Source organism: Streptomyces iranensis (assembly GCF_017874715.1).
In the GTDB taxonomy this organism is placed as follows: domain Bacteria; phylum Actinomycetota; class Actinomycetes; order Streptomycetales; family Streptomycetaceae; genus Streptomyces; species Streptomyces iranensis.
On record NZ_JAGGLR010000019.1, the window covers coordinates 1 to 55,744 of the forward strand.

Below are 55,744 nucleotides of genomic sequence, written 5' to 3' on the forward strand. Positions count from 1 at the left end.
CCCAGGGTGCGTTTCTCTCCCAACGGCCACGCCCTGGCAACCCTCACCTCCAACGGCGCCCGCGTCTGGAGCACCGACGCCGACTACGTCGCCACACGCGTCTGCCGCCTCAGCACCGAGCACCACTGGGCACAACTCCTCCCCGACCAGCCGGTAAAGGACCTGTGCCCAGCATGATCAGCCACCCCAGTTCTTCACGGGACACGCCTCGGCTCGCCGCCACGGCAATGACGCCAGCCCCTGGGGTGAGAGCAACCTGATTGATCAGAGCAGCTCAGGCGGGCTGCCAAACAACTCCGCGACGGGTGAACTCGGTGATGTCCCGGCTGCGGTTGTGGCACCGCAGCCCGGGATGGCAGTCCCACTCGCCGTTCGAAGGAGTCGCAATGACCCGTTCCAAGCAAGTCCTTACCGCATGCGCGCTGGCTGTAGGCGTGCTGGGTGGTGTCATGAACCCCGCTCTGGCCAACAACCACGGCACCATGGCACCAGCCGACAACCACGCAACCGCCATGGCCAAGGAACGGAAGACCGGAGGCGTCCACATTCAGCGGACCATCGCCAAGAAGGCCAAGAACGTCCGTGGCAAGCCGCCCCGGAAGGCGGTCTGCATATCGGTCCACCGGCCCGGCGGCAGCCCGACCTACGGCAAGGCCTGCTTCCAGCCGCACGGCGACCGGTTCTGGATCAAGGACAAGCGGTCCGACGGCTTCCACATCAAGACGCTCGCCATGCCCCGCGGCAACACCCAGACCTGGTACGAGTGCAAAGACCTCAAGGGGAAGCGCGCGGGCTGGACGCGGTGCGGCTTCTCTAAGTCGATGAAGGAGAACACTGGGATCGTCTTCTGGGTCCTCGCCATGAAGGGCGACAAGACGATGGGCCAGAGCCGCCAGGCGCCTGCCAGGAGCTGAGCGACCGAACGGATAGGATCTCTTGGTGACGCCGAGGGCGGCAGAACGCCCCGAGCACGCCAAGGGGTCCACCCAGTTTCCCGTCCTGATATGCACTTGGGTGTGCGCAACCAAGAGCGGCCTCCCACATGGGGCTTGCTTTGGGACCCGCGGGGCCGGATCCCACGGTAAGCACCATCATCGACAGCCGTTTCAGCAGGTCAGCTGGGTCAGGCGGGTCACGTGCCGGGATTCGTCCACACAGCTGGTGGACGTGCCCACACGCAGAACACCCCCCTTCCCTGCGTTTCCGCAGGTCAGAGGGGTGATTCGAGCGGTAGCGGTGGGATTTGAACCCACGGAGGAGTTGCCCCCTCACGCGCTTTCGAGGCGCGCTCCTTCGGCCGCTCGGACACGCTACCGAGGGAGAGCCTAGCGGACGGGTGGCCGGGAACCGAAATCGGTTCCGGGTCCGGCCGTGCGGTGGGGCTCAGGGCTTGCGGAAGAAGGCGGTCAGGGGGGCCGCGCACGCCTCCGCCAGGACGCCCGCGATGACCTCGGGGCGGTGGTTGAGGCGGCGGTCGCGGACCACGTCCCAGAGGGAGCCGACCGCGCCGGCCTTCTCGTCCACGGCGCCGTAGACCAGCCGGTCGAGGCGGGACAGGACGATCGCGCCAGCGCACATCGTGCACGGCTCCAGCGTGACCACCAGGGTGCAGCCGGTCAGTCGCCAGCCGCCGAGGTGGTGGGCGGCGGCCCGGAGGGCGAGGACCTCGGCGTGGGCCGTGGGGTCGCCGTGGGCCTCGCGCTCGTTGCGGCCGCGGCCGAGTACCGAGCCGTCCGGGCCCAGCACGACGGCGCCGACCGGCACATCTCCCGTCTCGGGTGCCCGCACCGCCTCCTCCAGCGCCAGGCGCATCGGTTCGCGCCAGGGGTCGCGCAGGGGGTCGGGGTCGGCTCCGGACAGGAGGCCGGTCAGCGGATCGGTCATGACATCAGTGTGCGGCGGTCAGCGCACCGCCTCCAGCCCCTCCATGCTGCACCCGAGCATTTCGGCGATCGATTCGAGGGCGTCCCCGTCGAGGGACTTCAGCTCCTTCTCGTCCATGCCGAGGTCGGCCAGGATGTCGGCGTCGCCGAGCGGGCCGATCGGGACCGGGGCGTCGTCCGCGTCCTCGTCGTCCCGGTCCGGCTCGCCGTCCTCGGTGCCGTCCAGGTCGACCAGGCTGTCCAGATCGTCGTCGGGGTCCCGGCCGAGCAGCTCGTCGGTGAGCATCGAGCCGTACGAGGTGCGGGCGGCCGCTGCCGCGTCCGATACGTAGATGTGCGGGTCGTCCTCGCCGTCCACGCGGACGACGCCGAACCACGCGTCTTCGTGCTCGATGAAGGCCAATACCGTGTCGTCGTCCTTGGAGGCCAGACGGGCCAGCTCGATCAAGTCCGTCAGGATTTCCACGTCATCGAGCTCTGTGTCGCTCGCTTCCCACCCTTCTGCGGTGCGCGCGAGCAATGCGGCGAAGTACACCGTGACTCTCCCACTGGTCATAGGCGTGCCGGGGGCGGGCGGGACAGTGTCCCGCCCCAATCGGAATCGTGGCAGAAACCGTCGCTTCGCGAGAGGTCTTCCACGCTGCGTCGTGCACCAGTCCAAAGAGATGTGGCTCACGCGGACGGAATCGAAACGCGCGGAAACCGTCTCCGGCGGTTCGGCGGGAGCCCACCAGAGCTCACCAGGAGAACGTCCGCATGTGTATCGCCCGGCGCATCCGGGCCGCGCGGGCCTGCCGGGGACGCACCTGGTTCCGTACCGCTCGGGCCTCGTTCAGCGCGCGCAGGAAGCGGTCGCGACGGCGGCGGCGGTCCGCGGCGGTTTCCCTCGCGGTCGCGTCGGCCATGGTCACTCACTCCTCGGGGCCGAGGTATCGCCCGGTGGGAGCCCGAGCGCTGTTGCCCACTTTCCCCCGAATCTGAGGTTTGATGCCAGTACGGCGGCAGACGGTCGAGCGCGGGGAGGCGCACCGAGGGCGTCACCGGCGGGAGCCGGGCTCCGGGGGCTCGGTTAGTGTCGTTGCCATGCGGATCCACGTCGTCGACCACCCGCTGGTGGCGCACAAACTCACCACGCTGCGCGACAAGCGCACCGACTCCCCCACCTTCCGGCGGCTCGCCGACGAGCTGGTGACCCTGCTCGCGTACGAGGCCACGCGCGATGTGCGCACCGAGCAGGTCGACATCGAGACCCCGGTGACGGCCACGACCGGGGTACGGCTGTCACATCCGCGCCCCATGGTCGTGCCGATCCTGCGGGCCGGTCTCGGGATGCTCGACGGCATGGTGCGGCTGCTGCCCACCGCGGAGGTCGGCTTCCTGGGCATGATCCGCGACGAGGAGACGCTCCAGGCGTCCACCTACGCCACGCGGATGCCCGAGGACCTCTCCGGCCGTCAGGTCTACGTCCTGGATCCGATGCTCGCCACCGGCGGGACGCTCGTCGCGGCGATCAGGGAGCTGATATCGCGGGGCGCCGACGATGTGACCGCGCTGTGTCTGCTCGCGGCGCCCCAGGGCGTCGAGCTGATGGAGCGCGAGCTCGCCGGGGCGCCGGTGACGGTGGTCACCTCGTCCGTCGACGAGCGGCTCAACGAGCAGGGGTACATCGTGCCGGGGCTCGGCGACGCGGGTGACCGGATGTACGGGGCCGCGGGCTGAGCCCACGCCCTTACGGGGTGCCCGGCGGACCACGCGGCGGAGCCGCGTATCGACGCTGCCGGGAAGGGGCGGGGAGGGGAGCGGCTCGCGGCGGGCGTCACGATGCGTCGGGCGGCACTCCCTGGCGGCGGGTCGAGTCCACTCTCAGCGGCAGGGCGATCCGGAGGGCGCGGGCGAGGGCTTGGCCAGGGCGGCCAGCGCCTTGTCCGCGTCCTTCTGCTCGACCAGGTCCTTGAAACGGTTGCCGATGATCAGGTCGATGTCCTTGTCGTCGCGCGCGTCGTTCTTGGTCTGGGCGCCGGCGAGCTGCGTGCCGAGCACATTGAAGGCCCCGTCGCCGGCGCCGGGGGCGCCGAGCAGTATCCCGGTGGCCTTGACCTTCTTGTCGTACTGGGTCGGGGCGTTGCCCACCTTCCCGATCTTGAAGCCGCGCTTCTCCAGCTCCTTGGCGGTGTCCTTGGCGAGGCCGGAGCGTGTGGTCGCGTTGTAGACGTTGACGGTGATCTGGGAGGGCTTCGGCAGCTTCCCGCCCGTACGGCCGTGCCGACCGCCCTGGCCGCCCTGGCCGCTGTCGGACCGGCCGGACTTGGCGTTCTCGTCGGGGTGTTTGTCGCCGCGCTCGCAGTCCCCGGTGCCGTGTGCCGCGCGGACCTTCTGGCCGCCGCTGTCACCGGAGAAGACGTCGATGAGCTGAAGTGTTCCCCACCCGACCAGGCCGAGCGCCAGAACCGAGCCGAAGGCGGTGAACATCAGCCGCCGGCGGCTCCGGGGCCGGCTCATCCGCGGGTAGCGATCGCCCGTAATGCGGTACTTTCCGCCCATGCCGGGAGGGGTCAGCATGCTCATGTGCGCAGCGTAGTGCGGCCAGGTGGCGATGCCTACTAAATGATCAATGGTTGGTGCTCAGACCAACCCGAAAGGGTCAACGGAGATCGGAAGTCGATCAACGGCGATCGGTCACCGGGGGCGGGGGGCGGTCAGCCCTCGAGCTCCAGGACGCGCGCGTGCAGCACCTGGCGCTGCTGGAGCGCGGCGCGCACCGCCCGGTGCAGCCCGTCCTCCAGATAGAGGTCGCCCTGCCATTTCACGACATGGGCGAAGAGGTCCCCGTAGAACGTGGAGTCCTCGGCGAGCAGCGTCTCCAGGTCGAGCTGCTGCTTCGTCGTGACCAACTGGTCAAGACGTACCGGGCGTGGGGCGACATCCGCCCACTGGCGGGTGCTTTCCCGGCCGTGGTCGGGATAGGGCCGACCGTTTCCGATGCGCTTGAAGATCACACGGAAAGCCTACCGGGCAAGCCCCTCCCGGCGCAGCCAAGGCGCCCGAGTGCCGGGCCGGAGCCGGGCCCCGCCACACCCGGAAAACCGGAGAAAATACGCGAAAGGGGCTAGGCGCTCATGGGTGCTCGGAGTAACGTAAATAACAGCCTGCGGGGCGAGCGAGGGAGCTCGACCGGAGAGGCGCTCATGACAGAGGACGTCAGTCCCCCGAGAGAGCGTCTTCTAGATGGCCGGGCTGAGAGGCTCGAAGGTCGGGGAGACCTGAGAGCGACCTCCAACACCTGATACGGACAATGCCGCCGAAGGGAGCCCACCTCGCAGGTTTTGTCCTACCCGCGCACCATGGCCTCATGGCTTTTCCCCAGCGCCCGCCGGGCCCACACGGTGCGCCGGAGCCGCGGCGCTGTCTGGTCACCGGGGCCACCGGCTATATCGGCGGCAGGCTGGTGCCCGAGCTGCTGGCCGCGGGGCATCAGGTGCGGTGTGTGGCCCGCTCGCCCGAGAAGCTGCGCGACCAGCCCTGGGCGGGACGGGTGGAGACCGTACGCGGCGATGTGACCGACGAGGAGTCCGTGCGCGCCGCCATGGAGGGCGTGGACGTCGCGTACTACCTGGTCCACGCGCTGGGCACCGGATCCGGCTTCGAGGAGACCGACCGCCGCGCCGCCCGGATCTTCGGCGAGCGGGCGCGGGCCGCGGGGGTGCGCCGGATCGTCTACCTCGGCGGGCTGACCCCGGAGGGTGTTCCCGAGCGCGCGCTCTCGCCCCATCTGCGGTCCCGGGCCGAGGTGGGCCGGGTGCTGCTGGACTCCGGGGTGCCGACGGCCGTGCTGCGGGCCGGGGTGATCATCGGCTCGGGCTCGGCCTCGTTCGAGATGCTGCGCTATCTCACCGAGCGGCTGCCGGCGATGGTGACACCCCGCTGGGTGCGCACCCGCACCCAGCCCATCGCCGTCCGCGATGTGCTGCGGCTGCTGGTGGGCTGCGCCACGCTGCCGGACGAGGTGCACCGGGCCTTCGACATCGGCGGCCCCGACGTCCTCACCTACCGCGCCATGATGCGGCGGTACGCGCGGGTGACCGGGTTGCGGCGGCTGATCGTGCCGGTGCCGGTGCTCACCCCCGGGCTGTCCAGTCTGTGGGTCGGCCTGGTCACCCCCGTACCCGGCGCCATCGCCCGCCCGCTGGTGGAGTCGCTGCGCCATGAAGTGGTGTGCGCCGAACGGGACATCACCCGCTATGTGCCGGACCCGCCGGGCGGGCCGCTCGGCGTGGACCGGGCGCTGGAGCTGGCCCTGCGGCGGATCCGCGACGCGGAGGTGGCCACCCGCTGGTCCTCCGCCGCCACCCCCGGCGCCCCCAGCGATCCGCTGCCCACCGACCCCGACTGGTCGGGCGGCAGCCTCTACCAGGACCGCCGCGAGCGCGCGGTGGACGCCTCGCCGGGGGACGTCTGGCGGGTGGTGGAGGGGATCGGCGGGGAGAACGGGTGGTACTCGCTGCCGCCGGCCTGGGCGCTGCGCGGCTGGATCGACACCCTGGTGGGCGGCGTCGGGCTGCGCCGGGGCCGCCGGGACGCGGCGCGGCTCAGAGTGGGGGACAGCCTCGACTTCTGGCGGGTGGAGGAGGTCCTGCCGCCCCGGCTGCTGCGGCTGCGCGCCGAGATGCGACTGCCGGGCCTGGCCTGGCTGGAGATGGTGGTCGACCGGGACGCGCGGGGCGGGGCGGTGTACCGGCAGCGGGCGCTGTTCCATCCGCGCGGTCTCGCCGGGCATCTGTACTGGTGGTCGGTCGCGCCGTTCCACGCGCTCGTCTTCGGCGGTATGGCCCGGAACATCGCCGCGCGGGCCGAGAGGGGCGAGGCCGGGACGGGCAGGGGCGGGAAGGGCGCGGCCGGGACGAGAGCGTCCGCGTTCCGCGCCCGGTGAGCCCTTCTGCCGGCCCCGCCGGTCCGGGGCGCGTGGACCCCGCGGTCGGCCCCGCCGGTCCGGGGCCGCTGAACCCCGCCGTCACCGGGACCCGTTCGGGGAGCGGTTCCGGGATCCGTTCGGGGAGCGGTTCCGGGATCCGGGGCGGTTCCGGGATCCGTTCGGAGACCCGCTCGGCCGCAGCCCCTCGAAGGCGAGCGGCAGATGCCGCGGCCCGCGCAGCACCGCGTTGCGCCGGTAGGTCGGCGGGTCCTCCAGCAGCCGGGGCTCGTCCAGCCGGCGGGCCAGCTCGGTCAGCGCGATCTGCGCCTCCAGCCGGGCCAGCGGGGCGCCGAAGCAGCTGTGGATGCCGCTGCCGAAGCCGAGGTGCTGGTTGTCCCTGCGCTGCGGATCGAACCGGTCGGGGTCGGGGAAGCGCTGCGGATCGCGGTTGCCCGAAGCCAGCAGCAGCCAGACGGACGCCCCCCGGGGGATGGTCACCCCCGCGATGTCGATCTCCGAGAGCGGGGTGCGCCGGGGAAGCATCTGCACCGGCGGATCGAACCGCAGCAGCTCCTCCACGAGCGGGACGACCAGATGCGGATCCTTGCGCAGCCGCGCGAGCACATCGGGGTTGCGCAGCAGGGTCAGCATCCCGTTGGTGATCAGGTTGACGGTGGTCTGGTGCCCCGCCACCAGCAGCAGCGCGGCGGTACTCAGCAGCTCCACCCGGCTCATCCGGCCCTCCGGGCCCTCCCCGCCGACCAGGGCCGAGAGCATGTCGTCGCCGGGTGCGCGGCGGCGCTCCTCGATCAGCTCGGACAGATATGTCGCCAGTTCCGTACGGGCCTGCCGGGTGATCCGCCGCCGCTCGGCGGCGTCCGCCTCCGGATCGGGGTCCGGACCGACGGCGAGGGTTTCGGCCCAGGCGTGGAAGCGCGGCTCGTCCTCCCGTGGCACCCCGAGCAGCCGGCAGATCACGGTCACCGGGAAGGGGTAGGAGAAGTGGTCGACGAGATCGATCCGGTCCCGCCCCTCGAAGCCGTCGATCAGCTCGCCGACGATACGGGTGAGTTCACCGCGCATCTCGTGGAGCCTGCGCGGGGTGTGCGGCGGGCCGAAGGGCGCCGTCGCGAGCCGGCGCAGCCGGTCGTGTTCGGGCGGGTCCAGCCTCAGGAAGCTGGGCGGCAGCCCCGGGTCGTCCTCCTCGGGCAGCTCCGAGGCGGCCTTGGGGTCCAGGTTGCGCGCGTCGGAGCTGAGCCGGGGGTCGTGCAGCAGACCGTGGATCTCCCAGTAGGTGGAGACGATGTACGGTCCCTCCTCGTCGTGCACCACGGGCGTCTTGCGCAGCTCGGCGTAGATCGGGTACGGGTCGGCTCGATGGGCGTAGTCGGTGATCTGCCGTACGAGCGAGCCTTGCGTCTGCGTCATGGCTGAGTGCGTTCCTTCGTCGGGGTCGTCCCCCTGCTCAGCATCGGTGAGGCGGCCCGGACCCGCGCGTACAGCCAGGCCAAAGGGGCGAACGCACGACCGTGGCCCGCTCGCTACGATGGAGCGCCGCGCGCCGGGCGCGTGCGGTGGGGAAGGAGACGGTGTGACGGACCACGACCGGACCGGTGGGCCCGGCTGGCCCCGCCGCCCCCGTCGGCGTGGCCAGGGCGAGCTGGAAGCGCAGGTGCTCGCGGCGCTGAGCCGGGCGCCGGGGCCGGTGACCGCCGCATGGGTGCAGGAGCGGATCGAGGGCGAGCTCGCCTACACCACGGTCATGACCATCCTGTCCCGGCTGCACGCCAAACAGGCCGTGACCCGTGAGCGCGCGGGCCGCTCCTTCGTCTGGCGCGCGGCGTCGGACGAGGCGGGGCTCGCGGCGCTGCGGATGCGCCGGGTGCTGGACGGCCAGGATAACCGCGAGGCGGTCCTGGCCAGCTTTGTGACCGGGCTGACCCAGGACGACGAGCGACTGCTGCGCGACCTGCTGAGCGACGTGGCGGAGGAGCCGGAGGACTGACCGATGGGCGTCTTCGTCTTCCTCCCGCTGGTTCTGCCCCTGACGGCGCTGCCGATCGCGCGGCTCGCCGAGCAACATCTCCATCCGCGCACCGCCACCCGGCTGCTGACGCTCGTCGGCACCGTCCTCGCGGTGTGCTCCACGCTGTGCCTCGGGCTGCTGATGGTCGTCGGCACGGCGCAGCTGCCCGGCAACCCGCTGCCGGACAGCTGGTCGGACCCCGAGGTACGGGCGGCGGTGCCCTTTGACGTGGTGGCCGGGAAGGCGGCGATCGGCGCGCTGGGGGCGGTGGCCGTCTCCTGCACGGCCACCTGTCTGCGTCACGGCCGGGTGCGGCGGGACGCCCGGCTCGCGCTCGCCGGGCTGCCGGAGTCGCCGGTCGCGGTGCTGCCGGACGGCAGGGCGTACGCGTACGCCCTGCCCGGAACCTCGGGGCGAACCGGGAAGCCGGACCGGATCGTCGTCTCCACCGGGATGCTGGACAGCCTTGAGCCCCGCGAGCGGTGGGCGCTGATCGCGCATGAGCGCGCCCATCTGACCGCGCACCACCACCGCTATCTGCTGGCCGCGCAGCTCGCGGCGCGGGCCAACCCGCTGCTGCGGCCGCTGCGGGCCGCGGTGGACTACAGCGCCGAGCGCTGGGCGGACGAGGAGGCGGCCCAGGAGGTCGGCGACCGCCGGGTCACGGCGCGGGCGGTCGGCAAGGCCGCCCTGGTCTCCCGGGGTACGCCGGGGTCGGCGCTCGCCGGGTTCGCCGCGCCGGGGCCGGTGCCGCGCAGGGTCGCGGCGCTGCTGGAGCCGGTGCCGCCGTCCCGGCGCTGGCCGCCGACGTGGACGGCGGCGGGGCTGGCCCTGTGGATCGCGGCGGTGGGCACCGCCGCGTCCGCGCTGTCCTCGGCGAACGCGGCGGTCGCCCTGGTCCTCGTCCTGCACGCCGCGACCCCGCTGTAGCTCCAGGTCGCGCCCTTACGGCCGGCGGGGTGGCCGTAAGGCTGCGGCTTACGCCCTACGGCTTTCCGCTTCGCTTCGCCTTACAGGTCGAACTCGGCCGGCGGCAGCTCCAGCGTGAAGCACGCCTCGCGGACCATGGCCTGCTCGGTCTTGTCGAAGTCGCCGTCCGCGCCACCGATGACGATGCCGATCTGGATCACGGCGCGTGCCTCGGCGGGCTTCTTCTTGGCCTTGGCGACCTCCTGCATCACGCTCACCTTGCCGAACTCGAAGTCCGTGGTGAGCTTGTTGACGTAGTCGTTGAAGCGGCGCTGCAGATCGTCGGCCGGGAAGTTCTGCAGCACCTCGTTGGAGGCGATCAGCTGGGCGACGCGCTGCCGCTCGGACGGGTCGACCGAGCCGTCCGCCGCCGCCACCAGGGCACACATCGCCATGCTCGCGTCGCGGAAGGCGCCGCTCTTCAAGTCGTTCTTCTTCGAGTTGAGCTGAGTCTGCATCGTCTGGGCGGACTCCCTGATGCGGTCCCACAGGGCCATGGCCACTCACACTCCATAGGGTCGTTAGGATCTACAGTTGTGTAGAAGCTAGCAGGCGGGGTCGGTCAAGGCCGGGCGGATCGGCCCCTCTTCATCACTCTGTGAACTGATCGGAGAGGTAAAGAAGTTCCCAAGTTGAGGAGGTGGCGGATGCGCTGGGCTGGACGTAAACCCTTGTACGCGAGAGCTGAGCCTTTTGGGGCGCGAACTCGCGAGCGCCACTATGGTGCGTGGAATGTTCCACTCCACAACCCTCCGCCGAAACTTGAAAAGAGGCCGGATTTTCCCCGCAGGTTCCCCGGGAGGGCGTATGTGATGAACGTCTCGCACTTACTGCCGACACTGCCCGCGCGGCCCGCACCGGTATCCCCGCCGCCCAAGGCGGCACCGGCTCCGTCCTCCGCGCCGAAACAACGTGACGCGTTCTTCGACAACGCCAAATACCTGGCAATCGTGCTGGTCGCGATGGGCCATGCATGGGAGCCCCTGCGAGGCGGCAGCAGAGCGGCAGCCGCGCTCTATATGACCGTCTACACGTTCCATATGCCGGCGTTCATTCTCATCTCCGGGTACTTCTCGCGGAATTTCGATCTCCGGCCGGACCGGCTCAAGCGGCTGATCACGGGTGTCGCCGTTCCGTACGTCCTCTTCGAGGTCGCGTACACCTTCTTCAAACGGTGGGCGGACGACGATCCGTCCTATCCGGTCAGTCTGCTCGACCCCTGGTATCTGACCTGGTTTCTGATCGCGCTCTTCGTCTGGCGGCTGACCACGCCGCTGTGGCGGATCGCGCGGTGGCCGGTGGCGCTGGCCCTCACCGTCGCCGCGCTCGCCGTCTGCTCACCGAATATCGGTGACGACCTCGATCTGCAGCGGGTGCTGCAGTTCCTGCCCTTCTTCGTGCTGGGGCTGCACATGCGGCCGGAGCACTTCCGGATGATGCGGCGGCGCGAGGTCAGATGGCTGTCGGTGCCGGTGGTCGCGGCCGCCGTGGTTTTCGCCTACTGGGCCGTGCCGCGGATGAACCCGGCGTGGTTCTACCGCCGGGACAGCGCGCAGGAGCTCGGTGCGCCGTGGTGGGTCGGGACGGTCATGACGTTCGCCCTCTTCGGCTGCTCCATGGTGCTCACCGTGTGCTTCCTCGCCTGGGTGCCCCGGCGCCGGATGTGGTTCACGGTGCTCGGCGCCGGGACGCTGTACGGCTATCTGCTGCACGGCTTCCTCGCCAAGGGCTCCCGCTTCTGGGACTGGTACGACCACCCGTGGCTGCACCGGCCGCCGGGGGAGATCGCGGTGACGGCGGTGGCGGTGGCCGTGGTGACGGCCTTGTGCGCGCCGCCCGTGCAGCGGGCGTTCCGGTTCGCGATGGAGCCGCGGATGGAGTGGGCCTTCCGGAGACGCGACGGATGATCGGCGCCCCTTGCCGGCGGGCGGTACGCGGCAAGGGGTGCCGGTCACGGGAGCGCACTTGTGTGACTAATTGGGCTTTCGGATAGGCCGGTTGTGGCATGGGTAGCCCGTAGCCGACCCCGGTCCGTAGCCGGATGACGACTACGGGCCACCGTCGCACGGAGAGGTGTCGGCCCAGCAGTGACACAGCCCTTTCGACTCCCCGACTTCTACATGCCGTATCCGGCGCGGCTGAACCCCCATGTCCAGGCGGCACGGGAGCACTCCACCCGGTGGGCCCGCGAGATGGGCATGCTCGAGGGCTCGGGGATCTGGGAGCAGGAGGATCTCGACGCCCACGACTACGCCCTGCTGTGCGCGTACACCCACCCCGACTGCTCCGACGCGGAGCTCTCGCTGGTCACGGACTGGTATGTGTGGGTGTTCTTCTTCGACGACCACTTCCTGGAGACGTTCAAGCGCTCCCAGGACCGTGAGGCCGGTAAGGCGTATCTCGACCGGCTGCCCGCCTTCATGCCGATGGACCCGGCGGCCGGGACCCCCGAGCCCACCAACCCGGTCGAGGCGGGGCTCGCGGATCTGTGGGCGCGGACGGTGCCCTCGATGTCGGCGGACTGGCGGGCGCGGTTCCGGGAGAGCACCGAGAACCTGCTCAACGAATCGCTCTGGGAGCTCTCGAACATCAACATCCACCGGGTCCCCAACCCGGTCGAGTACATCGAGATGCGCCGTAAGGTCGGCGGCGCGCCCTGGTCGGCCGGGCTGGTGGAGCATGCCGTGGGGGCCGAGGTACCGGCGGTGATCGCCGGGTCGCGGCCGATGCGGGTGCTGCGGGACGCCTTCGCGGACGCGGTGCACCTGCGCAACGACCTGTTCTCGTACCAGCGGGAGATCGAGGACGAGGGCGAGCTCAGCAATGGCGTCCTGGTGCTGGAGACGTTCCTGTGCTGCGCCACCCAGGAGGCGGCCGACTCCGTCAATGAGCTGCTCACCTCACGGCTGCAGCAGTTCGAGGACACCGCCCTCACCGAGCTCGGGCCGCTCTTCGCCGAGCACGGCCTGGACCCGGCGGTCTGCGCCGGGGTCCTCGCCTACGTCAAGGGGCTCCAGGACTGGCAGTCCGGCGGCCATGAGTGGCATATGCGCTCCAGCCGGTACATGAACGGCGCGCACGGTGCGGGCGGCCCGGACGGTGCGGAGGGTGCGAACGGTGCGGACAAGGCCCCGGTGTGGTCGCCCTTCGCGCTCAGCGGCCTCGGCACCTCCGCGGCCAGCCTGCCGCTGACCACGGGCCGGGCGGAGGCGGCCCGGACCCGCAGATTCAGCCATGTCCCGTTCCAGAAGACCGGGCCCTCCCTGCTGCCGGACTTCTTCATGCCGTTCACCCTCCGGCTCAATCAGCATCTGCCCACCGCCCGCGACCACCTGGCCGACTGGGCACATCGGATGGGCATCCTCGGACCGCAGCCCGGCATCCCCGGTTCGCATGTCTGGGACGAGCGGCGGATGCTCGCCGCCGACCTGCCGCTGTGCGCGGCCGGTATCCACCCGGACGGCTCCCCGGACGAGCTCGATCTGGCGTCGGGCTGGCTGGCGTGGGGCACCTACGCGGACGACTACTACCCGGCGGTCTTCGGCCGCACCCACGACCTGGCCGGGGCCCGGGTCTGCAACGCCCGGCTCGGCGCGTTCATGCCGCTCGACGCGGGCCCCACCCCGGCCCCGGCGAACGCGCTGGAGCGGTCGCTGGCCGATCTGTGGAGCCGTACGGCGGGCCCGATGGAGGACTCGGCGCGCCGTGAACTCCGTAAGGCCATCGAGAACATGACCGCCAGCTGGCTGTGGGAGCTGGCCAACCACACGAAGAACCGGATCCCCGACCCGGTCGACTACATCGAGATGCGCAGGCACACCTTCGGCTCCGACCTCACCATGAGCCTGTGCCGACTGGCGCGCGGACGGCGGGTGCCGCCCGAGATCTACCGCGGCGGCCCGGTCCGGTCCCTGGAAAACGCCGCCATGGACTACGCGACGCTGCTGAACGACGTCTTCTCGTACCAGAAGGAGATCGAGTTCGAGGGCGAGGTCCACAACGGTGTCCTCGTCGTCCAGAACTTCTTCGACTGCGACTATCCGACCGGGGTCGCCGTCGTGAACGATCTGATGACGTCCCGGATGCGCCAGTTCCAGCATGTCGCGGAGCATGAGTTCCCGGTGCTGTACGACGACTTCGGCCTGGGGCCGGAGGCCCGGAAGGCGATGGACGGCTATGTGGAGGAGCTGCGCGACTGGATGTCCGGGATCCTGAACTGGCACCGGGAGGTGCCGCGCTACCGGGAAGAGGAGCTGATCCGCGCCCGCCGGCAGCCGGTGAGGGCAGGGGCCGGGACCGTGCCCGTGACGGGTGCCGGGACCGGAGCCGGGGCCCGGCCGGTGCCTCGGTGGTACGGGCCCACCGGGCTCGGGACCTCGGCCGCGCGGGTGCCGGTGCCCGCCGGAGCCGCCGGAGCACATCCGTAAGGGCCTCCGTAAGAACCTCCGTAAGGACCGTAAGGGCTGTAAGGGCCTCGGGAGCGAGACCTCGGGCCGGCCGGCCCGCCTGTCCACCGGGACAAGGCGGGGCGGCCGCTTGTCGGCCGTCGGGCACGATGCCCGGGGCACGGGGTGGCCTGTTGAATGCCGCGCAGTCCCCTCGCGCCCTGGAGGTACCGCGGCGGCGTCCGCGATGGTGCCGGCCGGGGCGATGTGCGTCGGCATCTCGACCCTGGTGGCGCGGAATCTGCTGCCCGCCCGCCGGGAGGCGGCCCGGATGGCGGTCAACCACAGCGTGGTCGTCCTGGCCATCGGGCTCGCGCTCACCCTCGGCATCCTGCGGCCGGGGCTGCTGGCCGACCTTCAGCTGCTCACGGTGAGCGGCTTCATCCAGATCGTGCCGGGGCTGCTGGCGGCGATCGGCCGTCGGCGGCTGCTGACCGCCCCGGGGGCGCTGGCGGGCCTGGTGACCGGTGAGGCGGTGGTGACCTGGCTGACCCTGGCCGAGGTGGAGACCCACCATGTGAAAGCGGGCCTGGTCGCGCTGGCGGTCAATGTGCTGGTGGCGGTCGCCGTGACGGCGCTCTTCCCCCGCTCGGCCGCTTCCCCAACCATGGATTCCGCCCTTGGAGCCCATGAAGACCATGGAGCCCATGAAGACCGTGGGGTCCGTAAGGGCCCTGGTCCGAAGACCCGGACCCGCGCAGCGATGACCACGAGGAAGGCGAGCGACCGTGACGACGACGGATGACGATCTCTGCTTCAGGACCGCACTGGACCTCAGCGCGCTGCTGCGCTCCCGCGAGCTGTCCGCGCGCGAACTGCTCGAGGCCCATCTGGCCCGTATCGAACGGGTCAACCCGGCCGTCAACGCGATCGTCACCCTCGTCGCGGACCGCGCCCGCGAGACCGCCCGACAGGCCGATGAGCGGATCGCGGCGGGGGAGGAGCTCGGGCCGCTGCACGGGCTGCCCATCGCCCACAAGGATCTCCACAACACCGCGGGCATCCGTACCAGCCATGGTTCGCCGCTCGCCGACGGCGTGCCCGACGAGGACGATCTGCTGATCGAACGGATACGGGCCGCCGGGGCGATCACACTCGGCAAGACCAACGTGCCCGAGTTCGGGGCCGGTTCGCACACCTTCAACCCCATATTCGGCGCCACCCACAACCCGCACGACCTGGGCCGCAGCGCGGGCGGCAGCAGCGGGGGCGCGGCGGCCGCGCTGGCCTCCGGCATGATCCCGATCGCGGACGGCAGCGACACCGGCGGCTCGCTGCGCAACCCGGCCTCGTTCTGCAATGTCGTCGGTCTGCGCCCATCGCCCGGTCGCGTCCCCAACTGGCCCTCCCTGACCGCCTGGGGCACCCTCGGCGTCAAGGGGCCGATGGCCCGTACCGTGGCCGACACCGCCCTGCTGCTGTCCGCCATCGCCGGGCCCGACGCGCGGTCGCCGATCGCCCTGGAGGAGCCCGGCGCCCGCTTCGCCCGCCCCCTGGACCGCGATCTCACGGGGCTGCGGGTGGCCTGGTCGCCGGATCTCGGGGGGCTGGTGCCGGTCGAGCCCGAGGTGGCCGCGGTGGTCGAGTCGGCGGCGGAGGTCTTCACCGGCCTCGGCTGCGTCGTGGAGCGGGCCTGCCCGGACCTGACCGAGGCCGAGGAGGTCTTCCGTACGCTGCGCGCCTCGGTCTTCGAGGTCGCCTTCGGCGCGCTCATGGACCGCCACCCCGACGGGCTGAAGCGGGCGATCCGGGAGAACGCCGAGGAGGGGCGCAAGCTCACCGGCCCGGACGTCGGCCGCGCGGAGGTGCTGCACACCCTGCTCTTCCACCGCGTCCGGGAGTTCTTCGGCCGCTATGACGTGCTGCTGCTGCCGGTGAGCCAGGTGGTGCCCTTCGACGTCGGCATCGAGTACCCGACCGAGATCGCCGGGGTGGCCATGGACGACTATCTGGACTGGATGCGCTCGGCGTATCTGATCAGCTCGACCGGCAGCCCCGCGCTGTCCGTACCGGCAGGGTTCACGCCCGGCGGGCTCCCCGTCGGGGTGCAGATCGTCGGACCGCACCGGGCGGACTTCGCGGTCCTCCAGGTCGGCCACGCCTTCGAGCGGGCCACCGGGCACTGGCGGCGGCGCCCGGCGGGGATCGAGTAGCGCACACCCCTGGATAATCCGTGCCTTCGAGCAGCAGAGTGAACGGCCACGATCCTCAGCCGCCGGGTGCCCGACCGGACGGAGGTGTCCGGTATCCGGGAGGTATCCGGGACCTCGGGAGAGCGGGCGTGGCCGTCACCAGCTCCGGTGGCCAACTCCGCGCGGACGTCGCCGTCGTGGCCACCGGGGCCTGGCTGGACCCGCTGGTCCGCCCGTTCGGGGTCCGGGTGCCGGTCCGGGCCGGACGCGGCTCCAGCTTCAGCGTCCCGGCCGAGGGCGCCCCCACCCGGCCCACCTGTCTGGCCGCCCAGAAGGTCGTCTGCACCCCGCTGGGCGAGGGCCGGGTGCGGGTCGCCGGAATGATGGAGCTGGCCCCCGCGGACCGGCCGGTGGACCCGCGCCGCATACCGGCGATCATCGCGGCGGCCCGTCCGCTGCTGCGGGGCATCGACTGGGAGGCCGGTACGGACACCTGGGTCGGCGCCCGCCCCTGCACCCCCGACGGGCTGCCGCTGATACCTCTCCCCGCCTGCTCATGTTTCGGCTCGGCGGTCCCGGAAACCCGCCGCGGTGCGCGACGCGACAACGTCGAAAGGAGTCACCGATGAGCACCGTGCGGGAGTCCGTCGAGGTTGGGGTTCCGCTCCACACCGCGTACAACCAGTGGACACAGTTCACCGAGTTCCCGAGGTTCATGGAAGGCGTGGACCAGGTCACCCAGGTGGACGATCGCCATAACCACTGGGCGACCTCCATTGCCGGTGTGCACCGGGAGTTCGACACCGAGATCGTGGATCAGCTTCCCGACGAGCGCATCGCCTGGCGCACCACCTCCGGTGATGTCCAGCAGCAGGGTCTGGTCACCTTCGAGCTCCTGGACGAGCGCCACACCCGGGTCAATCTGGCCCTGGTCTTCGAGCCGAGCGGGATGGCGGAGAAGGCCGCGGACATGACCGGGACGCTCGACCGGCGGGTGAAGGGGGATCTGCGGAGGTTCAAGGACTTCATCGAGCACCGCGGTGAGGCGGAAGGTGCCTGGCGCGGCCGGATCTCCCCCGGCTGACCGCGGCGCACCGAACTGAACCGAACCGATCCATAAGCCCGCGAAGGACACGTCCGCGAGGACACGTCCGCGAGGACACGTCCGCGAGGACGAGTCCGCAAGCCCGCGAGGGCGTCGACCGCACCGGTCGGCGCCCTCGCGGGCGTCTCCGTGGAGACCGGATCCAGCGAGATCAGATCTTGCTCATCCGGTCACATCAGGAGCAAGCTGGATATATGGGTGCTCAAACGGCGCCTACGCTGATCTCATCCGTTCAGCGGGCTTTCCGGCTGATGGAGGCGGTGGGCGCGCACGAGGGCGGTGCGCCGGCCAAGCGGCTCGCCCGGGAGACCGGGCTGCCGCTCGCGACCACGTACCACCTGCTGCGGACGATGGCCCACGAAGGCTATGTGTCCCGGCTGGACGACGGCGGCTTCGTGATCGGCGACAAGCTGCGCGCCCTCGAGTCCGGCAGCCGTGAGCAGGCGATGCTCGCCCGGGTCCGGCCCACCCTGGCCGCGCTGCGCGACGAGCTCTCCGCCGCCGCGTATCTCACCTTCTACGACGAGGGCGAGATCCGGGTCGCGGACATCGTCGATGGCCCGCAGGCGCCCCGGGTCGATCTGTGGGTGGGGTGCGAGGACGCCGGACACGCCACCGCGCTGGGAAAGTGCGTGCTGCGCGAGCTGGACGACGACGCCCGCCACGACTATCTCTCCCGCCATCCGCTCGTCGATCTCACCCCGCGCACCGTCACCCGCTCCGACGACCTGCTGCGCCGCCTCGACTCCCCGACCGGAAGTCCCCTGGTCGCGGACCTGGAGGAGTACGCCCTGGGGACGGTCTGCTTCGCGGTGCCGATCTACTACGGGGACCGGCTCGGCTCGCTCGGGATCTCGCTGCGGGCGGACCGGCTGGCCCGGCTGGCGGAGATGGATCCGCACCGTGAGCTGTTCCGGACCCGCCTGGTGCCGACGGCGAGCCGGGTGAGCAGGAACCTGTCGCTCACTATCTGAAAACGCGGGCCTTGCCGAATCTATCGAATCGCTGTTTCTCTGGATGAAGCGGACATCCCCGCCATCCCCCCCGTCATCACCCCCCGTCATCACCCGGTATCCCGCGTCATCACCCGGCATCCCCCGGTATCACTTGCCCCCGTGGAGAGAGAGCAGCGCAGCAGGTCATGTTCCCGGCCCGACTCCGCCCGTACGACCCGGACCAACCGGACAGCGATGGGCTCATAGCCCCCGCGGTCCCCGTCATCATCATCTGTGGTGTGGCCCTGCTCGCCCTCGTGACCTCGGAGGGGCTTGCCTGGCTGCCACTGCTCGCCGTGGGACCGGCGCTCGCCGCCGCCCACTACGGACCGCACGGAGTGATCCGGATCGGGGTGCTCGCCGTGGCGGTGGGCGCGCTGCTGGGCACCCAGGGCGACGAACCGGTGCGCACCCAGGCGATCATGCTGGCCACACCCGCCGCCGTGGCCCTGGCGAGCTGTGGGGCCAGCGCCCTGCGCAGACGCCGTGAGCAGGTTCTTGCCGCCGTCCGCTCGGTCGCCGAGGCCGCCCAGAACGCCCTGCTCACACCGGTGCCCGCCCGGGTCGGCCAATTCCAGGTGGCGGTCCGCTACAGCGCCGCCGCCGCGGAGGCACGGGTGGGGGGCGATCTCTATGCCCTGCTGCCGACCCCGCACGGGGTGCGGCTGATCGTCGGCGACGTACGAGGCAAGGGGCTGCCCGCGGTGAGCACCGCCGCCCTGGTACTCGGCGTCTTCCGCGAGGCCGCCTACGACGAGCCGAACCTGCTCGACGTCGTCGCCAGGATCGAGCGCAGCCTGTCCCGCAACCTGGCGCCCGACGACTTCGTCACCGCCGTGGTCGCCGGGTACCCCAGTGAGGGCCGTATGGAGCTCGTCAACTGCGGACACGCCCCGCCGCTGCTGGTCGGCGAGACCGGGATCATCGCCGTGGAGCCCACCCGCCCGGCCCCGCCGCTCGGCCTGGCCTCCCTGGGCGGCGAACTGCCGAGCCTCCAGGTGGTGCCGTTCGCCGAGGGCGACCAGCTGCTGCTCTACACCGACGGGGTCATCGAGGCGCGGGACCGCGGCCGGGAGTACTTCCCGCTGCTGGAACGGGTGCCGCGGCACATCTGCGACGAGCCGTCCCGCACCCTCGCCTCGCTCCACGACGAACTGCTGTCCCATGTGGGCGGCCGGCTCCACGACGACGCGGCGCTGCTGCTCCTCCGCAAGCCGGTGCTGGGCGCGCTGCGCAGGGCGGTGGATGTGTCGTCGGCGTGAGCGGATGTGCCGTCGGCATGAGCCGATGTGCCGTCGTGACCCGTGGTCCGTATGACCGGCTCCGCGCTTCCGGCGGATCGGCTCAGACGACGCCCTGGGCGGCCATCGCCTCCGCCACCCGTACGAATCCGGCGGCGTTCGCGCCCAGTGCGTAGTCGTCGGGGGAGCAGCCGTAGCGGTCGGCGGTGGTCCGGCACAGGGTGTGGACCTCGGTCATGACGGCGGCGAGGCGGGCCTCGGTCTGGGCGAAGGTCCAGCGCTCGCGGGAGGCGTTCTGCTGCATCTCCAGCGCGGAGGTGGCCACACCTCCCGCGTTGGCGGCCTTACCGGGGCCGAAGAGCACATCGGCCTCCCGGAAGATCTCGATCGCCGCCGGAGTGCAGGGCATGTTGGCGCCCTCGGCCACGGCCATCACACCGTTCTTGACCAGGGCGATCGCACTCTGCTCTGTCAACTCGTTCTGGGTCGCGCAGGGCAGGGCGACCTCGCAGGGCAGCTCGAAGACCGAGCCGCGGCCGGAGAAGACGGCGCCCGGCTTGGCGTCGGCATAGGCGGAGATCCGCTGCCGCCGGACCTCCTTGATCTCCTTGAGCAGGGCGAGGTCGATACCGTCCGGGTCGACCACATGGCCGGAGGAGTCGGAGCAGGCCACCACCCGGCCGCCGAGGGCGTGGACCTTCTCGACGGCGTAGAGGGCCACATTGCCGGACCCGGAGACGACGACCGTAAGGCCGTCGAAATCCTTCTTGCGGGTGCGCAGCATCTCCTGGACGAAGTGGACGGTGCCGTATCCCGTGGCCTCGGTACGCGCGGGTGACCCGCCCCAGGCGACCGGCTTACCGGTCAGCACACCGGCCTCGAAGCGATTGGTCAGCCGCTTGTACTGGCCGAAGAGATATCCGATCTCGCGAGCACCCACCCCGATGTCCCCGGCCGGCACATCGGTGTGCTCGCCCAGATGGCGGTGGAGTTCGGTCATGAAGGACTGGCAGAACCGCATGACCTCGCCGTCCGAGCGCCCCTTGGGATCGAAGTCCGCACCGCCCTTGCCGCCGCCGATGGCGAGGCCCGTCAGCGCGTTCTTGAAGATCTGCTCGAAGCCGAGGAACTTCACGATGCCCAGATCGACGCTGGGGTGGAAGCGCAGACCGCCCTTGTAGGGGCCCAGCGCGCTGTTGAACTCCACCCGGAAGCCCCGGTTGACCTGGACCTCGCCGTCGTCGTCCACCCATGGCACCCGGAAGACGAGCTGCCGCTCCGGCTCGCACAGCCGCTCAACGATCCGGGCCTCCAGATACTCCGGATGCGCGCCGAGCACGGGGGCGAGGGTCGGCAGCACCTCGCGCGCCGCCTGGTGGAACTCGGACTCCCCGGGGTTGCGGTGCACGATCTGCGCGTAGACGGCCTCGATACGGGCGCTGACGTCCATGGGTGCGTGGTGCCTCTCTGTGGGCTTCTGTCTCATATGCCGGTCCTGCGGGGGTCCAGGATCTTGTCCCCGGCGGGGTTCACCATGGCGGCGCGCCCGGGGAGTCGCCCGCGAACCGGGAAGACCGGGAAGACCTGCGGAGATCGAGAGGTGGTGGAGCCAGCTCCACCACCGGGCCGGAGTCCCGTACCCCTCCCGGTCCGGGACCGCGCTCTCTCCCGCCCGCCCGCGCGCGTTTCTAGCGTTCTTCGTGACCGGCGGACCCGTTTGATCCGCCCGGCGTGACGGAGGGGCGGAGAGATGAACCGGCACTGGCGTGGCCGTACGACGGCCACCGCGGAGCGGACGGGGACCCGGCACCACGCGCTGACCCTGGACGGGGTCACCCGGGAGTACCAGCCGGGGGCCGTGGCGCTGCACCCCATCCATCTGACGGTGCCACGCGGACGGTTCCTCGCGGTGATGGGCCCCTCGGGATGCGGGAAGTCGACCTTGCTGCAGTGCGCCGCCGGGTTGGACCGGCCGACGGCGGGCACGGTGCGCATCGGCGGCACGGAGCTGTCCTCGCTGAACGAGGCGGCGCTGACCCGGCTGCGGCGGGAGCGGATCGGCTTCGTCTTCCAGGCGCATCACCTGGTGCCGTCGCTGAGCGTGGCGGAGAACGTCTCCCTGCCGCTGATGCTCGGCGGCCACAGCGTCGACGGCCGGGACCTGCGGGCCCTCGCGGCGGTCGGGCTGGGGGACCGGGGCGGCGCCATGCCGTACGAACTGTCCGGCGGGCAGAGCCAGCGGGTGGCGATCGCCCGCGCGCTGGTCACCTCGCCCGACATCGTCTTCGCCGACGAGCCGACCGGGGCGCTCGACCCCGCCGCGGCGGAGGAGGTGCTGACACTGCTGCGGCAGGCCGTCGACCGTGACGGCCATACGGTCGTCATGGTCACCCACGACCCGTTCGCCGCCGCCTGGGCCGACGAGGCGCTGTTCCTGATGCGGGGAAAGCTGGTCTGGCGGCAGGAGCGGCCGGAGGCGGCCGACATCCGCCGCGTCCTCAAGGACCTGGGAGGGCGGACGGCATGAAGGTGGCTGCCCTACTCGCCGCGCGTGCCACTCGTGCCCACCGTAAGGCGTGGACCGCGGTCTTCGCCGCGCTCGCCCTCACCTCCCTGCTGCTCGGCGCCTTCGGGCTGACCCTCGTCTCGGCCTGGGGCGCGCATCCACGGGTGGAGCGGTACGCCGGGGCCGATCTCGTCGTGGCCGGCGACCAGACCACCCGCTTCAGCGCGACGTCCCTGGGCGACCGCGAGACCGCGAGCGCCGGGCTCACCGAGCGGGTCCGGATCCCCCGGACGGCGTTGAGCGTGGTGCGAGGGGTGCCCGGGGTGCGGACGGCCGCCGCCGACGTGGAATTCCCGGTGGGCCTGGCGGACCGGCCCGCCACCGGCCACCCCTGGGAGACCGCCCGCCTGGCGCCGTACGCGCTACGGACGGGCCGCGCCCCGCAGCGGGCGGACGAGGTGGTGGTGGGCGGCGGAGCGGGCCGCATCGGCGCGCGGCTGACGCTGCGCGTGGGCGGCCGGGACGCGTCCTACACCGTCGTGGGCGTCGCCGACGGCCCCCGTACGGCCGTCTGGTTCACCGGCGCCGAGGCCCGGCGCCTGTCCGGACACCCGGAAGCCCTGGACGCCATCGGGGTCGTCGCCGGACCCGACACGGACCAGGCGGAGCTGGCCGGGCGGGTGCGAAAGGCCCTGGACGCGGCCGGTGTCACCGACGTCGGGCACCGCGCGGACGGCGACCCGGCCACCGTGCGCGTCCTGACCGGAAGCGAGCGCGGCGAGGCCGAGTTCCTGGCCGCCGCGCCCGCCCGTGGCGAGCTGCTGGCGGCGCTCGGCTCCGTGGCCGGAGCCGTCGTCCTCGTGGCGCTGCTCGTCGTGTCGTCGACCATCGTCCAGGCGCTGCGGCAACGCGCCCATGAACTGGGCCTGTTGCGGGCGGTCGGCGCCACACCCGGGCAGCTGCGCGGTGCGGTGGGCCGGGAGGTGGGGCGGGTCGCGGCCTGGGCGGCGCTGGTGGGCGCGGCCGGGGCGGTCCCCGCGTACCTGGGACTGCGCGGGCTGCTGGACGCGCGGGGCGCGCTGCCCACCGGACTCGAGCTGACGCTGCCCCCGCTGCTGTGGCCCGCGCCCCTGGTCACCGCCGCCGTCACCGTCCTGGTGGCCGGGATCGCGGCGCTCATCGGCTGCTCCAGGACCGCCACGGCGCGCCCGGCGGAGGCGCTGCGCGAACGGGCACCCGGCAGGGCGCGGGGCATCACCGGGCTGGTGCTGCTGGGCGTGGGCGCGAGTTCGGCCGGAACGGCCGCCCTCCAGCAGGGCGCGACCGCGGCGGCCGCGGCCGGTGCGGCGGCGGTGACGATGGTGATCGCCTGCGCGGTGCTGGGGCCGTGGATCGCCGAAGGGGCGATGCGGCTGCTCGGCGCCCCGCTGCGGCTGTTCGGCCCCGGCGGCCGCCTCGCCGCCGCCAACTGTGCTGCGTCCGCCCACCGGCTGGGCGCGGCGATCACCCCGATCGTGCTGGTCACCGCCTTCGCCGGGGTTCAGCTCTCCGGGGGCGCGACGATGACTCACGCGGGGGACGCCCAGGCCCACCAGGTGCTGCGCGCCGATTTGGCGGTGCGCGCGGACGGCGGCCTTACGGCCGGTGCGGTGGAGCGGATCCGCGAGCTCCCCGGGGTGCGGGCGGCGACGGAGGCCGTCCCCGGCACGGTGCTGCTGGCGCGGAGCCAACTCGGCTCGCCCGAACTCGAGCGGCTGCCCGTCTTCGGCGTCACCCCGGAGCGGCTGACGCGCACCCTCGACCCGGGCGTACGGAACGGGGACCTCGCCCGGCTGCGGCCCGGCACGGTCGCCGTAGGCGCCGACCGTGCGGACTCCCTCGGCGCCCGGCCCGGCTCCACGGTGACCCTGCGGTTCGGAGACGGCCAGGAGACGAGGCTGCGGGTCGTGGCGACGTACGAACGCTCCATCGCGCTCGGGGACTTCCTCCTCTCCCGCGATGAACTCCTGCGCCACACATCGATGCCCGGCGCGGGGCGGATCCTGGTCGCGGCCGCGCCCGATGCCGACCGTAAGGCGCTCACGAAGGCGCTGGCGCGGGCGGTGCCCGGGGCCCGGGTGGAGCGGGACCCGGCGCCGGTAAGGGGCGAGGCGGCGGGCCAGGCGCTGGCCGAGGTGGTGTCGGTGGCGGTGGTCGCGGCCATCGGGGCCTTCACGGTGATCGCCGTCCTCAGCACCCTCGCCCTCATCGCCACCGGACGCCGCCCCGAACTGCGCCTGCTGCGGCTCGCGGGCGCGGGCCGACGCCAACTGCGCCGGATGCTGCGGCTGGAGGCGGCGGCCACGGTGGTGACCGGCCTGGTGGTGGGTGCGGCCGTGGCATCCGTACCGCTCCTGGCCTTCAGCGCGGCCACGGCGGGCACGCTGCCGTACCTGCCGCCGGTGCAGGCCGCGGCGATCGTCTCGGTGGTCGTGGCCACGGCGGCGGCGGGCTCACTGCCACCGGTGTGGCCGACGCTACGGGGACGGTACGTTCCCGCCCCCTCCGGGGGTTGAGGGTATGTTCCCGGCCGCTCCGGCGATTGAGGGGGTACGTTCCCGCCCCCTCCTGCGGTTGAGGGTATGTTTCCGGCCGCTCCGGCGGTTGAGGGTACGTTTCCAGCCCCTCCGGCGATTGAGGAGCGGGGTCCGGGGCAGGGCCCCGGCGGGGGTGAGGGGGCGGAGCCCCCTCTTTCGGGAAGGGGCGGGGCGGGGAGAGCTACGGCTCACGCGGCCGTGAAACGCTGCCGGGGCCGTGAACGCCGCCGGGGGCGCCGGGACCTCCGCCGGGGCCGGGACCTCCGCCGGGGCCGGGACCTTCGCCGGGGCCGAGACCCGCACCGGGCTCGGCCTCACCGCCTGTCCGCCGACTCCCCCTCACTCGTCGCGCCCTTGTTGAGAGTTGCGCCCTTGTTGAGGTACGCCAGGACCGCCAGCACCCGCCGGTGCCCGCTGTCGCTCGGCGGCAGGCCCAGCTTGGCGAAGACATTGCCGATGTGCTTGCTGACCGCGCGCTCCGAGACCACCAGCGTCCGGGCGATCGTCGCGTTGTCCCGGCCCTCCGCCATCAGGTGCAGCACTTCGCGCTCGCGCGGCGTCAAGGAGTCCACCGGATCGTCCCGGCGCCGGGTCATCAGCTCCTTGACCACCTCTGGGTCCAGCGCCGTACCGCCCCCGACCACCCGTTCCAGCGCGTCCAGGAACTCCTCGACCCGCCCCACCCGGTCCTTCAGCAGATAGCCGAGCCCGCTCGCGCCGTCGGCCAGCAGTTCGGCCGCGTAGGTCTCCTCGACGTACTGCGAGAGCACCAGCACCGGCAGGCCGGGCATCTCCCGCCGCGCCGCGAGCGCCGCGCGCAGCCCCTCGTCGCGGAAGCCCGGCGGCATGCGGACGTCGAGCACGGCCACGTCCGGACGGTGTTCGAGGAGGGCGGGCAGCACCTCGGGGCCGCTGGAGGCGACGGCCACCACCTCGTGCCCGGCGGAGTTCAGCAGCAGGACCATGCCCTCCCTCAGCAGAGCGTTGTCCTCGGCGATCACCACACGCACGGCAGCTCCACTTCGATCAGCGTCGGCCCCCCGACGGGGCTGGTCATCTCCACGGTCCCGTCGAGCGCCGCTACCCGGCGCCGCATGCCGAGCAGCCCGCTGCCGCCCGAGGGATCGGCCCCGCCCCGCCCCTCGTCCCGTACCGCGACCCTCAACCTATCGGGCATCCGGACGAGGCCCACCGACGCCCGCCGCGCCCCGCTGTGCTTGGCCGCGTTGGTCAGCGCCTCCGCGATCACGAAGTACGCGGCCGCCTCGACCGCCGCCGGGGCGCGGGGCCCGTCCTCCACCCCGTCGTCCCGTACGGACACCTCGAGCCCGCTGCCCGCCGCGAGCGCCCGTACGGCGCCCACGAGTCCACGGTCGGTGAGGATCGGCGGATGGATGCCGCGCACGACATGGCGCAGCTCGGTGAGGGCCTCCTCCGCCTGGTCCTGCGCGTCCTCCAGCAGCTTGTGCGCCGCGTCAGGGTCCTTCTCGTACGCGCGCCGGGCCAGCCCCACCCGCATCGAGAGCGCCACCAGGCGCGCCTGCGCACCGTCGTGCAGGTCCCGCTCGATGCGCCGCAGCTCCGCCCCGTGCGCGGCGACGGCGCCCGCCCGGGTCTCGGACAGCTCCTCCACCCGCTCGGCGAGCCGGGCGCTGCGCAGCGCCTCCGGTGACGGCAGCAGCAGCGCCCGCGACCACGCCGCGTCGAGGTCGACGAGCCGCTCGATCAGCGGCAGCACCACGGCCCGCTTCCCCAGCAGCCCGCACCACACCCCGTCGACGAGCAGCCCGATCATCCACACCGGTATCGCACAGCAGGCCAGCAGCCAGCCGTAACCCGCGTGGGCCACCATCCAGCGCAGATCCCGGTACGTGGCCGGATCCCCGACCGCCGCCCGCGCCCGCGCGAACGCCTCCCCGGCCAGCGGCCGGTACGCCTCGGGCACCGACTCCCCCGTCCAGGCGCCCACCAGCCGCCGCTTGTACCCGGCCGTCCTGCGCAGCAACAGCACCGACTCGGGCAACACCCCCGCCCCCACGACGGTGGCCATCGCCACGGCGGCGAAGATCACCACCCCGATGGACAAGTACGAGGCCAGGGCCAGCCCGGCCGCTCGCAGCAACTCGACCGAGGCCCACCCCGCCCGCCGCACCGTCTCCCGCATGGCCGTCAGGCTAAGCGACGGGCTGGGCCCGCGGGAGCGGAGTGCGCCGGCCGGTAGGTGAATCGCTGGGGGTGTAGCCCGCTACACCCCGGATCCGGGGGCGCGGCCCATCGAGGCGGCGGCGCGAGACGGGGATCGTAGAGCTCAGCAAACGAACTCCCGACCCAAGAAGACGAATCCCCGACGCACCGGCCGACCCAAGAAGACAAACCCCCGACGCACCGGCCGACCCAAGAAGACAAACCCCCGACCCACCGACCCACCGGCCCGCCAAGGGCCCCTCCGAAAGGAACCCCTCATGAAGTCCCTGCTCTGGCTGGTCCTGGCCCTCGCCGCCATCGTCAACGTCGCCTCCAGCTTCACCTTCGGCGGCATCCAGCAGATCATCATGAGCGCGATCACCGGCCTCACCGCCATCGCCGCCGCCACGGCCCTCTACCTGACCCGCGACCGCCGCACCGCCTGAACGGGTGCACCGGCACCTACCTCACCTCGGACATCCCCCGCCACCACCGACTGTCCGGAGCGTCCACGCGAACGATCCTGGCCCTCGCCGTGATCTTGGCGTCGAGGGCCAGGACGAGTACTCGCAGCTCGCGCGCGCTCTTCTTGGGCAGGGCGTGGAGCGCGGTCTCGAGAGTGTCGCGGAAGTACCCGGGATCGCACCCACACTCATAAATCCCGCACCGAGGCCCCCAGAAGGCGTCGGTCACACCTCTGAGAGGACCGTGGGCCAGAGTCCTCCAGTGCCAGAAGGCTTCCTCGATCGCCTCGGGCCAGAAGCGGATGCGCTCGAGCCGACGCAGATCGGCGGCGCAGGACCCCGAGAGACGGTCGATCGGCGCATACTGCCGACGCCTCAGGAGACGGACCGGAACGTCGCCCCGCAGGGCTGATGGGCGCCTACGCGGCATGGCCCTTTCGACAGCTGGTCATGCCGGCCAACGTACCGCCCCCGAACGGCGGCGGACCAAGCGTTTTCCGGAAGCACGCTCCCGGGTCGGCTCAGGCCCCGGCTCCCGCATCGGCGTCGGTCCCGGCGGGATTGTCGGGTACGAGCACGAAGCTGATGATGTGGCGGGTGCGGTCGTCACCCGGAGTGGTGTGCGTGCGGCGGGCTACGGCGGCTTCGATTTCTTCGACGAGTTCGGCGAATTCGTCGTCGGTCAGCCATACCGCGCCCTGCCGGTAGACGACACCCTCACGGGCGGGATCGGCGTCGTCGCGGGAGAGATAGCGGTCGAAGTCGGCCATCAGGGCTCCGGTGAACACGGTGAAGGCCTGCCGGTGATCGTCCTTGGTCATGGCGGTACGGGCGTCGGTGTCCACGACGGCCTTGTCCTGGCGTACCCGGTAGCTGCGTTCGACGGTGCCGCGAACCTGCCTTTCGTGGACCACTTCCAGGATGCCCGCCTGGGTGAGAGTCGCGATGTGCCGGTACATCGTGGCCGGCGGAACGTCGGGCAGCCGGTCGCGCAGCTGTGCGGTGGTCAGCTCGTCGGCCCCGACCAGGGCTTGCAGGATGCGCATCCGGACGGGGTGGAGGAGAAGGTTCGCGGTTGGCATGACTCCAATGCTCTCATATCTGATAACGTTCTCGTAGTTGAGAACAATGAGAGGCGGAGCCTTGCCCGAGATCGACATGACGGTCACCGCGGAGGACGGGACCCCTTTGGCCGGCACCCTGACCCTGCCCGGCGGCCCCGGCCCGCACCCCGCCGTCCTGCTCCTGCACGGCTCCGGCCCCCTGGACCGCGAAGGCAACACCCGTAAGGTCCAGATGAACCTCGGCCGACCGCTGGCCGCCGCCCTCGCGGCGGAGGGCCTCGCCGTACTGCGCTACGACCGGCGTGGCGCCGGTGCCACCCCCGGCGCCTGGCGGGCCACCGGCTTCACCGACAACTACAAGGACGCGGCCGCCGCCCTGCGCGCCCTGGCCGAGCACCCCGCCGTCCGCCCCGACACCGTCGGCGTCATCGGCCACAGCGAAGGCGCCCTGCACGCCATGAGCCTCGCCGCGCGTCATGACGTGGGGGCGGTGGTGCTGCTGGCCGGTTACGCCCGCCTGGGCGAGGAGGCCCTGCGCTGGCAGGCCCGCTCGATCATCCAGGGCATGCCCGCCCCCGTCCGCCTCCTGCGCCGCCCCCTGGGGGCCTTGGGCAACCGGGCCCTCGCCCGGATCAAGAGGACCCACGCGGACGTGGCACGCGTTGCCGGTTTCCCGGTCAACGCCCGCTGGATGCGCGAGAACCTCGCCCACGACACCCGTGACGACCTCATTGCCATCCACGCGCCCGTCCTGGCCGTCACCGGCGACAAAGACCTCCAGGTGGATCCGGCCGACCTGGACGAGATGCGGCGACTGGCGCCGGGCGGGGCGGAGATCCACCGCATCCCCGACCTCACGCACATCCTGCGCCGCGACCCCGGGCGCCACACCCTCCGCTCCTACCGCCGCCTCCTGCGCGACCCGGTCGACCCCGACCTCCTGAACCTCATCACCACGTGGCTCGCCCGCCGGCTGGGCGCGGCCTCCGGGCGGCTGCGCGCAGAGGGGCGAACTCTCCCCTCCTGATCCCGGCGCCCGCCCGCACGTGCGCCCACCCGCGCGTACGCAAGACCACACAACGGACGCCTGGCACCTGACGCCTGACGCCTCACACCTCACACAGGGAACTTTGGCATGCCCACTCCAACTCACTCCGCATTCTCCGCACCCTCCGCATTCTCCGCGGCGCTCCCCGCCCCCGACCGCCACCGAAGCGACCTGATCCTGTTCATGGTCATCGCCTTCGGCGTGAGCTGGGCGTCTTGGTTCACGGCGGTCGGGCTCGGCGGATCGGCGACGCAGACCCCCACGGTCCTGCCCTACCTCTTCGGCGCGTTCGGCCCGTTGATAGGCGCCCTCGTGATCCGGGTCCGCCGCGGCCGCCGCGGTGAACCCGCCCCCGAACATGTGGTCCGGTTCCGGCGGACCACCCTGTTCTGGGCGCCACTGCTCTTGGCGCTGGCCTCGGCAACCGTGCTGTCGGCAGCACTGCTGGCGCACGCGGCGGGCGGCCCCGCACTGAGCTGGGACGACGCGAAGGAAGTGATGCGGGACGCCGGCGGCCCCGCGGCGTTCCTCGTCAGCATGGTGATCTCCGGCCCACTGTCCGAGGAGCCAGGCTGGCGCGGCACCGCCTACCCGAGGATGCGCGCGTCGATGGGTCGCTTCCAGGTCGGCCTGGTGCTGGGTGTCATCTGGGCCGTATGGCACCTGCCGCTGTTCTTCATCGACGGAACCGTCCAGAACGAACTGGGCCTGAAGTCCCCCAGTGGCGTGCTCTTCGCCGTCAGCGCCATCCCGATGGCCATGCTCACCGCCTGCGCCTACGAACGCGCCGGTGTCGTCGCGTCGATCGCGGTGCATTTCGCGGTCAACACGACGATGGTCCTACTGGACGTCAAGGCCCCAGTGACCCAGGCCATGATCATCGGAGTCCAGGCCATCCTGGTAGCACTCCTCCTGACCACCAACCGCCCCACCAATCGCCCCACCAACAAGCCCGCCACTTCGATCCCCACCCTCACCGACCACAGCCTCCGCTGACCCGGGCCCGAGGCGGAAAACCACGAACGGCCCGGACCGAGCACCGGTCCAGGCCCTTCGTCCGCCCCGGCGGGCGGAGCCGGAGGACCCGGGTTCGAATGCTGCCCGACGGGACCGAGGTGCGGGACCGGGGCCCTGTGGTGGTGCCCGCGACGACGGGGAAACACTTCTCGGTTGCACGCGTGGTGATGTCCGGTGCCTGAGGCTGGGGCCATGACAGAGCCTGATCATGGATCAGACGGACCAGGAGCGTCGACGCCGTTCGGCGCCGGACGCGATCCTGCCCGGGTTGTCGCGTTCAGCGACGGCGTCATCGCCATCGCGATCACGCTGCTCGTCCTGGAGATCCGTCCACCCCACGACACCAGCCACCTGTTGCACGGCCTCGCCGCGCTCTGGCCGTCCTACCTGGCCTACGTCGTCACCTTCATGCTGATCGGACAGGTGTGGGCCAACCACCACATCATGTTCGACCACATCCGCGGCGCCGACCGGGTGGTGCTGTTCCTCAACACGGTGCTGCTGATGGACATCGCGTTCCTGCCGTTCGCCACCTCCGTATTGGCCGAGGCGTTCCGCGACGGACACGGGCAGCGCACCGCCGTCGTCCTGCACGGCACCGCCTTCTGGGTCATGGACCTTCTGTTCAACGTCATCTGGTGGTATGCCCGTCGTGATCGTCGACTGATCTCCACCACCATCGATTCAGCCGATGTCGCAGCCATCAGCCGCCGCTTCCGACTCGCCCTCGCCTGGCTCGCCACCGGAACTCTGCTGGGCCTCCTGCTGCCCCCACTAGGAGTGGCGGTGATCGCCGCCTTCATCCCGTACTACTGGCTCCCCATCGCGGGCGAGATCGCCAAGGCCCAGCGGCGCCACGCCCGTGGGAACCGGACGTAACGGCCGGGGGCCCAGGGGCAACGAGGGGCTCGCCACGCCATGTACGAGGGCGAAGCCGATCACTGCGGCGCAGGAGCGGGACTGGAACGCCGGCACCATCGCCACCCCGCAGGGCCTTGGATTCATCGACGCCCAAGCCGTCGAGGCCCAGACCGGCTACCCGATTCGCTCAGCCTGGCGCTCGCCGGGCGACCCGCGACCTCTTCCACCGCCGGACGCCATCGCTGTCGCCCCGGCGACCTTCAACACGATCAACAAGTGGGCCGCCGGGATCTCCGACACTCTGGCGGTGGGCATTCTGTGTGAGGCGTACGGGCTGGGCATTCCCACCGCCGCCTTGCCCTACCTGAACGCCGCCCAGGCCGCCCATCCCGCTTACCGGCAGAGCCTGGAGCGGCTACGGGGGATGGGCGTACTGATCGCCGACTACGAGCCGCACCAGCCGAAGGCGGGTGGCGGTCGCGACACGTTCCGATGGGAGCAAGCGCTGGAGTTGCTGAGCCCATGGTGCGGTGATCGCGGAAACGAAGCACCAGACCTGTGCTGTGCCGCCGCACAAGACCGCGAAGGGCCCGACCGTGATCGGTCCGGGCCCTTCGATTGCCCTCGCGGGCGGAAGCGGAGGATACGAGATTCGAACTCGTGAGGGGTTGCCCCCAACACGCTTTCCAAGCGTGCGCCCTAGGCCTCTAGGCGAATCCTCCGCTGGAGACTCTACAAGACGATCGGGAGTGCTTGCGAACTCGTTCCCACCCCGGTCTATCCGCTAGGGTGGGGGCCAGCCCCTCACGTGGCGCTATCTCACCGAACTCCCCCAGGGCCGGAAGGCAGCAAGGGTAAGTGAGCTCTGGCGGGTGCGTGAGGGGCCCCTTGTGTCTGTGGGGGTGTGAAGGGCTGTGGGGATGCGGGTGTGGACCCATTGTCCGTGGTCCCCGATATCGTCGTAAGCGTGTCGTCCCTCGCGCTGTACCGCCGCTACCGCCCCGAGACCTTCGCGGAGGTCATCGGGCAGGAGCATGTCACCGGCCCGCTGCAGCAGGCGCTGCGCAACAACCGGGTCAACCACGCGTATCTCTTCAGCGGTCCCCGCGGGTGTGGCAAGACGACCAGTGCGCGCATCCTGGCCCGCTGTCTGAACTGTGAGAAGGGTCCCACCCCGGCGCCGTGCGGCGAGTGCCAGTCGTGTCAGGACCTCGCGCGGAACGGGCCGGGGTCGATCGATGTGATCGAGATCGACGCCGCGTCGCACGGTGGTGTGGACGACGCCCGTGAGCTGAGGGAGAAGGCGTTCTTCGGGCCCGCGTCCAGTCGCTACAAGATCTACATCATCGATGAGGCCCATATGGTCACCTCGGCGGGGTTCAACGCCCTGCTGAAGGTGGTCGAGGAGCCTCCGGAGCACCTCAAGTTCATCTTCGCGACCACCGAGCCGGAGAAGGTCATCGGCACGATCCGGTCGCGTACGCACCACTATCCGTTCCGCCTCGTGCCGCCCGGGACGCTCCGCGACTATCTGGGAGAGGTCTGCGGGCGCGAGGCGATTCCGATCGAGGACGGGGTGCTGCCGCTGGTGGTGCGGGCCGGGGCCGGGTCCGTGCGGGATTCGATGTCGGTGATGGACCAGCTGCTCGCGGGCGCGGCCGACGACGGCGTCACGTACGCCATGGCGACCTCGCTGCTCGGTTATACGGACGGCTCGCTGCTGGACTCGATCGTGGACGCCTTCGCGGCGAGCGACGGGGCGGCGGCGTTCGAGGTCGTCAACCGTGTGATCGAGGGGGGCAACGACCCTCGGCGATTCGTCGCCGATCTGCTGGAGCGGCTGCGCGATCTGGTGATCCTCGCCGCCGTGCCGGACGCGGCGGAGAAGGGGCTCATCGACGCCCCGGTCGATGTGGTGGAGCGGATGCAGGCGCAGGCGTCGGTATTCGGCGGCGCCGAGCTGAGCCGCGCGGCGGACCTGGTCAATCAGGGTCTTACGGAGATGCGCGGCGCCACCTCGCCGCGGCTCCAGCTGGAGCTGATCTGCGCCCGGGTGCTACTGCCCGCCGCCTTCGACGATGAGCGGTCCGTCCAGTCGCGGCTGGAGCGGCTGGAGCGCGGGGCCCTCGCGGGCGGCCTGGGCGGTGGAGCCGGTGCCGGTGGTGGTGTCGCCGGTGGTGTCGGCGGTGGTGGCGTTGGGGGACCCGGGCCCGCCATGGGGTACGTACCGGGGCCTGACGCTCACGCTCCCGTCGGTCCCCCCGCCGGTGGGCCGTCCGGTCCGGCCGCCGCGCGTGCGGCTATGACCGGGGGCGGGTCCGGTCAGGGGCAGGCCCCGGAGAGTGCAGGGAGTGGCGAGGCGCCCGGTGGATGGCCTGCCGGGGCGCGGCCCGCCGCGGACGGTGGCCAGGGCGGTGCCGCCGCGGGCAGTGGCCAGGGCGGTGCCGCAGACAGCGGTGTCGCAGAGAGTGGACAGCAGGGCGGTGCACCGGCCGCGGCCGCGCCCGCGGAGGACGGTGGCGGGCAGCGGCCCGGAGCGTGGCCGTCGGGTGCCCAGACCCCGGCCGCCGAGGGTGGCGGATCGCGGCCCGGAGCCTGGCCTGCCGCCTCCGCGCCCGGCTCCCAGGCTTCCGCTCCCGGTGGCGCGTCCGGTGCGTCCGGTGCGGGTGGTGCGGGTGGTGCGGGTGGTGCCTCTGGTGGTGGCGGTGGACAGGGCGCCGGGGCGCCCGTCCGGCAGCCCGGCGGCTGGCCCACGGCCACCGCGCCGGGGCAGGGTGGCGGCGCCTCCGCGCAGACACCCGCGGCGCCCTCCGCACCGACCACTCCGAGTGCCCCGACCACGCCTTCCGCCCCCGCCGCAGGCCCCGCGCCCTCCGCACCCGCGCCGGGCGCGCCGAGCATGGCGCAGGGCGCCGTCCAGGTGCGGCAGATGTGGCCGGACATCCTGGAGGCGGTCAAGAACCGCCGCCGCTTCACCTGGATCCTGCTGAGTCAGAACGCGACGGTGTCCGGCTTCGACGGCACCACCCTCCAGCTCGGCTTCTCCAACGCGGGCGCGCGCGACAGCTTTGTGGGTGGCGGCAGCGAGGACGTCCTGCGGCAGGCGCTCCAGGACGCCATAGGGGTGCAGTGGCGGATCGAGGCGATCGTCGACCCCTCGGGCGGCGCCGGACAGCAGGGCGGCGGCCCAGGTGGTCCGGGCGGCTTCGGCGGCGCCGGTGGTCCTGGTGGTCCCGGCGGACAGGGCGGCCCTGGCGGCTACGGCGGAGGTAGTGGCAGTGGCAGTGGCAGTTACGGCGGAGGCGGTGCCGGTGGTGGAGGTGCCACCAGCGGTGGTGGCTTCGGCGGCGGAAGCGGCCCCGGCTCCGGTGGCGGTTTCGGCGGCGGTGGTCAGTCCACCCCGCCCCGCCAGTCCGCGCCCCGGCCCGCTCCCGCCTCCCCGTCTCCGGTCGCGCCCTCCGCGCCCTCCGCGCCGTCCGGCTCCGCGGACGTGGGCCCGCCCCCCGAGGCGGCGGCGTACCGGGAGTCCGAGCCGCCGCGGGTCTCGATCGAGGACGACATGCCGGCCGAGGACGACCCGGATCTGGACGACACCGCGCTGAGCGGGCACGACCTGATCGTCCGCGAACTGGGTGCCACGGTGGTCGAGGAGATCGTCAACGAGTAGGAGGCGTGGGCCCCGCACCCGCGTCTCACGTCGCCGCGTCTCCTCCGTACGGCGTAGAGCAAGGCGCTCTGGGAGCACGTAGGCTCGGGCTATCGAAGAGAACGACTGTCGAGCGCCAGGAGCGAAGCCGTGATCCCCGGTGGTGGCCAGCCGAACATGCAGCAGTTGCTGCAGCAGGCTCAGAAGATGCAGCAGGATCTCGCCGCGGCCCAGGAGGAGCTGGCCCGCACCCACGTCGAGGGTTCCTCGGGCGGTGGCCTGGTGAAGGCGACCGTGACCGGTTCCGGTGAGTTGCAGGGCCTGGTCATCGATCCCAAGGCCGTGGATCCTGAGGACACGGAGACCCTCGCGGATCTGGTCGTCGCGGCCGTCCGGGACGCCAACCACGTCGCGCAGGAGCTCCAGCAGCAGAAGCTCGGCCCGCTCGCCCAGGGGCTGGGCGGTATGCCCGGTCTCCCGTTCTGACCTTCGGTTTCTCCGGGGTCTTCGGTTTCTCCGGGGTCTCGCGGCGACCGCGTAGGAGTCACGGCGACCGCGTAGGAGTCGCGGCGGCCCGGCCGCAAGAGCGTGACGCCCCCTGGCCGTGAGGGCACGGCGCAACCGAATATTCATGTGAAGTACGGCCACCGCGTGTCGGCGCGAGATTGGATGAAGGCGTGTACGAGGGCGTGGTCCAGGACCTCATCGACGAGTTGGGCAGGCTGCCCGGCGTCGGTCCCAAGAGCGCGCAGCGGATCGCCTTCCACATCCTGCAGGCCGAGCCCACCGATGTCCGCCGTCTCGCGCAAGCGCTGACGCAGGTCAAGGAGAAGGTGCGGTTCTGTGCGGTCTGCGGGAACGTCGCCGAGGCCGAGCAGTGCCGCGTCTGCAAGGACCCCCGTCGCGACCCCGCGATCATCTGCGTGGTCGAGGAGCCGAAGGACGTTGTCGCGATCGAGCGGACTCGTGAGTTCCGGGGCCGCTATCACGTGCTCGGCGGGGCGATCAGCCCCATCGAGGGCGTGGGCCCGGACGATCTGCGGATCAGGGAGCTGCTGGCGCGGCTCGCGGACGGTACGGTCACCGAGCTCATCCTGGCCACCGATCCGAATCTGGAGGGCGAAGCCACCGCCACGTACCTCGCGCGCATGATCAAGCCCATGGGTTTGAAGGTCACCCGCCTGGCCAGCGGCCTCCCTGTCGGTGGAGACCTGGAGTACGCCGACGAGGTCACGCTGGGTCGTGCCTTCGAAGGGAGAAGACTTCTCGATGTCTGACGCAACGCTGCACGACGCCCACCCGGACCCGGACGACTTCGCGGTCCAGATCTCCGACCAGATCGAGAGCTTCATCGTCGCGGTCACCGAAGTCGCCAAGGGGGACGAGCCGGACAGCGCTGTGCCGTTCCTGCTGCTCGAGCTGTCGCAGCTGCTCCTCGCGGGCGGTCGGCTCGGCGCGCACGAGGACTTCGTCCCGGACGAGCGGTACGAACCGGATGTCGGCCCGGAGCCGGACGTCGACGAGCTGCGTGAGCGCTTCGCCCAGCTGCTGGAGCCGGTGGACATCTACTCGGAGGTCTTCGACCCGTACGTGCCGCGCAGCCAGCCCGTGGCCTGCCGGATCTCCGACGACCTGGCCGGGATCATCACCGATCTGCGGCACGGGATGGCGCACTACCGCGAGGGCCGGATCAGCGAGGCGCTGTGGTGGTGGCAGTTCTCGTACCTCTCCAACTGGGGGACGACCGCCTCGGCGGCCCTGCGCGCGCTGCAGTCGCTCGTCGCGCACGTACGGCTGGACAGCCCGCTGGACGAGCTGGACGGCCTGGACACGGACAGCAGCGCGGGCGGTGACGAGGAGCTCGCGGAGGAGGCCGGCCGGGTCATGGCGGCGGAGATCGCGGGACCGCTCGGGCTGCACTCGGGACCGCGCTGAGGAGCGCTTGAGACGGCCGCGGGGCGGGCCTGCGAGACGGTCCGCGGGGCGGGCCCGCGAGATGCCCCGCGAGACGCTCGGCGACACGGTCCGCGAGATGCCCCGCGAGACGCTCGGCGACACGCTCCGCGAGATGCCCCGCGACACGGTCCGCGAGACGTCCCGCGAGCGGCCCGCCGGATGCCGCCGGACGGCCCGCCAGGCCGTCCGATCCTGTGAGCTGGGTTACGTTCCCGTGTGCTTCGGCGGTAAGCGGGCAGGGTTCGTCGCTGAGCGGGTGGGAGGGATGCGGGAATCTCGCGTGTGCGTGGATGTTGCGCCGTGTGATGCCCCTGGTCTCCCCTGATCACTTTGTGAGGCATTCGTCTCGCTATGTGATATCGGGAGGGCATATTCCGGCCGCTCGTTAGACTGAGCCGACCGCATTATTGAGAGCTGCGAGGAGCGCACGTGGGCCTTGTCGTGCAGAAGTACGGAGGCTCCTCCGTTGCCGATGCCGAAGGCATCAAGCGGGTCGCCAAGCGAATCGTGGAAGCCAAGAAGAACGGCCACCAGGTGGTCGTCGTGGTCTCCGCGATGGGCGACACGACGGACGAGCTGATCGATCTCGCCGAGCAGGTATCCCCGATTCCTACTGGGCGCGAGTTCGACATGCTGCTGACCGCGGGAGAGCGGATCTCCATGGCCTTGCTGGCGATGGCGATCAAAAACCTCGGTCACGAGGCGCTGTCGTTCACCGGCAGCCAGGCGGGAGTCATCACCGACGCGGTTCACAACAAAGCACGGATCATCGATGTCACACCGGGCCGCATCCGTGACGCGCTCGAACTCGGCGCGGTCGCGATCGTCGCGGGCTTCCAGGGTGTGTCCCAGGAGAGCAAGGACATCACCACCCTCGGCCGGGGCGGTTCCGACACCACCGCGGTCGCGCTGGCCGCGGCCCTGGACGCCGAGGTGTGCGAGATCTACACCGACGTGGACGGCGTGTTCACCGCCGATCCGCGCGTGGTGAAGAAGGCTCGCAAGATCAACGAGATTCCGTACGAGGACATGCTGGAGCTCGCCGCGAGCGGTTCCAAGGTGCTGCACCTGCGCTGTGTGGAGTACGCGCGCCGGTACACCATCCCCATTCACGTACGGTCGTCTTTCTCCGGCCACCAGGGCACCTGGGTGCGCAACCGGCCGGAAGCGGGAGAAGGAGAAGAAGGCATGGAGCAGGCGATCATCTCCGGAGTCGCGCACGACACATCCGAGGCCAAGGTCACGGTCGTCGGGGTGCCGGACAAGCCGGGTGAGGCCGCGGCCATCTTCCGCACCATCTCCGACGCCGAGATCAACATCGACATGGTGGTGCAGAACGTCTCCGCCGCGTCGACCGGGCTGACCGACATCTCCTTCACGCTGCCGAAGACGGACGGCCACCGGGCGATGGAGGCGCTGACCAAGGCGAAGTCGCTGATCGGCTTCGACTCGCTGCGCTACGACGACCAGATCGCCAAGATCTCCCTGATCGGTGCCGGTATGCGCACCAACCCGGGGGTCACCGCGGCCTTCTTCGAGGCGCTGTCGAACGCCGGGGTCAACATCGAGCTGATCTCGACCTCCGAGATCCGCATCTCGGTCGTCACCCGCGCCGACGATGTGAAGGACGCGGTCGTGGCCGTGCACAGCGCCTTCGGCCTGGACAGCGAGACCGACGAAGCGGTGGTCTACGGAGGGACCGGACGATGACCGGCCATGGCGGTGCCGGCGGTGGCGACAAGCCCACCCTCGCGGTCGTCGGGGCCACCGGCGCGGTCGGCACCGTCATGCTCTCGATCCTCTCCGAGCGCGCCGACATCTGGGGCGAGATCCGGCTGATCGCCTCGCCCCGCTCGGCCGGCCGGAAGCTGACCGTCCGGGGTGAGCAGGTCGAGGTCGTCGCGCTGGGCGAGGAGGCGTTCGAGGGCGTCGACGTCGCGATGTTCGACGTCCCCGACGAGGTCTCGGCGCAGTGGGCGCCCATCGCGGCGAGCAAGGGCGCGGTGGCCGTCGACAACTCCGGCGCCTTCCGGATGGACCCCGATGTCCCCTTGGTGGTGCCGGAGGTGAACGCGCACGCGGCCCGGGTCCGCCCGCGCGGCATCATCGCCAACCCCAACTGCACCACCCTGTCGATGATCGTCGCGATGGGCGCGCTGCATGCCGAGTTCGGGCTGAGCGAGCTGATCGTCTCCTCGTACCAGGCGGTCTCCGGCGCGGGCAAGGAAGGCATCGACGCCCTGCGCGAGCAGATCGCGCTGGTCGCCGGTACGGAGCTGGGCACCCACCCGGGCGACGTACGGCGGGCGGTGGGCGACACCGGGCCGTTCCCGGCGCCGATGGCGCTCAATGTGGTGCCGTTCGCCGGTTCGCTCAAGGAGGACGGCTGGTCCTCCGAGGAGCTCAAGGTGCGGAACGAGTCCCGCAAGATCCTGGGGCTGCCGGAGCTGAGGGTCACCGCGACCTGTGTACGGGTGCCCGTGATCACCACGCATTCGCTGGCCGTGCACGCGCGGTTCGAGAACGAAGTGACGGTCGAGGCGGCGCACGAGATCCTGGCGGGCGCCCCCGGGGTGGTGCTGTGCGACAACCCGGCGGAGGGCGAGTTCCCGACGCCCGCCGACGCCGTGGGCACCGACCCCACCTGGGTCGGCCGGGTGCGGCGGTCGCTGGACGATCCGAAGGCGCTGGAGCTGTTCGTCTGCGGCGACAACCTGCGCAAGGGCGCGGCGCTGAACACAGCGCAGATCGCGGAGGTCGTCGCGGCCGAGCTGGCGGGCGGGACTGCCGCGCGGTGACCCAGGGCCCGCCACTGGGTAACCCGCGAGTGGGTAACCCGTGGCTGGGTTAGCCCGTGACTGGGTTAGCCCTTCACTGGGTTAAGGGGGGCCGGGCCGTCGTAGGAGGGGCCGGGGCGCCGTAACGTGAGCGATCGTCTTAAAGTGACGTTTCACCAGTGCGTCGTCCGGCAGATTGTGAATATCCTGTGTGCGTGTCACTGGCCTGGACCAGCTGAGCTGGGCCGTTGATGTGATCGACGTATTCGCTCCCCGCTCGCTGCAACCGGCAGTGGGCGGGGAGCGTCTTTCCAGCCGCCCCGCAGTGGGCACTGGGATAACTGGGGCATTGGGGAAGAGTTGGTGCGCATGGGGGCATTCAACGCATCGTCAAAAGCGGTGCCTCACGCGTACAACCCTGACAGGGGGCGGCGTGTCCAACAAGCGTGGCAGAGGTATTCGGCATCGCAACGGTTCCAGGGCATGGCGGCGTGGCAGTACGCCCCCCGCGTGCCCCAGGTGGCATGCCGGTGATCGCGCCATGGCCGACGGCCCGCCCCGCGCAGATCACAACAGGGCGCGAGGACACTGACGACGCGATGGCAGCGGGCACCACAGTCGATCACCTCACCGAGACCTACCGCGCCCATTACCGGTCGCTGCTCGGTCTCGCCGCGCTCCTGCTCGACGACACCGCGTCCTGCGAGGACGTCGTGCAGGAAGCGTTCATCCGTGTGCACTCGGCGCGCAAGAGAGTCCGGGATCCCGAGAAGACCCTCGCCTATCTGCGGCAGACGGTCGTCAATCTCTCCCGCTCCGCGCTGCGTCGGCGCATCCTCGGGCTGAAGCTGCTCTCCAAGCCGATGCCCGATATGGCCAGTGCCGAGGAGGGGGCGTACGAACAGCTGGAACGCGATCAACTGATCAAGGCGATGAGGGGACTTCAGCGCCGTCAGCGCGAGGTTCTCGTGCTGCGCTACTTCGCCGATATGACCGAGGCCCAGGTGGCCGAGACGCTGGGCATTTCGCTCGGCTCGGTCAAGGCGTACGGCTCGCGCGGCATCGCGGCGCTCCGCGTCGCCATGGAGGCTCCGGCATGAACCACAACACATCTGCGCCGGACCCGGGGGATTCCGGCCGGCGGCACGGCCACGAGCCGGAATCCAGGGAGCCAGGGGAGTCCAGGGAGACCACGGGGCCCATGGAGCCGGCAGAGGCGACGGAGACCGCGGAGACCGCGGAGTCCGCAGAGTCCGCCGGGTCTGGGGAGTCCCCGGAGGCCCGTGAGTCGGCCGGGTCCGCGGAGGCCCGTGAGCCTGCGGAGTCCGCGGGCGCCGGGGAGCGCACCGGGTCCGGCGAGGAGCGCTCCGGGTCCGCCGAGGCCACGGAGGGCAGGAAGTCCGCCGGGGCCGAGCCGGGGCGGGTGACGCCCCTCCGTATTCAGCTGGACGACGACGAGCCCGGCGGTGAGGACGAGGATGCGCTGCGGCTGCTGCTGCACCGCGCCGTCGACGAGCTCGAGCCGTCCCCCGAGTCCCTCGACCATCTGCGGCGTGCCGTGCCCGCCCGCCGTGCGCGGCGGCGCCAGGCCCTGGTAGGGGCCGCTGCGGCGCTGGTGCTCGGCTGCGCGGCCGTACCGGCGCTGGTGCACGTCGCGACCACCAGCGACAGCTCGAACGACCGCCCGGCCAACGCCGCCAGCAGCCACCGCACCCCTGAGACCAGCGGCGGCCGGCACGGCGAGGGCAGCGGTGGCAAGGACGCCGACGGGCCCTCCGACACGGTCGAGGAGCACAAGGGCGACAAGGGCAAGGACGAGGAGCAGGACAAGCCGCCGAAGGGCGAGGAGGGCGGCTCCGGCGGTACGGCCCCCGACCCCACCAACACGCTGAACGCCACCTCCCCCACCTGCGGCCGCGCCCAGCTCACCAGCGGTGGCGCCGGATCGGTGGGAGCGGCCGACGCCGAGGGGCGGGCCTACGGCTCGTTCCGCGTCGTGAACATTTCGGACCGGGCCTGCACGGTCGAGGGCAGCGGCTCGGTGGGCGCGAGCGCCCAGGGCGGCGCGGACGCCTCGCGGATCCTGGTCGTGGACCATACGGCGGGGGACGCGGCGGCGGGGCTGCCCGACCCATCCACCCAGCCGGGCACGCTCATTCTCAAGCCCGGCCAGGCGTACGAGGTGAAGTTCGCCTGGATCCCGGCGTCGGGCGGCGGCACCAGCGGCTGCTCCACCACCGGCACCCCGACCCCCGACCCGCCCACGGGCGGGGCCCAGGACGGACCGCAGGACGATCCCAGCACGGGCGATCCGGGCGGCACTCCGGGCGGCGGTGGTGAGCCGCAGGACGCGAGCGTCCTGGTCAGCCACACACCGGAGGCGGGCGACCCGGCCTCGGCGAGCGTGACGATCGGCGGCGCCTGCGCCGGAACGATCTACCGCACCGGTCTGCTGGCGTCCTAGAGCCCACTGCCCTCCCTCCAAAGCCGGCCGACTTCTCTCCGGAGCCGGCTGACGTCTCTCCGGAGCCGCGGAGCAGCGGCCTCCCGGGGCCTGGAGCCCGGGAGGTCCCGCGGCGGTCCGGGCGCGCCCTGCGGGCATCCTGGGGCCGCGGCACGGGGCTCCGTGGGGCGGCCCCGCCGCCGGGGCCGGGACGCGAAGCCCGTACCGTGGGGGTGTGTATCGGTTTCTGCTGACCCCCCGCTGGTGGGTGATCAACGTGTTCACCCTGTTGGCGATCCCGGTCTGTCTCTTCATGGGCAGCTGGCAGCTCAGCCGCTTCGAGACGCGTGTCAACACGCACAACCAGCAGCAGGACGAGGCGTCCGCCGAGCGGAAGGCCGCGGCCCGGCCGCTGGGCGATCTGCTGCCGGTCACCGCGAAGACCTCCGGGGAGCGGGCCACCGCCACCGGCCGATACGACACCGCACATCAACTCCTCGTGCCCGACCGGCGGCTGGACGGCCGCGACGGCTTCTATGTGCTGACTCTGCTGCGCGTGGATGAGGCCAAGGACGGGGCCAAGGACGGGGCCAATGACGGAGGCGGAGGCGAGGGCAAGGGCGTGGCCGAGGACGGCGCCAAGGCGCTGCCCGTCGTCCGCGGCTGGCTCCCCGGCGACGCCGACGATCCGGCGGTCACCGCCAAGGTGCCCGCACCCCCCTCCGGCGAGGTGACCGTCACCGGTGCGCTGCAGGCGTCCGAGCACCAGGGCGGCGACGGGGTGAGTGCGAGCGGCGGCCTCCCCCGCGGTCAGCTGGGCATGATCAGCGCCGCCTCCCTGGTCAACCTGGTGCCGTACCAGGTGTACGACGCCTGGGTCACCTCCGCCGAGGCTCCCGGGGCCCTGAAGCCGGTGCCCCCCACGGCGGCGGAGGGCACCGGGCTCGACATCAAGGCGTTCCAGAACCTGGGCTACACCGGTGAGTGGTTCGTCTTCGCGGGCTTCGTGGTCTTCATGTGGTTCCGGTTGTTCCGCCGCGAGGCCGAGACGGCCCGGGATCTGGCCCTCGGCATCACGCCACCCGAGCCGACGGCTCCGACGGCGCCGGGTGCGGACCCGACCCCAGATGACGCCGAGCGAACTCGATCTCCAAGCGCAACTGCTTGATCCGCTCCTCGACGACCAGCGAGCCGTGCCCCGCGTCATAGCGGTAGACCTCATGCGGGGTGCCGCGCCGCTCGAGCCGATCCACATAGTTGTCGATCTGCCGTATGGGGCAGCGCGGGTCGTTCACCCCCGCCGAGATGTAGACCGGCGCCCGCACCTCCTCCACATAGGTCAGCGGGGACGATGCCTCGAACCGCTCCGGCACCTCCTCCGGGGTGCCACCCAGCAGGGTGCGGTCCATCGCCTTCAGGGCCTCCATCTCGTCGTGGTAGGCCGTCACGTAGTCGGCGACCGGGACCGCGGCCAGCCCCAGCGCCCAGGAAGCCGGCTGGGTCCCGAGCCCCAGCAGCGTGAGATAGCCGCCCCAGGAGCCGCCGGCCAGCACCAGCCGCTCGGGGTCGGCGAGCCCGGAGGCCACCGCCCACTCCCGCACGGCCGCGATGTCCTCCAGCTCGATCAGCCCGACCCGGTGCTTGAGCGCGTCCGTCCACGCCCTCCCATAGCCGGTGGAGCCGCGGTAGTTGACCCGCACGACGGCGAAGCCGTGGTCCACCCAGGCGGCGGGGCCCGCCGCGAAGGCGTCGCTGTCGTGCCAGGTCGGCCCGCCGTGGATGTCGAAGACCGTGGGGAAGGGGCCCTCGCCCGCGGGCTTCTGCACCAGCGCGTGCACCCGCCCACCGGGGCTGTCCACCCAGACGTCGGTGACCGGCACCGACTCCGGGGCGGTGAAACCGGGCGGGTCCAGCACCGTCCGCCCGCTCGTCGACCGCACCTGGGGCGGCTTCTCGGCCGACGACCACAGGAACTCCACCGTGCCGTCCGGCCGCGCCGTGGCGCCCGAGATCGTGCCCGCCGGGGTCTCCAGACGAGTCAGCTCGCGGGAGGCGAGGTCGTACCGCCACAGCTCGCCGCGGGCCTGATGGCTGTGCTCGACCAGCAGCGCCGATCCGTCCGGGAACCAGTCGGCCCCGACGTCCCCGGGCAGGTCGATCGCGAGCGCGGTCTCCACGCCGGTCGTCGGATCCCACACCATGGGCTCCCACCGGCCGCGCCGCTGATGCCCGACCAGCAGCCGGGTGTCGCCCTCCACGGGCGCGAAGCCCATCACGGACAGGCCCAGCTCCTCCGTGCCGCCCTTGGTGTCGTCCAGCTCCGCGACGGCCGTCCCGTCCGGCCGCAGGACCCGGATCGCCGAGTGCATCGCGTCGCCGTGCTCGGTGTGCTCGACCGCGATCAGCGTCCCGTCGTATGAGAGATCGCCCACTCCGGCGGACTCGCGGTGCCGGTAGATCTCCTCGGACTCGCCGCCCGGCCGCACCACATGGATGGTCGAGCCGTCCTCGTCGGTGGACCGCCCGACGACCGCCGTGCCGTCGCGGCCCAGCGCGAGCCCCGCGGGGTAGGAGGGCTCCAGGCCCGGGGTCGCGGGCTCGTCGGCCGGGCGCTCGTCACCCTCGTCACCCTCGCCGCCGCTGAACGGCTGGCGCAGCCACACCCCGAACTCATCGCCGTCGGTGTCCGAGAACCACCAGATCCACCGGCCGTCCGGCGACAGCACCCCGTCGGTCGTCCCGTTCGGCCGGTCCGTGACCTGCCGCTGGGCACCGGTGGCCCGGTCCCATGCGTACAGCTCGTACGTACCCGTGGCGTTCGAGACGAACAGCGAGTGGTCCGGGGCGTCTTCCGCCCAGTCGGGCAGCCCCACTCGCGGCGCCCGGAAGCGCTTTTCCCAGTCCGGCATGGACTCCGTGCTCTCAGTCATGCCCACCATTCTGCGCCGCACCCCGACATGCGCGCTGGCATCGTCCCGCGCCTGTGGATAACGTTCCCGGCGGGATGGACACCAGGCCGCATACCGAGGGGGAGCTGATGGCCGACATAGGCGCGACGGTGGAGACGTACTGGGCAACGGCCCAGGCCAGGGACTGGCGGGCGTTCAGCGCCACCCTCGCCGACGACGTCCGCTACGAGCTGCCGCAGACCCGCGAGCGGGTGCTCGGCCGGGACGGCGTGGTCCGCTTCAACGCGGAGCACGTGGGCGAGTGGAGCCTGGAGGTCGAGCGCGTCGTCACCGACGGCGATCAGGCGGTCTCCTGGGTGAGTTTCAGCGTGGACGAGGAGGAGACGCAGGCGATCAGTTTCTTCACCGCCTCGGCGGACGGCCGGATCCAGACCATCACCGACTTCTGGCCGACGTCGTACGAGCCCCCGCGCGAGCGCGAGCACTTGGTCGAGCGCTTCTGAACACCCTCCCGATATCCGATACCGGATGCTCGATACCGATACCCTCCCGCCCCTCCGGTTCCTGCCCCTCCCACCCCCTGTCCCTCCGGCCCCCTGCCCCTCCCGTTCACCCCGCCGCCTCCCCGGGCTCGGCTACTTCAGCAGCACCGGCAGCTCCTCCACGCCGTAGACGATGGAGAGCTTGCGGAACGAGAGCTTCTCCGCCGGTACCGCGAGCCGCATCTCCGGGAACCGCCGTATGAGCGCGGGGTAGGCGGCCCGGAGTTCCATCTTGGCCAGCTCGGCGCCGATGCAGCGGTGGATGCCGTGGCCGAAGGCCAGGTGGGAGGGGGCCTGCCGGTGCGGATCCACCCGCTCCATGTCCGGGCCCAGCTTCTCGTCCCGGTTGGCCCCGCTCAGTGAGCACAGCACCAGATCACCGGCGGATATCCGGGTGCCCGCGATCTCCATGTCCTCGCGGGCGAACCGCGGGAAGGCCACCTGCACCACCGTGAGATAGCGCAGCAGCTCCTCCACGAACGGGTCCACGACCTCGTCCTGGTCGCGTATCGCGGCGAACTGCTCGGGGGCCTGGAGCAGCGCCAGCGTGCCGAGCGCCAGCATGCTCGCGGTCGTCTCCAGACCGCCGGTCAGCACCCCGTCGGCGAGCCCGGCCAGCTCATGGTCGTCGAGCTCGTCGCCGTGCTCCTTCACCAGCATGCCGAGCAGCCCGTCACCGGGCGTCTCACGCTGCTTCCGCACGATCCCGTGCAGATAGGAGAGGGAGTCCGACATCGCGCCGAGGGAGGCGTTCGCCCCGTCGAAGAGGTCGAACCGCGCCGTGCTGTGGCGCTGGAAGTCATCGCGGTCCTCGTACGGCACACCGAGCAGTTCGCAGATGACCAGCGCGGGAATGGGAAGCGCGAACGCCTGCACGAGATCCACCGGGCCCTCGGCCGCGGCCATCTCGTCGAGGCGCTCCTCCACGATGGAGTGGATGCGCGGGGTGAGCCTGCTGAGCCGCCGCATGGTGAATTCGGGCGTCAGCAGGCGTCGCAGTCTCGTATGCGTCGGTGGATCGCTGAAACCGAGACCTCCGGGATTCTGCTGCGGGGCGACGCCGATGTTCCGTTCCGCGAGGTTGGTGAAATCGGAGCTGAAGCCCTTCGCCTTTCCGAGCACCGCCTTGGTCTCGTCATATCCAGTGACAAGCCAGGCATTGATCCCGAAAGGCAGCCATATCTTGCTGATGGGTTCCTTTGCCCTGATTCGGGACAGATCGGCAATGGGGTCGAGGCCATCGCGCCTCATCGGTGCCAGTGTGGCGTCCGGGAGGAACGACATCTTGGACAAGTCGAAGCCGTTCTTCTGAATTCTCGTAAAGTACTTGCGGCCCAGCCAGGTGACGATGTTTGAGCGGAGATTCGACATGGCGCAATACTGCCCTGCCGCGCCCGGGTGGCCGTGCTCCGATGCCGGACGCGCCCCGGTGTGATGCGCCACAACAGCGTGTGCGCCCTCCCCGCGCGGGCACTTTGGGGGCGCGTGGGTGGGCACATGGGAGGGCGCGTGGGTGGGCATCAACGCGCCGGTGGGCACCAAGGTGGCGCTGACCACGAAATCGGAGGAAGGTGTAGATATCGGGCGTGAAGTCCGATCGATGACGGCTGCCTGCGGGACGTCTGTGGCGCCCCCAGGGATATGAGTGAGGTGAGCGGCCTTGCGGGAGAGGTTCCGTGCTGTCCAGGGCGCGCCCTGCTGGGTGAGTCTGATGGCAGCGGATCTGGACCGCGCGCACCACTTCTACGGAGAGCTCTTCGGCTGGGGCTTCCGCCCCACCCGGCAGGGTCACGGCCGTTACACCATCGCGTACACCGAGGGCGGCGTACCGACCGTCGGCATCGGCGCCTCGTCGCCCTCGGCGGGAGTGACTCTGCCGGTCACCTGGACCACGTACTTCGCGGCGGACAGCGCGGACGATGTGGCCTCGCGCGTCCAGGAGCGCGGCGGCACGGTCGCGGTCGGGCCGCTGGAGTTCGGCAGCGGCCGGGTGGCCTGGGCGGCCGACCCGGACGGGGCCAACTTCGGCGTATGGGAGGGCGATCTGACCTCCGCCTGGTGGGGCGAGCGCAGGCCGGGTGCGCCCGTATGGCTGGAGCTGCGCACGCGTGACGCCTTCGAGGCGGCGCTCTTCTACGGGCAGGTCTTCGGCTGGGACACCCAGGGGCGGGAGCGCTGCGACGTCCGCTTCGAACACGACCGGGTGGTCCTCCATATCGACGGTAAGGCCGTCGCGGGGCTGCGCGGCGGCGCCATCGAAGCCGCCCCGGACCCGAACGTCCGGCCCCGCTGGCGGGTCTACTTCTGCGTGAAGGACGTCGACGAGGTCGCCGAACGCGCCGCGGAGCTCGGCGGCGGCGTCATCTCCCTGCCGGCCGACACCCCCTATGGGCGCGTCGCGGCGCTGCGCGACCCGGAGGGCGGGATCTTCAGCGTGGCGGCCGTGAGGAAAGGGCCCGCGGACGGGGATCCTGGCGGTGGAGGCTGAGGGGCGAGGGGAGACTGAGGAGGAGGGGGCTGGGGCCTCGACGGCTGTAGGCGTCGGCGCCTACGATCGGAAGTACGGCATCGCGTGTCGGTCACCGGCTGGGTGAGGCATGGAGGTGCTCGTGAGATTGCCTTACGGAGGCATTCCACAGTGTCTGTCGAGTTGAATCACACGATCGTCCATTCTCTGGACAACCACGAATCCGCGGAATTCCTGGCGAATATCCTTGGCCTCGAGGTGGGAGAAGAATGGGGCCCGTTCGTTCCGGTGGAAACCAGTAATGGTGTCACCCTGGATTTCGCTACCATTCCCGGCGAGTCGATCGTCATGCAGCATTACGCGTTCCTCATCTCGGATGAGGAGTTCGACGCGGCCTTCGGGCGGATCCGGGAGCAGGGGGTCACGTACTACGCCGATCCCCATCTGAAGCAGCCGGGCGAGATCAACCACCATCACGGCGGGCGCGGGCTGTACTTCATGGACCCGGCCGGTCATGGCATGGAGATCATCACTCGCCCGTACGGCAACGAGGAGTAGTCCGAGTAGTCCGGAGAGGCCCTGGGGCCCTCGGGCCCTGAGGCTCTGGACTACGGGTGGGGCGGAGCGCCGTACGCCCCGGCCCACCCGCTCAGTCTTCCTCTGCCCGCTCGCGGTCCCGGCGCTCCCGCCACGCCCGTACGGCCTCGTCGACGTCGAACGGCGCGAGATTGAGCGGCGGGCCGGGCGGGGGCCGCCGGATCGCCTCGCGGATCTTGTCATTGACCTCCGAGAGGATCTCCCGCACCGTCCGTTCCGACGGCGCCTTCTCCACGGCGGCGAGCGCGTCCTCCGCCTCTTTGCGCAGTACGAGTGTCGGTGGCAGAAACGACAGATTCTCGCGGGCCATCTTCTCCTTGACCCACCACAGATCGTCATAAGGCCTGTCGAGATTGGGGAGGGGTTTTCCCTTCCCCTGGAGGTTGGCGAACGCGCCGCGTTCCTCCGCCTCGCGGATCTGTCGGTCGGCCCACGTTTCGAAACTGATGCCCGGTGGCTTTCGCTCGGTCACCCTCAGATTCTCCCTCAGGTGGCGCGAAACGCGCCACAGGCCGTATGGGAAAGGGAGGTCAGAGGTGGGAGGCGAGGACCGGCAGCAGATCCTGGAACGTCCGCCCGGTGGCGGGCGCGCCGATCGCCGACATCTGCCAGGCCGCGCCCGCTCCGCCCCCACCCGCGCGGTGAACCTTGGCCATGATCTGGGCCGTGTACGGGCCGCCGCCGCTCAGGGTGTAGCGGGCCAGCTCCTGGCCGTTGGTCTCGTCGACCAGACGGCAGAAGGCATTCTGCACCTCGGCGAAGGTCTGTCCGGAGAAGGAGTTCACCGTGAACAGGATCTGATCGACATGGACCGGAACACGCTGCAGATCGATCAGGATCGATTCGTCGTCACCGCCTTGACCGGCGCCGCCGACGAGGTTGTCGCCGGTGTGCCGTACGGATCCGTCGTCGCTCGTCAGATGCTGGAAGAACACGACGTCCACGGCTTCCCGCCCGGCGAAGAGCACGGCCGAGGCATCCAGGTCGATCTCCTTGGCGGTCAGCCGGGCGAGGAACCCCTTTCGCGGCGCGGCCTGCCAGCCCAGGCCCATGCGCACCGCGGTGAGCTCACCCCCGTCGGACTTGCTCAGGCTGATCCGCTGGCCCTTGGCCAGGTTTACCGTCATGTGGTTCCTCTCTCGCTCTTCGGACTCGTCCGGGACGGGCTGTGCGACCGCTCCAGCCGGTCGCGCAGGAACGGCAGGATGCCGCGGTGAAGAAGGGCCCTCAGCCAGGCGTCGCGGGCCGTGGCCACGGCCGCGCCATCCCGGCGCCTGAGGTAGGGCGGATGCGTGGGTGGATGCGTGAGCGGATGCGTGGGTGGATGCCGGTGAAGACGTAGGTGCCCATGAGGACGTGGGCGCTGGTCGGGGGCCGAGGTTCGGTGGCGTACGACGGTGCCGAGCAGGCAGGCCACCCCCACCACCAGAGTGAACGCCGCGATCGTCGCGCTGGTCAGCCCGGCGGTCAACAGCGCGTCGACCAGCTCGCGTTGAGAGCCGAGGAGTCCCAGCACCCCGCCGAGGAGCAGAAAGGCCGCGGTCGAGGCGGCGGCCAGAGCCGGTGTGAGGACGGCGAACACCGGCAGCAGTCCACGGACGCCTGCCGAGGGGGTGGGTGAGCCGGATAGGGCAGATGCGGTGGACGTGGTGGACGCGGTGCACGCGGTCGTCGTCGCGGCGGCGCGTTGCCGGAGGTACGCGGCGTATTCGGGCGCGGCGGCCGTCGCGATCAGCTCGCTCGCCACGAGCGCCTGGGCGCGCAGCCGTTGGATGTCCGCGTCCCCGGTGGCCCCATTGCGCCGCAGGGCCTCACGGATCTCCGCCGTACGCAGCGCCTGGTGCAGCGCCCGCTCGAAGTCGGGCCTGTCCTCGGCCTGTAAGCCGGGTGGGGCGGTCATGTCCGCGCTTCCTCGATGAACTCGATGAGCTGGATGAGCTCGATGAGTAGGAATGAACCGGCCGCCGGACCTGTCTCAGGGGAAAGGCCGGGCCCGGCGGCCGCGGGAGGGCGTCAGCCAGAGATTTCAGAGATTGACGCCGAAGTCGGAGGCGATGCCCGCGAGCCCCGAGGCGTAACCCTGGCCGACCGCGCGGAACTTCCACTCCGCGCCGTTGCGGTAGAGCTCGCCGAAGACCATCGCCGTCTCGGTCGCGGCGTCCTCGCTCAGGTCGTAGCGGGCGAGTTCGACGTTGTCGGCCTGGTTGACCACCCGGATGAAGGCGTTCCGGATCTGGCCGAAGTTCTGGCCGCGGCTCTCCGCGTCGTGAATGGAGACCGGGAAGACGATTCTGGCGATCTCGGCGGGCACGGCGGTCAGGTTGACCTTGATGGCCTCGTCGTCGCCCTCGCCCTCACCGGTGAGATTGTCGCCGGTGTGCTCCACGGAGCCGTCGGGGCTGGTGAGGTTGTTGTAGAAGACGAAGTGCCGGTCGGACGCGACCTTACCGGCCTCGTCGCACAGCAGCGCGCTCGCGTCGAGGTCGTAGTCGGCGCCCGTCGTCGTCCGCACGTCCCAGCCCAGGCCGACGAGAACGGCGCTCAGACCCGGCGCCTCCTTGCTCAGCGAGACATTGCCGCCTTTGGACAGGGAAACTCCCACGATCTCCTCCTCGTGCTCGGTGGACCGGAGTTAAAATCTACAGCACTGTAGAAATTGATCGGGCGAGGGACGGAGGGGTTGGCGAGATCTGGGCGGGTGAGGGGGAGGCGAGACGGAGCGGGGCGAAGCCGGTGACCCATCTGACCCACCGACTCACCGCGCCACCGCGCCACCGCACCGGCGCACCACCACCCCGCCACCCCCACCGCCCATAGGCCTACGCGGTGGCGAGCGACACCTCGGTCGACTTGATCAGAGCGGTGACCCGGCTGCCCTCGGCGAGCCCCAGCTCCGCCGCCGCCTCCTGGGTGATGGCGGCCGTGAGCTCCTGGCCGCCGCCGATGTCGATGACGACGGTGGCCATGGCGGCCCCGAGGGTGAGGCGGCTGACGGTGCCAGGGAAGCGATTGCGGATGCTCAGCCCCGAGACTTCCCCGGTGGCCAGCGCCACCTCGGTGGCCTTGGCCAGCGCCGTCACCTCGGAGCCCGCCCCGATACCGAGCTCCGTCACGGCGCTCATGGTCACGGCGGCCGTCACCATCTGTCCCCCGGACAGTCGCCCCTGGACCGTGGCCATGGCCTCGCCAGGCGTCACGGACACGACGGTGGCGGGGAGCTGATTGCGGATGCTGAGACTCATGGGTGCACCACCCCGGAGGCGGAGGTCGAGGGCCTGATACCGCTCACCCTAGGCACCCACCCAAGGATCCGCGCGCCGAGCACACCGGCCCCGTACGCCACACAGGACTGGGCAGGTCTCCCGCACCCCCTCAGCCACACCCAGCCCCCCGTAGCCGCTGTCAACGAATCGCCGACATCTGGCTCGTCATGGTGTGCTCGACGAGCGTGATCAGGGCGAATTTGCTGGACTCGCGGGAGCGCGCGTCACACATCACCACCGGCACGCGCGCATCGAGGTCGAGGGCGTAGCGCACCTCCTCGGCATTGAAGTCGCAGGTGCCATGGAAGCGATTGACTGCGACGATGAACGACGTGCCGCGGTGCTCGAAGTAATCGACGGCGGGGAAGGAGTCCTCGAGTCTCCGAGTGTCGGCCAGCACGATGGCCCCGAGTGCGCCGAGAGCCAACTCGTCCCACATGAACCAGAAGCGGTTCTGCCCAGGGGTACCGAAGAGGTACACCACCAGATCCCGGCTGATCGTGATCCGGCCGAAGTCCATGGCCACGGTCGTTGTGTTCTTCTCCTCCACGCCGCTGAGGTTGTCCACGCCCTCGCTCGTCGCCGTGATCGTCTCCTCGGTCTTCAGCGGGGAGATCTCACTGACGGCACCGACCATCGTGGTCTTCCCGGCGCCGAACCCGCCGGCGATGAGGATTTTGACCGCTGTCGGAAGATCGCCAGAACCGGGATTCGGCTCAAAGCCTGCGAATTCCATCAAGTACCGCCTGAAGAAGGTGTATGTCCGGGGCCTCCGCCAGCTCGACCGGTGCGCGTGTGCGGATGGCCCTCATATCGAGTAGGTCTCCGAGCAGGACCTTGGTCACTGTCACGGTCATGCCCAGTCGGGCAGCGATCTCGGCAACGGAGAGGGGGGCGCCCGTGCACATGCGCAGGATCACGATGTGCTCCGGCTCAAGGCCGGGACGTGCCGTGTCAGGACTCGAGGCGACGATCAGCGTGATCAGGTCGACCTCGTCCCGACTTGGCCGCGTGCGGCCGCCGGTTCTCGCGAACGAGCGCACGATGGGGCCTGCGTCCACGTCCCACCATGATTCCTCCGGCTCGGACATGGGGCCTCACCTCAGATGGACGACGGCGAAACCGCTGCCGCTTGTCGTGGCGCCGCGGCAAGGTAGTCACCGACACGCTTGACGATCAGGTTCATCTCATAAGCAACGAGGCCAACGTCGATTTCGGACCCGCCAAGGATGGCGAGGCAGGCGCCTTTTCCCGCACCGGAGACAAACAGAAAGAGGTTCTCCAGTTCGACGATCGTCTGCCGCACGGGCCCTCCGCTGAAGCGGCGCCCGAAGCCTCCGGCCAGGCTCTGGACACCCGAGGCGATAGCCGACATGTGTTCGGCGTCTTCACGGACGAGTTCGCGCGAGTGGGCGATCACCAGTCCGTCGGCCGACAACACGAGGACGTGCCTCGTCCCGGGAACCCGCCGCACGAGATCGTCCAGCATCCAGTTGAGGTCGGTGACCTGTTTCGGCATATGCGTCATCACGAATCCCACTGTCCTTCTCGGGTCGGCCAGTTCCCGGCCACGTCATCTTGTCTGCCATCGCGCTCCTGCTCCGCGGCGTCACGCCCCCGATACGACTGGCGCTGGTACATCGACATCAGGCGCCTTGCCTCCTCGGCCGACCGCTCCTTGGCCGGCTCGTTGGGCGCCGGGGTCGCAGGGTGGAGCAGCTGCGGTTGCATGCTTGCCTGGCGGATCCGGCGCGGCAGCCGTTTCGATGTTCGCTGTGGCCGTTCCGGATGCCCCGTGTCCGGTGGGTTGTTGCGTATCGGCTCGACACCGCCTGGCATGCGCGGCTCCTCCCGGCGGGACAGTGTCCCCACCGTCTCCGAACGTGGTGGCCTCTCCGGGGGCAATGGCGTCGAAGCGTGTCCGATGTCGCCTGCCCACGTGGGGGAGCCCGCCGGTGATCGCGTGTTGTCCGCCACCGGTGCCGCAGCCCCGGCCATCACCGCGGTGCGGCCAGGGTTCGGAGCGTTGGTCTCGGTTGCCTCCAGGAGGTCCACCGGAACCAGAACCACCGCCGAGGTCCCCCCGTACGGTGAGGGACGCAAGGTGATCACAATATTGTGGCGAGCCGCCAGCCTCGCGACGACGAACAGACCGAGGCGGGTGTCCTCCCTGAAGCCCATGACATTGAACTCAGGCGCCGCCGCCAGCAGGCGGTTGGCCTCCTCACGTACCTCATCGGTCATGCCGATGCCGTGGTCCTCGATTTCGATCCCGAGCCCCTTGGGCACGACCTCCGCATGGATCCGTACGGGCGACTCCGGCGGAGCGAACGTCGTCGCGTTCTCGATCAGCTCGGACAGCAGGTGCATCATGTCGCCGGCCACCGGGCCGACGAGCGTGACCTCAGGGATCCCGGTCAGCTGGACCCGGGAGTAATCCTCGATCTGTGAGGCTGCCGCACGCAGCATCTCGGTCAACTGCACCGGATGACGCCAGCGGCGGGCGGGCATCGCGCCGCCTAGAATGGATAAATTCTCGGAGTTGCGCCGCATCCGCGTGGCGAGGTGATCCAACCGGAACAGGTCGGCGAGCCGATCGGGATCCTCCTCGTGGCGTTCCAGAGTGTCCATCAGAGCGAGCTGACGGTGCACCAGTCCCTGGCTGCGCTGCGCGAGGTTGAGGAACACGCGGCTGATACCCTCACGTGTTTCGGCCTGCTCGATCGCCGCCCGTACGGCGATGCGTTGCGCCGTGGCGAACGCGCTGGCGACCTGTCCGATCTCGTCCGAACCATGGTTGATTTCGGGGACGGCCTCAGCAAGTTGAACTTTGTCGCCCTTCTGAAGATGGGTGATGATTTCGGGTAGCCGCTCCTCGGCCAGCCGCAGCGTTGCGCCGCGGAGATCCCGGAGCCGACGGATCAGTGCCCGTGAGACCAGCACGGAGATCAACACGGCCAGCGCGATGGCCAGCAGAGCTCCCACACTGGTCCAGATCACCGAGGTCATTAGTTCGTCGACACGGTCGTTGGCGAATCCGACCGCGAAGTCCACCTGGCCCAAGGTGAGCTGCTGAAGGCTCCCCGCCACCTTGAGCATCGAAGCCTGCCAGCGCTCGAAACTGGGTGAAATCCGGCCGGACTCCATGGCTGACCGCTCTGCGGCAGCCAGCATCGACCACTCCCGTCCAGCAGCGATCGCTTGATAGCGCTCCGCCTGCGCCCCGCGTAGAGCTGGCACCACCACCTCCCACTGTTCCCGCTGCACGCCAACGAGCCGAGACAATTGCCTCTGTTCCTTGGCGGACATGCCGGTGGTCGATGACAGTCCTACGGACAGCACTGCGTTTTGCCTGGCGAGGCTCTCGAGGGCGCGGAATAGATCTGCGGCGGTTGTCCCTTCGTTGAGCGCCTTGGAGTCGTTGGTCAGGCGGGCTTCAGCCTCGAAGTACCTCATGCCGGTACTCAAGGCGCCGGTGTAAAACTCGTAGGCGTCGCCGTGATTCACCTCGCGCGCGTCAACCTGCTGCCGGAATTTCGGCAGCATCGCGAGGCCCGCGCTGATCTGCTGGAAGGTCCGTTTGAGAGCGGGCGGGTTGTTGGCGACTACCGGTTCTGCGGCCTCGCGCATCTCCGCGAGTCTCCGGTCGGTGTTCACGCGTTGCCGGTCGAGCAGTCCCCGACCCGCCCCGGACTGAGCCAGGTAGATCATCGACAGCC

General features: G+C 70.9%; 53 protein-coding genes, 2 tRNA genes, 1 other RNA gene and 1 pseudogene (1 of these 57 cut by a window edge). 33 read left to right on the forward strand and 24 right to left on the reverse strand.

The features are described 5' to 3' along the window. Positions 1-386: 386 nt before the first annotated feature. Positions 387-914, forward strand: coding sequence for a hypothetical protein (locus J2Z30_RS31225; RefSeq protein ID WP_209468914.1), 528 nt, complete (start codon positions 387-389; stop codon positions 912-914). Between the two features lie 314 nt (positions 915-1,228). On the opposite strand, the gene J2Z30_RS31230 is transcribed toward J2Z30_RS31225, so the two are convergent. The 4 genes from J2Z30_RS31230 to J2Z30_RS31245 all read right to left on the reverse strand — a co-directional run bounded on the left by J2Z30_RS31230 (position 1,229) and on the right by J2Z30_RS31245 (position 2,788). Then, positions 1,229-1,315 (reverse strand) — tRNA-Ser (locus J2Z30_RS31230). Between the two features lie 68 nt (positions 1,316-1,383). After that, positions 1,384-1,884, reverse strand: coding sequence for a tRNA adenosine(34) deaminase TadA (tadA, locus tag J2Z30_RS31235; RefSeq protein ID WP_052701468.1), 501 nt, complete (start codon positions 1,882-1,884; stop codon positions 1,384-1,386). Between the two features lie 18 nt (positions 1,885-1,902). After that, entirely contained in the window at positions 1,903-2,418 is a 516-nt protein-coding gene (locus J2Z30_RS31240) for a tRNA adenosine deaminase-associated protein (protein WP_044572966.1), read from the reverse strand. Between the two features lie 202 nt (positions 2,419-2,620). After that, positions 2,621-2,788, reverse strand: coding sequence for a hypothetical protein (locus tag J2Z30_RS31245; RefSeq protein ID WP_167396655.1), 168 nt, complete (start codon positions 2,786-2,788; stop codon positions 2,621-2,623). A 178-nt stretch (positions 2,789-2,966) separates the two neighbouring features. Between J2Z30_RS31245 and upp the strand changes: the two genes are divergently transcribed. Then, entirely contained in the window at positions 2,967-3,602 is a 636-nt protein-coding gene (gene upp, locus J2Z30_RS31250) for a uracil phosphoribosyltransferase (protein WP_020870138.1), read from the forward strand. Between the two features lie 144 nt (positions 3,603-3,746). On the opposite strand, the gene J2Z30_RS31255 is transcribed toward upp, so the two are convergent. Both J2Z30_RS31255 and J2Z30_RS31260 read right to left on the reverse strand, forming a co-directional pair. Further along, entirely contained in the window at positions 3,747-4,448 is a 702-nt protein-coding gene (locus J2Z30_RS31255) for a LytR C-terminal domain-containing protein (RefSeq protein ID WP_044572969.1), read from the reverse strand. Positions 4,449-4,579: 131 nt separating this feature from the next. After that, on the reverse strand, positions 4,580-4,879 hold the full coding sequence (locus tag J2Z30_RS31260) for a type II toxin-antitoxin system VapB family antitoxin (protein ID WP_014061825.1): 300 nt from the start codon (positions 4,877-4,879) through the stop codon (positions 4,580-4,582). A gap of 353 nt (positions 4,880-5,232) precedes the next feature. On the opposite strand from J2Z30_RS31260, the gene J2Z30_RS31265 reads away from it, so the two are divergent. Beyond that, the gene (locus tag J2Z30_RS31265; protein ID WP_044572973.1) at positions 5,233-6,810 is read left to right on the forward strand and encodes an SDR family oxidoreductase; all 1,578 of its coding nucleotides are present in this window, start codon (positions 5,233-5,235) and stop codon (positions 6,808-6,810) included. Between the two features lie 81 nt (positions 6,811-6,891). Here the strand turns inward: J2Z30_RS31265 and J2Z30_RS31270 are convergent, their stop codons facing one another. Next, positions 6,892-8,220, reverse strand: a complete 1,329-nt coding sequence (locus tag J2Z30_RS31270; protein WP_044572976.1) for a cytochrome P450 — start codon at positions 8,218-8,220, stop codon at positions 6,892-6,894. Positions 8,221-8,383: 163 nt separating this feature from the next. Between J2Z30_RS31270 and J2Z30_RS31275 the strand changes: the two genes are divergently transcribed. After that, on the forward strand, positions 8,384-8,797 hold the full coding sequence (locus tag J2Z30_RS31275; protein WP_044572979.1) for a BlaI/MecI/CopY family transcriptional regulator: 414 nt from the start codon (positions 8,384-8,386) through the stop codon (positions 8,795-8,797). A gap of 3 nt (positions 8,798-8,800) precedes the next feature. Further along, positions 8,801-9,748, forward strand: a complete 948-nt coding sequence (locus J2Z30_RS31280; protein ID WP_044572980.1) for a M56 family metallopeptidase — start codon at positions 8,801-8,803, stop codon at positions 9,746-9,748. Between the two features lie 80 nt (positions 9,749-9,828). On the opposite strand, the gene J2Z30_RS31285 is transcribed toward J2Z30_RS31280, so the two are convergent. Then, positions 9,829-10,284 (reverse strand): tellurite resistance TerB family protein, encoded by a 456-nt coding sequence (locus tag J2Z30_RS31285; RefSeq protein WP_044572983.1) that lies wholly within the window; start codon positions 10,282-10,284, stop codon positions 9,829-9,831. A 315-nt stretch (positions 10,285-10,599) separates the two neighbouring features. Between J2Z30_RS31285 and J2Z30_RS31290 the strand changes: the two genes are divergently transcribed. The 8 genes from J2Z30_RS31290 (at position 10,600) to J2Z30_RS31325 (ending at position 19,726) form a co-directional block, all read left to right on the forward strand. After that, positions 10,600-11,694 (forward strand): acyltransferase family protein, encoded by a 1,095-nt coding sequence (locus J2Z30_RS31290; protein WP_044572985.1) that lies wholly within the window; start codon positions 10,600-10,602, stop codon positions 11,692-11,694. Between the two features lie 180 nt (positions 11,695-11,874). Next, positions 11,875-14,214, forward strand: coding sequence for a family 2 encapsulin nanocompartment cargo protein terpene cyclase (locus tag J2Z30_RS31295; RefSeq protein ID WP_308280140.1), 2,340 nt, complete (start codon positions 11,875-11,877; stop codon positions 14,212-14,214). A gap of 223 nt (positions 14,215-14,437) precedes the next feature. Further along, positions 14,438-14,977 carry an SLC5/6 family protein gene (locus J2Z30_RS31300; protein ID WP_209468916.1) on the forward strand — a complete coding sequence of 180 codons (540 nt, stop codon included), beginning with the start codon at positions 14,438-14,440 and terminating at the stop codon, positions 14,975-14,977. Beyond that, on the forward strand, positions 14,961-16,385 hold the full coding sequence (locus J2Z30_RS31305) for an amidase (protein ID WP_044572988.1): 1,425 nt from the start codon (positions 14,961-14,963) through the stop codon (positions 16,383-16,385). Before J2Z30_RS31300 ends, J2Z30_RS31305 begins: the two co-directional genes overlap by 17 nt. Before the next feature lie 128 nt (positions 16,386-16,513). Beyond that, on the forward strand, positions 16,514-16,993 hold the full coding sequence (locus J2Z30_RS31310; RefSeq protein ID WP_052701470.1) for an NAD(P)/FAD-dependent oxidoreductase: 480 nt from the start codon (positions 16,514-16,516) through the stop codon (positions 16,991-16,993). Then, on the forward strand, positions 16,990-17,448 hold the full coding sequence (locus J2Z30_RS31315) for an SRPBCC family protein (RefSeq protein WP_044572990.1): 459 nt from the start codon (positions 16,990-16,992) through the stop codon (positions 17,446-17,448). Before J2Z30_RS31310 ends, J2Z30_RS31315 begins: the two co-directional genes overlap by 4 nt. A gap of 215 nt (positions 17,449-17,663) precedes the next feature. Continuing rightward, entirely contained in the window at positions 17,664-18,443 is a 780-nt protein-coding gene (locus tag J2Z30_RS31320; RefSeq protein WP_044572993.1) for an IclR family transcriptional regulator, read from the forward strand. A 167-nt stretch (positions 18,444-18,610) separates the two neighbouring features. Continuing rightward, positions 18,611-19,726: a PP2C family protein-serine/threonine phosphatase gene (locus J2Z30_RS31325; RefSeq protein ID WP_078956794.1), complete on the forward strand. Its 1,116-nt coding sequence runs from the start codon at positions 18,611-18,613 to the stop codon at positions 19,724-19,726. 82 nt (positions 19,727-19,808) lie between these two features. On the opposite strand, the gene gdhA is transcribed toward J2Z30_RS31325, so the two are convergent. Beyond that, on the reverse strand, positions 19,809-21,155 hold the full coding sequence (gene gdhA / locus J2Z30_RS31330) for an NADP-specific glutamate dehydrogenase (RefSeq protein ID WP_044572995.1): 1,347 nt from the start codon (positions 21,153-21,155) through the stop codon (positions 19,809-19,811). 300 nt (positions 21,156-21,455) lie between these two features. On the opposite strand from gdhA, the gene J2Z30_RS31335 reads away from it, so the two are divergent. Continuing rightward, complete coding sequence (locus J2Z30_RS31335; protein WP_044572997.1) at positions 21,456-22,232, forward strand: ABC transporter ATP-binding protein; 777 nt, start codon at positions 21,456-21,458, stop codon at positions 22,230-22,232. Next, on the forward strand, positions 22,229-24,766 hold the full coding sequence (locus tag J2Z30_RS31340; protein ID WP_044573000.1) for an FtsX-like permease family protein: 2,538 nt from the start codon (positions 22,229-22,231) through the stop codon (positions 24,764-24,766). Before J2Z30_RS31335 ends, J2Z30_RS31340 begins: the two co-directional genes overlap by 4 nt. Before the next feature lie 335 nt (positions 24,767-25,101). Here J2Z30_RS31340 and J2Z30_RS31345 read toward each other — a convergent pair whose 3' ends face one another. Both J2Z30_RS31345 and J2Z30_RS31350 read right to left on the reverse strand, forming a co-directional pair. Continuing rightward, the gene (locus J2Z30_RS31345; RefSeq protein WP_044573003.1) at positions 25,102-25,797 is read right to left on the reverse strand and encodes a response regulator transcription factor; all 696 of its coding nucleotides are present in this window, start codon (positions 25,795-25,797) and stop codon (positions 25,102-25,104) included. After that, positions 25,785-26,951, reverse strand: a complete 1,167-nt coding sequence (locus tag J2Z30_RS31350; protein WP_044573005.1) for a sensor histidine kinase — start codon at positions 26,949-26,951, stop codon at positions 25,785-25,787. The genes J2Z30_RS31345 and J2Z30_RS31350 overlap by 13 nt, the downstream gene beginning before the upstream one ends. 298 nt (positions 26,952-27,249) lie before the next feature. On the opposite strand from J2Z30_RS31350, the gene J2Z30_RS31355 reads away from it, so the two are divergent. Next, entirely contained in the window at positions 27,250-27,417 is a 168-nt protein-coding gene (locus J2Z30_RS31355; RefSeq protein ID WP_209468917.1) for a hypothetical protein, read from the forward strand. A 539-nt stretch (positions 27,418-27,956) separates the two neighbouring features. Here the strand turns inward: J2Z30_RS31355 and J2Z30_RS31360 are convergent. Next, positions 27,957-28,517: a helix-turn-helix domain-containing protein gene (locus J2Z30_RS31360; protein WP_044573009.1), complete on the reverse strand. Its 561-nt coding sequence runs from the start codon at positions 28,515-28,517 to the stop codon at positions 27,957-27,959. A 61-nt stretch (positions 28,518-28,578) separates the two neighbouring features. On the opposite strand from J2Z30_RS31360, the gene J2Z30_RS31365 reads away from it, so the two are divergent. From J2Z30_RS31365 to J2Z30_RS31385, 4 genes and pseudogenes are all read left to right on the forward strand, one after another. Next, positions 28,579-29,526: an alpha/beta hydrolase gene (locus tag J2Z30_RS31365; RefSeq protein ID WP_044573012.1), complete on the forward strand. Its 948-nt coding sequence runs from the start codon at positions 28,579-28,581 to the stop codon at positions 29,524-29,526. Positions 29,527-29,634: 108 nt separating this feature from the next. Further along, a complete protein-coding gene (locus J2Z30_RS31370) occupies positions 29,635-30,543 on the forward strand; it encodes a CPBP family intramembrane glutamic endopeptidase (RefSeq protein WP_245388660.1) in 909 nt (302 codons plus the stop codon). A 213-nt stretch (positions 30,544-30,756) separates the two neighbouring features. Continuing rightward, a complete protein-coding gene (locus tag J2Z30_RS31375) occupies positions 30,757-31,443 on the forward strand; it encodes a TMEM175 family protein (protein ID WP_044573015.1) in 687 nt (228 codons plus the stop codon). Further along, positions 31,427-31,948 (forward strand): annotated as a pseudogene (locus J2Z30_RS31385) (flavoprotein); the annotation flags it as partial. The gene J2Z30_RS31375 and the pseudogene J2Z30_RS31385, both read left to right, overlap by 17 nt. Before the next feature lie 114 nt (positions 31,949-32,062). Here J2Z30_RS31385 and J2Z30_RS31390 read toward each other — a convergent pair. Further along, positions 32,063-32,147, reverse strand: a tRNA-Ser gene (locus J2Z30_RS31390). A gap of 73 nt (positions 32,148-32,220) precedes the next feature. Between J2Z30_RS31390 and ffs the strand changes: the two genes are divergently transcribed. The 10 genes from ffs to J2Z30_RS31440 all read left to right on the forward strand — a co-directional run bounded on the left by ffs (position 32,221) and on the right by J2Z30_RS31440 (position 43,415). Next, an RNA gene (ffs, locus tag J2Z30_RS31395) (signal recognition particle sRNA small type) lies at positions 32,221-32,317 on the forward strand. A gap of 75 nt (positions 32,318-32,392) precedes the next feature. Further along, positions 32,393-35,092, forward strand: a complete 2,700-nt coding sequence (locus J2Z30_RS31400; RefSeq protein WP_044581721.1) for a DNA polymerase III subunit gamma and tau — start codon at positions 32,393-32,395, stop codon at positions 35,090-35,092. Between the two features lie 129 nt (positions 35,093-35,221). Beyond that, entirely contained in the window at positions 35,222-35,557 is a 336-nt protein-coding gene (locus J2Z30_RS31405; RefSeq protein WP_044573017.1) for a YbaB/EbfC family nucleoid-associated protein, read from the forward strand. Positions 35,558-35,748: 191 nt separating this feature from the next. Then, the gene (gene recR, locus J2Z30_RS31410; protein ID WP_044573019.1) at positions 35,749-36,348 is read left to right on the forward strand and encodes a recombination mediator RecR; all 600 of its coding nucleotides are present in this window, start codon (positions 35,749-35,751) and stop codon (positions 36,346-36,348) included. Continuing rightward, entirely contained in the window at positions 36,341-37,006 is a 666-nt protein-coding gene (locus tag J2Z30_RS31415) for a DUF5063 domain-containing protein (protein WP_044573021.1), read from the forward strand. The genes recR and J2Z30_RS31415 overlap by 8 nt, the downstream gene beginning before the upstream one ends. A 450-nt stretch (positions 37,007-37,456) precedes the next feature. Further along, a complete protein-coding gene (locus J2Z30_RS31420) occupies positions 37,457-38,737 on the forward strand; it encodes an aspartate kinase (protein ID WP_044573025.1) in 1,281 nt (426 codons plus the stop codon). Next, positions 38,734-39,825 (forward strand): aspartate-semialdehyde dehydrogenase, encoded by a 1,092-nt coding sequence (locus J2Z30_RS31425; RefSeq protein ID WP_044573027.1) that lies wholly within the window; start codon positions 38,734-38,736, stop codon positions 39,823-39,825. The genes J2Z30_RS31420 and J2Z30_RS31425 overlap by 4 nt, the downstream gene beginning before the upstream one ends. A gap of 503 nt (positions 39,826-40,328) precedes the next feature. Beyond that, positions 40,329-40,904, forward strand: coding sequence for a SigE family RNA polymerase sigma factor (locus J2Z30_RS31430; RefSeq protein WP_044573029.1), 576 nt, complete (start codon positions 40,329-40,331; stop codon positions 40,902-40,904). A gap of 101 nt (positions 40,905-41,005) precedes the next feature. Continuing rightward, a complete protein-coding gene (locus J2Z30_RS31435) occupies positions 41,006-42,268 on the forward strand; it encodes a hypothetical protein (protein WP_245388662.1) in 1,263 nt (420 codons plus the stop codon). A 214-nt stretch (positions 42,269-42,482) separates the two neighbouring features. Next, a complete protein-coding gene (locus J2Z30_RS31440; RefSeq protein WP_044573033.1) occupies positions 42,483-43,415 on the forward strand; it encodes an SURF1 family protein in 933 nt (310 codons plus the stop codon). Here J2Z30_RS31440 and J2Z30_RS31445 read toward each other — a convergent pair. Next, entirely contained in the window at positions 43,321-45,186 is a 1,866-nt protein-coding gene (locus tag J2Z30_RS31445; protein WP_245388663.1) for a S9 family peptidase, read from the reverse strand. The two genes, J2Z30_RS31440 and J2Z30_RS31445, sit on opposite strands and share 95 nt — an antisense overlap. A gap of 98 nt (positions 45,187-45,284) precedes the next feature. On the opposite strand from J2Z30_RS31445, the gene J2Z30_RS31450 reads away from it, so the two are divergent. Then, positions 45,285-45,659, forward strand: coding sequence for a nuclear transport factor 2 family protein (locus tag J2Z30_RS31450; RefSeq protein ID WP_044581723.1), 375 nt, complete (start codon positions 45,285-45,287; stop codon positions 45,657-45,659). 132 nt (positions 45,660-45,791) lie between these two features. On the opposite strand, the gene J2Z30_RS31455 is transcribed toward J2Z30_RS31450, so the two are convergent. Then, positions 45,792-47,069, reverse strand: coding sequence for a cytochrome P450 (locus tag J2Z30_RS31455; RefSeq protein ID WP_044573035.1), 1,278 nt, complete (start codon positions 47,067-47,069; stop codon positions 45,792-45,794). Positions 47,070-47,409: 340 nt separating this feature from the next. On the opposite strand from J2Z30_RS31455, the gene J2Z30_RS31460 reads away from it, so the two are divergent. Both J2Z30_RS31460 and J2Z30_RS31465 read left to right on the forward strand, forming a co-directional pair. Then, the gene (locus tag J2Z30_RS31460) at positions 47,410-48,186 is read left to right on the forward strand and encodes a VOC family protein (protein WP_044573038.1); all 777 of its coding nucleotides are present in this window, start codon (positions 47,410-47,412) and stop codon (positions 48,184-48,186) included. 150 nt (positions 48,187-48,336) lie between these two features. Then, complete coding sequence (locus J2Z30_RS31465) at positions 48,337-48,723, forward strand: VOC family protein (RefSeq protein ID WP_044573040.1); 387 nt, start codon at positions 48,337-48,339, stop codon at positions 48,721-48,723. Positions 48,724-48,814: 91 nt separating this feature from the next. Here the strand turns inward: J2Z30_RS31465 and J2Z30_RS31470 are convergent, their stop codons facing one another. From J2Z30_RS31470 to J2Z30_RS31510, 9 genes are all read right to left on the reverse strand, one after another. Next, the gene (locus J2Z30_RS31470) at positions 48,815-49,234 is read right to left on the reverse strand and encodes a DnaJ family domain-containing protein (protein ID WP_044573043.1); all 420 of its coding nucleotides are present in this window, start codon (positions 49,232-49,234) and stop codon (positions 48,815-48,817) included. A 58-nt stretch (positions 49,235-49,292) separates the two neighbouring features. Then, positions 49,293-49,889 carry a TerD family protein gene (locus J2Z30_RS31475; protein ID WP_044573044.1) on the reverse strand — a complete coding sequence of 199 codons (597 nt, stop codon included), beginning with the start codon at positions 49,887-49,889 and terminating at the stop codon, positions 49,293-49,295. Then, positions 49,886-50,662, reverse strand: a complete 777-nt coding sequence (locus J2Z30_RS31480; protein WP_052701471.1) for a hypothetical protein — start codon at positions 50,660-50,662, stop codon at positions 49,886-49,888. Before J2Z30_RS31480 ends, J2Z30_RS31475 begins: the two co-directional genes overlap by 4 nt. 126 nt (positions 50,663-50,788) lie before the next feature. Then, entirely contained in the window at positions 50,789-51,364 is a 576-nt protein-coding gene (locus J2Z30_RS31485) for a TerD family protein (protein ID WP_044573046.1), read from the reverse strand. Positions 51,365-51,581: 217 nt separating this feature from the next. After that, the gene (locus J2Z30_RS31490) at positions 51,582-52,004 is read right to left on the reverse strand and encodes a TOBE domain-containing protein (RefSeq protein WP_044573049.1); all 423 of its coding nucleotides are present in this window, start codon (positions 52,002-52,004) and stop codon (positions 51,582-51,584) included. A 160-nt stretch (positions 52,005-52,164) separates the two neighbouring features. Continuing rightward, the gene (locus tag J2Z30_RS31495) at positions 52,165-52,761 is read right to left on the reverse strand and encodes a GTP-binding protein (RefSeq protein ID WP_044573052.1); all 597 of its coding nucleotides are present in this window, start codon (positions 52,759-52,761) and stop codon (positions 52,165-52,167) included. Next, positions 52,742-53,116: a DUF742 domain-containing protein gene (locus tag J2Z30_RS31500; protein WP_044573054.1), complete on the reverse strand. Its 375-nt coding sequence runs from the start codon at positions 53,114-53,116 to the stop codon at positions 52,742-52,744. The genes J2Z30_RS31495 and J2Z30_RS31500 overlap by 20 nt, the downstream gene beginning before the upstream one ends. Positions 53,117-53,127: 11 nt before the next feature. Continuing rightward, a complete protein-coding gene (locus J2Z30_RS31505) occupies positions 53,128-53,553 on the reverse strand; it encodes a roadblock/LC7 domain-containing protein (protein ID WP_044581725.1) in 426 nt (141 codons plus the stop codon). Next, positions 53,553-55,744, reverse strand: the 3' portion of a protein-coding gene (locus tag J2Z30_RS31510) for a sensor histidine kinase (RefSeq protein WP_052701472.1). 154 nt of this gene lie beyond the right edge of the window; the window shows 2,192 of its 2,346 coding nt (coding positions 155-2,346); its start codon lies off the right edge, out of view; its stop codon occupies positions 53,553-53,555. The genes J2Z30_RS31505 and J2Z30_RS31510 overlap by 1 nt, the downstream gene beginning before the upstream one ends.

What these genes read in the sequence shown, in the direction of transcription:
- upp (WP_020870138.1), top strand. Translation starts at nt 2,967, where the DNA reads ATGCGGATCCACGTCGTCGACCACCCGCTGGTGGCGCACAAACTCACC.
- J2Z30_RS31225 (WP_209468914.1), top strand. Translation starts at nt 387, where the DNA reads ATGACCCGTTCCAAGCAAGTCCTTACCGCATGCGCGCTGGCTGTAGGC.
- J2Z30_RS31460 (WP_044573038.1), top strand. Translation starts at nt 47,410, where the DNA reads ATGGCAGCGGATCTGGACCGCGCGCACCACTTCTACGGAGAGCTCTTC.
- J2Z30_RS31340 (WP_044573000.1), top strand. Translation starts at nt 22,229, where the DNA reads ATGAAGGTGGCTGCCCTACTCGCCGCGCGTGCCACTCGTGCCCACCGT.
- J2Z30_RS31480 (WP_052701471.1), bottom strand. Translation starts at nt 50,662, where the DNA reads ATGACCGCCCCACCCGGCTTACAGGCCGAGGACAGGCCCGACTTCGAG.
- J2Z30_RS31495 (WP_044573052.1), bottom strand. Translation starts at nt 52,761, where the DNA reads ATGGAATTCGCAGGCTTTGAGCCGAATCCCGGTTCTGGCGATCTTCCG.
- J2Z30_RS31300 (WP_209468916.1), top strand. Translation starts at nt 14,438, where the DNA reads ATGTGCGTCGGCATCTCGACCCTGGTGGCGCGGAATCTGCTGCCCGCC.
- J2Z30_RS31270 (WP_044572976.1), bottom strand. Translation starts at nt 8,220, where the DNA reads ATGACGCAGACGCAAGGCTCGCTCGTACGGCAGATCACCGACTACGCC.
- J2Z30_RS31265 (WP_044572973.1), top strand. Translation starts at nt 5,233, where the DNA reads ATGGCTTTTCCCCAGCGCCCGCCGGGCCCACACGGTGCGCCGGAGCCG.
- J2Z30_RS31325 (WP_078956794.1), top strand. Translation starts at nt 18,611, where the DNA reads ATGTTCCCGGCCCGACTCCGCCCGTACGACCCGGACCAACCGGACAGC.
- J2Z30_RS31360 (WP_044573009.1), bottom strand. Translation starts at nt 28,517, where the DNA reads ATGCCAACCGCGAACCTTCTCCTCCACCCCGTCCGGATGCGCATCCTG.
- J2Z30_RS31320 (WP_044572993.1), top strand. Translation starts at nt 17,664, where the DNA reads ATGGGTGCTCAAACGGCGCCTACGCTGATCTCATCCGTTCAGCGGGCT.
- J2Z30_RS31335 (WP_044572997.1), top strand. Translation starts at nt 21,456, where the DNA reads ATGAACCGGCACTGGCGTGGCCGTACGACGGCCACCGCGGAGCGGACG.
- gdhA (WP_044572995.1), bottom strand. Translation starts at nt 21,155, where the DNA reads ATGGACGTCAGCGCCCGTATCGAGGCCGTCTACGCGCAGATCGTGCAC.
- J2Z30_RS31445 (WP_245388663.1), bottom strand. Translation starts at nt 45,186, where the DNA reads ATGGTGGGCATGACTGAGAGCACGGAGTCCATGCCGGACTGGGAAAAG.
- J2Z30_RS31415 (WP_044573021.1), top strand. Translation starts at nt 36,341, where the DNA reads ATGTCTGACGCAACGCTGCACGACGCCCACCCGGACCCGGACGACTTC.
- J2Z30_RS31505 (WP_044581725.1), bottom strand. Translation starts at nt 53,553, where the DNA reads ATGACGCATATGCCGAAACAGGTCACCGACCTCAACTGGATGCTGGAC.
- tadA (WP_052701468.1), bottom strand. Translation starts at nt 1,884, where the DNA reads ATGACCGATCCGCTGACCGGCCTCCTGTCCGGAGCCGACCCCGACCCC.
- J2Z30_RS31370 (WP_245388660.1), top strand. Translation starts at nt 29,635, where the DNA reads ATGCCCACTCCAACTCACTCCGCATTCTCCGCACCCTCCGCATTCTCC.
- J2Z30_RS31280 (WP_044572980.1), top strand. Translation starts at nt 8,801, where the DNA reads ATGGGCGTCTTCGTCTTCCTCCCGCTGGTTCTGCCCCTGACGGCGCTG.
- J2Z30_RS31245 (WP_167396655.1), bottom strand. Translation starts at nt 2,788, where the DNA reads ATGGCCGACGCGACCGCGAGGGAAACCGCCGCGGACCGCCGCCGCCGT.
- J2Z30_RS31450 (WP_044581723.1), top strand. Translation starts at nt 45,285, where the DNA reads ATGGCCGACATAGGCGCGACGGTGGAGACGTACTGGGCAACGGCCCAG.
- J2Z30_RS31500 (WP_044573054.1), bottom strand. Translation starts at nt 53,116, where the DNA reads ATGTCCGAGCCGGAGGAATCATGGTGGGACGTGGACGCAGGCCCCATC.
- J2Z30_RS31315 (WP_044572990.1), top strand. Translation starts at nt 16,990, where the DNA reads ATGAGCACCGTGCGGGAGTCCGTCGAGGTTGGGGTTCCGCTCCACACC.
- J2Z30_RS31375 (WP_044573015.1), top strand. Translation starts at nt 30,757, where the DNA reads ATGACAGAGCCTGATCATGGATCAGACGGACCAGGAGCGTCGACGCCG.
- J2Z30_RS31430 (WP_044573029.1), top strand. Translation starts at nt 40,329, where the DNA reads ATGCCGGTGATCGCGCCATGGCCGACGGCCCGCCCCGCGCAGATCACA.
- J2Z30_RS31475 (WP_044573044.1), bottom strand. Translation starts at nt 49,889, where the DNA reads ATGACGGTAAACCTGGCCAAGGGCCAGCGGATCAGCCTGAGCAAGTCC.
- J2Z30_RS31290 (WP_044572985.1), top strand. Translation starts at nt 10,600, where the DNA reads ATGAACGTCTCGCACTTACTGCCGACACTGCCCGCGCGGCCCGCACCG.
- J2Z30_RS31490 (WP_044573049.1), bottom strand. Translation starts at nt 52,004, where the DNA reads ATGAGTCTCAGCATCCGCAATCAGCTCCCCGCCACCGTCGTGTCCGTG.
- J2Z30_RS31435 (WP_245388662.1), top strand. Translation starts at nt 41,006, where the DNA reads ATGGAGCCGGCAGAGGCGACGGAGACCGCGGAGACCGCGGAGTCCGCA.
- J2Z30_RS31455 (WP_044573035.1), bottom strand. Translation starts at nt 47,069, where the DNA reads ATGTCGAATCTCCGCTCAAACATCGTCACCTGGCTGGGCCGCAAGTAC.
- J2Z30_RS31425 (WP_044573027.1), top strand. Translation starts at nt 38,734, where the DNA reads ATGACCGGCCATGGCGGTGCCGGCGGTGGCGACAAGCCCACCCTCGCG.
- J2Z30_RS31350 (WP_044573005.1), bottom strand. Translation starts at nt 26,951, where the DNA reads ATGCGGGAGACGGTGCGGCGGGCGGGGTGGGCCTCGGTCGAGTTGCTG.
- J2Z30_RS31355 (WP_209468917.1), top strand. Translation starts at nt 27,250, where the DNA reads ATGAAGTCCCTGCTCTGGCTGGTCCTGGCCCTCGCCGCCATCGTCAAC.
- J2Z30_RS31255 (WP_044572969.1), bottom strand. Translation starts at nt 4,448, where the DNA reads ATGAGCATGCTGACCCCTCCCGGCATGGGCGGAAAGTACCGCATTACG.
- J2Z30_RS31285 (WP_044572983.1), bottom strand. Translation starts at nt 10,284, where the DNA reads ATGGCCCTGTGGGACCGCATCAGGGAGTCCGCCCAGACGATGCAGACT.